The sequence below is a fragment of the Actinoplanes sp. NPDC000266 genome, assembly GCF_042899005.1.
Taxonomy (GTDB): domain Bacteria; phylum Actinomycetota; class Actinomycetes; order Mycobacteriales; family Micromonosporaceae; genus Actinoplanes.
Genome location: NZ_JBIAZI010000002.1, coordinates 509757 through 566871 on the forward strand (window position 1 = coordinate 509757; position 57115 = coordinate 566871).

Consider the following 57115-nt stretch of genomic DNA (forward strand, 5'->3'; position numbering starts at 1 on the left):
CTGGTCGCACATGAAGTCGACCTGGCCGCCCACCAGATCGGTCAGCGCCGGGCCGGTGCCCTGATAGGGAACCTCCTGGAGTTTGACCCCGGCCGCCGACTGGAAGAGCAGGCCGCACAGGTGCGAGGCGGCGCCCCGGCCGGCGTTGGCCAGTGTCACCTTGGAGGCGTTGGCCTTCACGTACGTCACCAGCTCGGCCAGCGTGGCCGGCGGGAAGTCCTTGCGGGCGACCACGGTCATCGGCACCTCGGTGACGAGCCCGACCGTGGCGAAGTCGTCGAGCGGCTTGTAGCCCAGGTTCTTGTAGAGGGCGGGCGCGGTCGACATGCCGATGTGGTGCATGAGAACGGTGTAGCCGTCGGGCTCGGCCCGGGCCACCTGCCCGGCGGCGACCGTGCCGCCGGCGCCCTCGACGTTCTGCACGACGATCTTGCCGCCGAGGGCCGCGGCCATCGGTTCGGCGATCATCCGGGTGACGGTGTCGGTCGGGCCGCCGGCGCTGAACGGCACGACGAAGGTGATGTTCTGGTCGGGATATCCCGAGGCGTCGCCGCCCTCACCGCCGCCGTCGCTGGAGCAGGCGGCGGCCAGAGAAACGGTCACGAGAGCGGCGACGGTCCACGATCGGTTCGGCGTCATGGCGCGATCTCCCATCGGTCGTTGTCGATGACCGTAGGGGCTGGCGCCAAGTGATCACCAGGGTAGCGGTCCGGCTGTCGCCGAACCGCTACCCGATCAACTCAGTTGGTGACGGTGAAGGGCACCTCGACCTTGGCCGACGACTCGGCGCCGGTCAGGGTGATCCCGGTGGCGCCGGGCGTGGCCGCTCCGGGAACGCTGACGGTCTCGCCGGAGACCACACCGTCGGCGTTGGCCTTCAGCGTGGTCGTCGTGAGGCCGTCGCCGAAGGTGCCGGTGACGGTCTCGTTCGGGACGAAGCCCGTGCCGTCGACGGTGATCGCCGTGCCGCGCGGGCCCGACGTGACCGACAGGGACGCCTCCGGGGTCACGGCCGGAGCCGCGGCCTTGGCGGCCGGTGTGACCGTGGTGGCCGTCGCCTTCAAGGAGGACGCCACCGTCACGGTGAAGGAGACGCTCTTGCTCGACAGCGCGTCCCACGCCGTGACGTGCACCGTGTAGGTGCCGGCCTGGGCGTACGTGTGCGCACCGCTGATCGCCCCGGCCGTGACCGTGGCGTCCGAGGGCGCCGTCCCGTCGCCCCACTGGACGCGGGCGTTCGTGCCCGTCGTGGTGCCGAGCTGGGCCGCCAGCGACTGACCGGCGGTGGCCGTCTGGTTCGCCGGGGCCGTCAGCTCGAGCGCCGGCGGCGGCGTGCCGTCGTCGGCCACCGCGAACACGTGGATCCGTCCCGCCGAGCCGGGGTCGCCGGTCTGCGTCGGGAGGGTCACCGAGACGAGGGTCTTGCCCGCCGGGATCTGGTACGGGGCGGTCGCGAACAGGAACGGCTGCGCGTTGTCCCGGCTCGTGCCCAGCAGGCGGTACGCCGACTTGGCCACGACCACATTCCCGTACGACGGAGTGCCGTTGGGGTTGCCCCCGAGGGTCCAGTCACTCATTTGGATCGGAAGGGACGCCGTGGTGCCGTCGGAGAATCGAGCAACACCGGTCGCGCTCTGGTTGCCCTGGGTGCCGGAGCCGATGAACGAGATGCTCTTGGCGTCGGCGGGCAGGTTGAGCGTGATCGTCCTGCCGTTGCCGATGGCGTTGTCGGGCTGCCCGGCCGCCGTCGCCGGCAGCGTGAAGTGCAGTGCCGTCCCGGGCACGGTCACCGGCTTGCCCTTGGTCACGCCGGCCGCCGCGAGAGCCTGGGAGGAGTACGCCCAGTTCTTGGCGTCGCAGTTGGCCGCCCGGACCCCGTCCTCGCCGATGCAGACCGTGTCGAACGCCCGGACCAGACCACCGGCCGGGGCGTACGCCACGTCGACACCGACCGTGGCCGAGCCCTGGCTGACCCCGTCGGTCACCGTGACCGAAGCCTGGTAGTAACCCGGCTCGGCATAGGTGTGCGACCCGCTCACGCTGTAGACGGCCCGCGAGCTCAGTGCCGTCGTGCCGTCGGTGACCGGCGTGCCGTCACCCCAGTCGATCGTCGCCTTGTAGCCGCTCGCCGTGCCGCCCGTGACCGTGGCCAGCGGCACCGACACCGTCGCGCCCGAGGTCGCCGGCACCGTGCTGACGCCGTCCACCGTGACCGCGCCACCGCCGAGCTCGACGTCGCCGCCCGCGAGCAGCTCGACCTCGGCGAGACTCACCTTCTCCGACGACGACTTGCTGACGACCACGCGGAACTGCGAGAAGCTGCCCGGCTTGGCGATCGCGAACGGCCGGGTCTGGTTACGCCACGGGAAGACCTCGCCCTTACGGGAGTCCACAGTGGTCCAGGTGATCCCGTCCTTGGATCCCTGCAGCTTCCAGTCCGTGGGGTCACCGGCCACCGCACCCGAGGTGAGGGTGTAGTAGGTCGGCGTCTGCTTGCCACCCCGGTAGGACCAGGTGACCGTCGGCGTCGCCGAGTCGAACGTCAGCTGCGTGCCCGACGAGTCGTCGAACAGCTGGGCCGCGTTGGTGGTGCCGAGGCCGGGGCCGGTGGTGTCCTGCAACGGCTTCGGCGTCTCGGTGCCCTCGGTCAGCGACGGCGGCGCGTCCTTGGCCGCGGAGCCCCACTTCGACGGGTTCGGGCCCATCGTGAACTCGATCGTGCTGCCCGTCCGGAAGATCGACGAGTCGACGGTGGTCGAGCTGTAGGCCCGGCCGTCCACCTTGAGGCTCTGGACGTACACGTTCTTGACGCTGTTGTTGTTGGCCTTGACCGTGAGGTCGCCGCCCGGCCGGTGCACCGTCATCTGGCTGAACTGCGGCGAGCCGAACGCCCAGCCGGACGAGCCGACCTGCAGCGGGTAGAGGCCCAGCGAGCTCAGGATGTACCACGACGACATCTCGCCGTTGTCCTCGTCGCCCAGGTAGCCCTGCCCGATCTCGCTGCCGACGTAGAGGCGGCGCAGGATCTCGCGGACCAGGGACTGCGTCTTGGCCGGGGCGCCCACGTAGTCGTACATGTAGGGAATGTGGTGTGAGGGCTGGTTGCTCATGCCGAGCTGGCCCATGCGGACCGCGCGCGCCTCGAGCATCTCGTGGATGATGCCGCCGTAGCCGCCCGGGTGGTCGGCCTTCTCCGGCGTGGCGAAGAACTCGTCGAGCTTCTTCTCCAGAGCGTCCCGGCCCCCGTACAGGTTGGCCAGGCCCTGACCGTCCTGCGGGGCGGTGAAGGCGAAGTTCCAGCCGTTGGTCTCGGTGTAGGCGTCACCCCAGTCGAGCGGGTCGCTGTCGTTGAACGTGCCGTTGGCGCTGCGTCCCTGGAAGAACTTCGACTTCGGGTCGAACATGTTGACGTAGTTGCGGGCCCGGTTGAGGAAGTACGCCGACTCCTCGGCCAGCTGCGCCCGTCGCGCCTTCGGGGTGGCCGGGTCACGCGAGAGGTCGTACGCCATGTTGCCGATGCCGTAGTCGTTGATGTAGCCCTCGAGGGCCCAGGACACCGACTCGCCGGTCGTGGTCGGCGTGTAGCCGAGGAACAGCGAGGTCTCGATGCCCTTGCGGCCGACCGCGCTCCGCCCGGAGGCCACGGTCGCGTCCTTCACGGCCGAGTCGTAGGCGGCGAGCGGATCCGGGAGCTTCACATAATTGACGTACGCCTCGGCGAGCGCCACGTTCGCCGACGTGCCGGTCATCAGGTCGGCGTAGCCGGGCGACGACCACCGGGCGACCCAGCCGCCGTCACGGTACTGCTGCACGAAGCCGTCGGCGATCTTCCCGGCGATCTCCGGGTAGAGCAGCGTGTACGCCGGCCACACCGTGCGGTACGTGTCCCAGAACCCGTTGTTGACGTAGATCTGGCCGTCCACGATCTTGGCGCCGGTCGTGGTCGCGGTCGACGTGCCGGTCGCGGCCGACACCGGGCTCGCGTACTGCCAGTGCGGCGCGGTGGCGGTGCCGGTGTTCTCCGACTGCGAGTTCGGGTAGAGGTTCAGCCGGTACAGGTTCGAGTAGAGGCTGACCAGCTGCGTCTCGGTCGCGCCCTTGACCGAGATCCGGTCGAGGCGGTCCTGCCAGGCGGCGGTGGCCGCGGCCTTGATCTGGTCGAAGCTCTTGCCGGTGGCCTCCAGGTCCACGTTCTTGCGGGCCTGGTCGACCGAGAGGAACGACGTCGCGAAGCGCACGGTCACCCGCGAGCCGGCCGCGAGGTCGAACGAGGCGGACGCGGCCGCCGTGCCGATCGGCACACGGTCGAAGGCGCCGCTGACGAACATGCGGGTGCGGCCGGCCGAGAGCCCGCTGCCGTTCTCGACCCAGCCGGTGAAGGTGCCGTCGGCCGCGAAGGTGAAGTTGCCGTTGTGGAACACCAGCGCGCCCGAGGTCTGACCGGCCGGGAAGGTGAAGTCCATGATCGCGGCGTGGTCGGTCGGCGCCATCCGGGCGGTCAGCCCGTTCTGGAGCTTGACGCTGTAGAAGTCGGGCCGGGCGATCTCGTCGTCGTGGCTGAACGGGACGGCCCGCGTGCTCGGCTGCCCGGTCGTGTTGCCACCGGCGAGCACCGGCATGATCGACATCTGGTTGCGGTCGCCCATCCAGGGGCTGGGCTCGTGCGAGATGGCCAGGCCCTGCAACAGCGGGAGGTTGGCCGCGTTGTTGGCGCGCTGGTAGTCGTACTCCCAGGAATTGGAAGTGGCGTTGGTGACCGGCGTCAGGAAGTTGAAGCCGTTCGGCACCGCCGCGATCGGCAGGTTGTTGCCGCGCGAGAACGAGCCGGTGGCGTTGGTGCCGCGGCGCGTGTCGACGTAGTTGGTGAGGGTCGAGCCGTCGATCGCGGCCGGCGTGCCGGTGACGGTGACGTCGTCGATCCAGCCCTGGAACCGGGTCGCGGCGGTGGCGCCGGGGTTGTCGTACGAGAGCAGGATCCGGTCGATCGTCTTGCCGTTGGCGACGGCGCCGATGTCCGACTGCACCGCGTTCCACTCGTCGGTGAACAGCGCCTTGGCCGCGCCCTGCCCGGCCGCGGTCAGCGCGTTGCCGTGCTGGTCGACCGGCGAGCGCTTGCTCAGATAGGTGCCGTCGGTGAAGTGCAGGTCCAGCGCCGCGTAGGTCGACGGGTACTGCAGGTTCTCCCCGGTGAGCTCGGGGAAGATCTTGTAGCTCAGCCGCGACTTGGGCCCGACGGGGATGTTCACGTCGAAGAGCTTGTTGGTGGCGTACGACCGTCCGTCCTCCTGGGCCCCGCCGGCGTACCGCATCGACGCGACACCGGTGAACCCGGCCTTCGGCAGCATGTTGGCGCCCCGGGTCGGCCCGTCGGCGACGACGCTGACCATCGGGGTGGCCGGCGGCAGCACGTTGGAGCCGTCGCTGATGTCCCAGTCGGCCAGCTGCACGATCGAGTCACCGGAGTTCGCGGTGACATTCAGCCGGTAGAAGGCGTACGGCGTGGTGTTGGTGAACGAGTACGTGTTCGTCGCGTAGCGGCCGCCGAAGGTCTGGCCGGTCCGCTTGTCGACGTCGGTCCAGTCCGAGCCGTTGGCCGAGCCCTGCAGGACGAAGTCCTTGGGGTCGCGCCCTGGCGCGTCGCCGCCCGAGGTCAGCGAGTACTTCGCGACGGCGACCGGCGCCGACAGCTGATAGACGACCCAGCCGGTCCGGGCGAAGACCAGCCACTTGGTCGACGAGTCGCCGTCCTTGAGCTTGACCGCGGTCTCGTTCGGCGGGTTCTCGCCGCTGGCGGTCACCGCGGTGACCTGGCCGAGAACGCTGCCGGGGAGCCCGGACCGGATCGAGCCGCTCAGGTTGCCCTGCACGGGCTTCCCGTCCGCGCCGACCTCGGCGGTGCTGGCCGCGGGCTGCTGGTCGCCCGTTTCGAACGAAGAGCCGAAATTGCCGGGCTTGACCGCGGCGTTCGCCGCGGACGGAAGCCCGACCAGTCCTATCGGTAGTAGAAGAGCGCCGGCGACGGCCACCCACCGTCGAGGCAGAACAGACTTCATACGGACTCCACTGTGCACGCAGACAGAATCGAAGATCGTCAGCTTCATCCGCGACTGACAACGTTGTCAAGAAAGGAACTGGAAATCGGCCCGAAATATTGAGCACCCTGACCTCCCCTGCTCGGCGGCTGACCCTTGCCCCTCCCGCCGCAGGGCGCTATGTTAACGGGAAATCACACATCGATGAACGTCGAAGCAAGATCGTGACATGTGGTGGAGCCCTCGCTGGAAAGAGGTAAGCGAATGCAGAATCTCAGCAGAAGACGCGTCCTGACCCTCGGCGCCGCCCTGGGCCTGGCGGGGGCGGCCGCACCGTCCACGGCGTGGGCCTGGTCGTCGGCCGGCTCGATCGCCGCGACCGACACGGTGAGTGACCCCTGGGGCGTTTGGGACGACGCCACCGACCCGCTGGTCGCCTCGCTCTTACGCAACGGGCAGATCCCGGCCGTCAACACCGCCTTCGATTCCTTCATCCGCAACGGCGACCCGATCCCGGCCAGTCTGCCCGCCGACCTGACCACGTGGCTGCAGCAGCACAACACCCTGCCGTCCTGGGCCGACCAGGCCAAACTCAGCCGCGCGGCCCAGTTCAACCAGCGCGCCAGCATGTATCTGTTCCTGCTCTACGGGCTCGGCAGCGGCATCATGAGCACCGTGATCCCGCGGGAGGCGCGCAACGTCTACTGGTCGGAGGGCGGCTCCGACATGAAGGCGCGGGCGGCCAAGACCTTCACCTACGGTTACGACCTGAACGCCGTCGACGCCTTCCAGCCGAGCGGCCACTTCATCACCACGTCGAACAAGACGAGATTGACCCATGCGGCGGTACGGCACCTCTTGCCCCAATCCGCGAAATGGCGGGCGGTCACCGACGACCAGGACTTCATCCCGATCAGCAACGGCGACATCCTGATCACCTTCCACAGCCTGGGCACGTTCGTCCGCGGCAAGATGAAGAGCTGGGGCATCCGGATCTCGGCCGCCGAGGACGCCGCCTTCCTGCACCAGTGGCAGGTGGCGCTGCATCTGCTGGGCGTACGGGACGACTTCATCCCGGCCACATGGGCCGCGGCGGAGCAGCAGTCGGCGTACGCGCTGACCCCGCTCCTGGCCGCCACCCCCGAGGGCATCAACCTGGCCGACATCCTGCTCGGCCTCACCTCACAGGTCGACCTGGGCGTCACCCGGGGCTTCCAGCGCGAGTTCGCCCGCTACCTGCTCAGCGACCGCATCGGCGACTGGCTGCGCCTGCCCCGCGACTACGCCTCGCGCGCGGTGATCGAGGTCGGCTGGCCGGCGTACGTGGCCTTCCGCGAGGGCCTGTCCCCCATCATCCCGAGCGGCTTCTCCATGTTCGACCGGTTCGTCCGCGGCCTGGCCATGCTGTTCCTCAACAACGGCACCTCAGCCACGTACACCCCGATCACCATCCCGACCGGAAACCGGCCCGGCTAAAGGGTCAAAGCCCCGGTGGCGAGAGCGGTGACGGCGTCCCGGTGGCCGGGTGTGTCCTCCCAGCGGAGGGCGCGCCCGGCCTCCACCACCACGCCGAAGCCCGCGTGCACCAGCAGGCGGGCCTGGCGCGCGTCGAGCTCGGGCCGGGCCGCCCGCAACTGCTGTTCCCACACCGCGATGTGCTCGCGCTGGGCCGCGATCAGGGGCCGCCGCAGGTCGTCCGGCAGGCCCCGGATCTCCGCCTCGGCCACGCTGTTGAGCGCGTTGTGCTCGAAGCTGTACGCCACATAGGTCCGCACCAGCGCGACGACGCTCGTGCGCGGGTCGGCCGTGTGGTCGAGGTTCCGGTCGACCGCCTGGCTCAGCAGGCCGGCGGCTTGCAGGCAGGCCGCCACCAGGATGTCGACCTTGCCGGGATAGTGCCGGTAGATCGCCGACGGGGCCAGCCCCACCGCCTGCGCGATCTGCCCGTTCGTGACGTTGGCGAACCCGTCCCGGGCGAACAGCGGAACCGCCGCCACCAGGATCTCCGCCCGCCTCGTCCGCGGAACCGGCGGCGCCGGCAACTCCACTGCTTCCGTGTTCCCCGGCCCGGCCTCCGGATCGGTCGCGGCCACCCGCAGCGCGGCCGCCAGCAGCAGCTCCTCCATGCGGCGCTGCGCGGTCGACGTGTGATGCATGGTGATCGACCCGATCGCCCCGAGCGCCGCCACCGCCCGCAGCCGCGGGTCGGGCAGCGGGAACTCGCGTCCCACGACCTCGGTCATCCGGTCGACCACGTGCCCGAACTTCACCCCGAGCTTCCGCCGGTCCTCCCGCTCCAGATAGCGGGCCTCCCACCGGTACAGCCCACCCGAGCCCCGGTGCGCCACCGTGACCCGGATCAGCGCCGTCAGCACCTCGGTCAGGCTCGCTCCCTCGGGCGCCTCGTCGACGGCCGCGGTCAGCCGGTCGGCCATGACGTCGGCACACTCGGCGAACAAGGCGTACTTGTTGGGAAAATGCCGATATAGCGCCGCGGCACTGATGCCGACTCCCGCCGCGATCTCCTCCATGGACGCCGCGTGGTAGCCCCGCTCGCTGAAGACCTGCCCCGCCGCCTCCACGATGAGCTGCTTGCGGTTACGCGGCCTCGTGGTCACAGCCATGGTGGCTAGTCAATCACAGCGCGGACCTCATCCCCGGCGAAGGGTTTCCGCGCGATCGAGCCGGTTCACAGTGGTGGCATGGATGAGACCTACGCCTACCGTCCGGCCGTGACCGCCGCATCCGGCCGAACCCTGTTCGCCCAGACGATGGGCTACGTCGCCGCCACCACCGCGCTTTTCGCCCTCGGCGCCTACCTGGGACGCAACCTGGCCGGCCTGGGCGCCTTCATCGCGTGGCTGGGCGCGTTCGCCGCCCTGATCGCCATGCAGTTCAGCGTGCGGAGGTCGCGACAGGCCACGGTCGCCCTGCTGGCCGCGTTCGGCCTGCTCATGGGCGTGGCGGTGGCCCCCACGATCGTCTACTACGCGACCACCGACCCCCAGGCCGTCTGGCAGGCCGGAGCGGCCACGGCGTTGTTCGTGGCCGGTTTCGGCGCCGCCGGCTACGCCACCCGCCGCGACCTGAGCGCCCTGGCCCGCATCTGCTTCTGGGCCCTGCTCGCCCTCATCGTCTTCGGCATCGTGCTGATCTTCATCAACATCCCGTACGGCTCGCTGATCTACTCGATCCTCGGCCTGGTCATCTTCGCCGGCTTCATCATGGTCGACTTCCAGCGCCTGCGCCGCTCCTCGGACGTCCAGGCCGCCCCACTGATGGCCGCCGCCATCTTCCTGGACATCCTGAACGTCTTCTTGTTCTTCCTGCGCATCTTCCGCGGCGGCAGCCGCTGACCGGGCCGTAAGGTGCTCCGATGAGAGCAGTCCAGATCGCTCAGCACGCCGACGACCTGCCGCGCGCGACCGCCTTCTACGCCGGCCTGCTCGGCGCGCCGCCCACCGCCACCTTCGACCCGCCCGGGCTGGTCTTCTTCGACCTGGAAGGGCAGCGCCTGCTGCTCGACCGCGGCGCCCCCTCGGCACTGCACTACTTCCTGGTCGACGATGTCGCCGCCACCGTCGAGCGCCTGCGCGCCGCCGGCACCCCGATCGAGACCGAGCCGCACGTCATCTTCACCCACCACGACGACCTGCTCGGACCGGCCGGCACCGAGGAGGTCCACGCCTTCGTCCGTGACACCGAGGGCAACCTCGTCGGCCTCGTCGAGCACCGCCCGATCTAGTCGTCCTCGAACTGTTCCTCGTCGACGAAGCCGGCCATGAACTCGGCGAACGTCTCCGCCACGCGGTGCGGGACGCGGTCCTCGCCGATGTAGGCGACCGCGGGCTCGCCCGGGGTGCTGTAGTCGAGCATGACCGTGTCGGGGCCGGCCGCGGCGGTCACGCCGATCACGACGCCGATGGGCGGGTAGCCCCACTCCTCGATGAGGTATGCCGACTGGGTGTCGGCGCCCTCGGGGTAGCCGATTCCCAGCAGCACGTCCATCTGGAAATGGTCGGCGGCCCAGGACGTACGGAAATCTGTGGGGTAGCAGTTCTTCGCCAGAACGCCGCCGTTGCGCAGGCGCAGCACGTCGACGTAGGCGGACGGCAGGCGACGGCCGAGCGTCTGCTCCGCGCGCCGGACCATGCCGTCGTCGACGGGTGGCCCGGTCCAGTCCGACGGGCCGGGCTCGAACGGGTTCAATGGTGGCTCCGCCGGTGGGCGGCCAGCACGTCGAGGCCGAAGTCGTTCGACGGGTCGCGCCACACGGAGTGGGCGTGGTTGGCGTCGCGCTGCGTGTTGTCCCACTCGATCAGCAGGCGCGGCCCCTGCACACGGTAATAGTGCGGTGCGCCCGGCGCCGTCGAGCCGGCCCAGGCGAAGTGCAATTCTTCGAGGTTGTACGCCGTGGGGACCGGCACACGCTCAAAGTAGGTCCCGACCAGTTTCTCGAGCAGGTCACGCTGCCCCGCCGACAGATCGGCGCCGGCGACGCCTTTGGGCTTCGCCGTGTACTCCAGCGCCTCGTGGTCCCGGTCCCCGTATCCGGCCGCGTCGTCGATGGCGTCGCTGGCCGCCCGCAGCTTCGCCCACTCGGCCGGATCGGCGAAGTCGGAACGCCAGATGCCGGCCAGCGGGATCACCCGGTCACCCTCGGCGATCGTGCTGCGGTTACCGGTCACCAGATCGGAGGGCGCCTTCGGTGACAGCAGGGCACGGTCGCCCAGCGACACCGCGAGTTCCCGGGCGAGGTCTTCGACGCGGCCGAGGGGCCGGTTGACCGCCCCGCCGAGCAGCGGCGACGTCGCCGGGTCGGCGCCCATGAAGCAGGGCGTGGCCGAGACCAGCTCCCCGTCGACGACCAGGTTGTTCAGCGACACGTGGTGCCCGCCGAACCGCCACCCCCAGACCCCCGAACCGGACGGTTCCCCGAAGACCCGCAGGTAGTACAGACCAGGATCCCGGCCGCGCTCACGGTCGAAGCGGGCCGTGAAGCCCTCGGTGTGGTCGAGGACGTTCTCCAGGCCGATGATCGTGGCCACCGTGACGTAGCCGGCCCGGGACAGCCCGGAGGCGACCAGCCGCATCGCCGCCCGCTGCTGGGCCGGACGCTGCTCGTGCAGGGTGAGCCCGCCGTGGTCGGTCGGCGTGTAGAACCAGCGCACCCGCTCCTGCCCGGCCATCGACGCGACCGCGGTCTCCCGCTGCGCGGCGTCGAGCCGGTCCAGCCACGACACCGCCGCCTCGGCCATCGCGGCGGCCACTTCGCGCCGGGAGGATTCAGTCATAGCCTCAATCTAAGACAGCGGGAGGCAACTATGACCACACCGACCGACGACCGTCGCGACCTGCTCACCGTGATCGCCTACATGAGGGCCGCACCGGGCAAGGAGGCCGAGCTCCGGGCCGCCCTCGAGGCCCTCATCGAGCCGACCAGCCAGGAGCCGGGCTACGTCAACTACGACCTTCATCAGAGTACGGAGGATCCGGCGGCCTTCTTCTTCTACGAGAACTGGGAGTCGGCCGGCCACCTCGACGCCCACCTGTCGACGCCCCACCTGGTCCACTTCGCCGAGATCATGGGCGGGCTCCTCGACGAGAACGGCCTGACCATCAATCGCGTGCGCCGGATCGCTTGATCGCCACAGCCCGGGCCTCAGCCGTCATCTCGGCGACCAGGGCGCTCTTGCCTTCGGTGTACGCGTCCCGGTCGTCCGCGAACCGGGCGGCAAGCTCCACTTTGAGTTCCTCATAGCGCCGAGCCACCTCCGGCCCGCTCCGCAGATAGTCCCGAAACGCCAGCACATCCCGAAACCGCTCCGACCCCACCGGCACAAGATGCAGATGATGAGTCCGCCGCCGCGGGTCCGGCTTGCAGAACCAGTGCATGACATCCGTCCGATACGGCGCATACAGATAGTCCAGCCCCGCCACCATCTCGATGCAGCCCCGGCTGGATTCGAGATCCCGCACTCCCACCATGATGTCGATGACGGGTTTGGCCTTCAGCCCCGGAACCGCCGTGCTGCCGACGTGGTGCAACCCTCCCACCACGTGCTCCCCCAGCACTTCGACAAGGGCCGCAACTTCTTTCTCGAACAGCCCCACCCAGGCAGGGTCATAGTCCTCGAGCCGAACCCGCTCATCACCGTCTTTCGCCATGCCCCCACCCTGCCCCACCCCCGCCGGCCCAGCAGTACTCAAAGCCAGCGCCAAGCACGAGGAGCAGTGATGACGAAGCCCACCACCTGGCGTGACGTCAAGGCCAAGGCCCGCGCGATCGACCGCACCTGGGACAGCGACGAGCGGGTGGCCCGCCGGCATCCAGCTCAAGGTGGCCTGACCGCCGAGTCGAAACTCGCGTTGAGGTTCAGGGCCGGCGACGGCAATCACCGCCGCCGGCAACAGGGACGGTGTGATCTCAGAACTGATTCATCTGGTCGAGGACCTTCTCGGCGACGTCGATGATCTCCTCGACCTTCGGTATGTCGCGCTCGACCTCGTCCGAGCGCACGACGGGCACGTCCAAGGACGGATATTCGACCTGGTTGCGGCGGCGGCGGAGACGGTCGAACGGACGGAGCACCGCGCCCAGCGGCGGGTCGAGCTGGGAGGAGACCGCGTCGCGGACCGCTATGTGACCGCCTTTGCTGGTGGCCCGCATGCCCTGGTTCTCCAGGACCGCGGCCAGTGCCTTCCGCGCGGCGTCATACAGAAGTTGGTAGGCGCCGGCCGGGTCGGTCGCCGTGATGGCGGTCGCGGAAGCCAGGTGGCGGCGCGACTGCGTCAGAAGAGCGTCGGCATGATCTCGGCTCGCGGGCACCCGCTCGAGCTCGCCTCGCGCGAGCATACCTTCGATGGCCGGACGGCCCTGGTCCCATCTCACGCCGGCCGCCCTTCCTCGATGAGGGGATAGAGCGGATGGGAGCGCACCGAGGTCAGGAATGGATCGTCGGTCGCCGACTGCCAGTTCGTCGCCGAGACACGATGGACGTTGACCTCACGACCGAGACGGCCCTCGGCGGCCCGGGCCGCGTCGGCGAGGTCGTCGTCGTCGACGTCGCCAACCACGAGCACGTCCACGTCGCGCGGAGGCGGGCCGGGCCGGCCGGCGTGGCGCGCCGCCCACGATCCGTAGATGTAGGCCGCGTCGACGCCGGTGAGCGGTGAGAGCAAGTCGGCCAGCACCGCCACCGGGCCGTAGGTCAACGCGAGCAGCTCGGTCAGTGACCTGGCGAGTAAATTGTCGGTGTCCGCGCGCAGGAGGCGCAGGTTGCCCCTGCGCTCCTGCCGGACGAGGCCGGCTTCGGTGAGGCGGTCGGCCTCCCGGCTGACGGTGGACTGCGACGCTTGCAACCGTTGAGCCAGGTCGGAGACCGAGTAGCTCTCCTCCGGGTGCAGATAGATCCACGCCAGCAGCTCACCGAGCAGCGGCGAGCGGAGCAACGGCAGCAACTGCGATCGCGCTTGCACATCCTGCATAGTAGCTTGCATGATCTGCAAGTTTCCAGCTCAGGACAAGTAAATCAAGCCCACCAATGGGTTACTCGTGCCAGACAGAACGGCTGAAAAGGGTCACCTCGTCGATGGACAGCAGTTGGGTCTCGGCGGCCACGAGGCGGTCTCGCGCGTCCGGCGGCAACGACACGGTTGAGCCGGCGGCCAAAGGCAGGATGTGCAAGGTCAGGGTGGCGCCCGGGTGCCAGCCCAGGTCCTCCAGGTTGGCCAGCCACGCGGAGCCGTCCCAGAAGCGGTCGGTGGCCACCCGGCCGTCCACACGGAGCTGGGCCACGTCGCCCGACCACGCGATGCGCAGGAACCAGTCGGCGCCCGGCGGGATCTCCAGGCGGTACACCGCGGCCAGCTCGTCGAAGATCTCCGCCGCCGGGGCCGACTGGCGGCCGTCGAACTTCTCGTAGGCGACGGGCACGGTGCTGGACGGGGCGCGTACGGCCGAAAGGGTCAAGGAACTTGTGATCGAAGCGCCCCCGGAATGACGCAGCGGGAGGGCGGTGAAGCCGGCGGCGGCCGGGTCGTAGACGCGCACCGAGGGCTGGGCGGCCGTGGTCAGCGCCTCGACCCGGCCGTCGGGGCCCCAGCGGAGCTCGTCGTCCGACAGCAGCAGGCGGTCGCCGTTCACCCACACCGACGCGGCCAGGGCGGCCGGCAGCACGAGCAGGTCGAGGGTGCCCAAGTGGATCGGCGACAGGGACGGTGTCGCCGTGGCGACGACGCCGCCGGCCGAGTACGAGAAGGGCACGCCCGCGGTCTCCTGCAGCACCAGCGTCGGAGTGTCGCCCGGCAGGACGGTCAGGGCCGACGCCGTCGCCCAGTCGAGAGGGCCGTGGCGCAGCGGCCAGCGGGCCAGGGTGCCGGGCGGGATGTCCACCGGGGAGGCCGGCAGCACCAGCGAGTCGACCTGGAACTGGGCGTCGCGGTAGGCCGGCAGCGGGAGGTGCGGCTGGTGCCAGGCCAGGAACAGGAAGCCCGACGTGCCGTCGCTGCGCAGCGCGAAGCGCATCGTCGTCGAGTCCTCGACGCCGGACGGGCGGATCGCGGGCAGGGTGGACGGCATGTCGGCCAGCGACGCGCCGAACGCGGCCAGGAACGCGTGCTGGTGGCGCAGCTCGGCCGACGACGCGGACAGCAGGCCGGCCTCGCCGATCGGGGCGTGGAAGTCGTAGCCGAGCGACGGCATGTCGTTGGGATAGCCGGTCGCGTGTGACTCCTGCGCTCCCGCGAACGGGTTCGTGCCGCCGGCGTACATGTAATAGCCCTGCCAGGCCGAACCGTTGCCGATCTTGCAATGGGCCACGGCCGCGATGTCCAGGGCCGACGGGCGGGGGCGCCGGTGATAGGCCGTGGCCATGCCTCCGCCGAGCTCGCATGTCGCGGGCGGAAACCAGGGCGAGGGTGTACGGGGCCGGGCCGCACCCAGGTCGGGACGGCGCAGGTCGGCGCCGATGCCCGGGTCGTCCCAGACGTGCGAGAAGAAGTAGTGGTCGCGGAACGTCGGGTCCCAGGGCGCGTCCGCGTCCACCCAGAAGCCGTCGCCGTAGCCGCCGTAGAGCGGCAGCACCTCTTCCGCCGGCAGATCGGCGCCACCCCACGCGGTCGCCGTCCAGAGCGGCGCCGACATCCCGGCGTCGCGGGCCAGCTTCTTCAGCGTGACCAGGTGCCCGGGCTGGTCGTAGAGCTCGTTCTCGATCTGGATGCCGAGCAGCTCGGCGGCACCCACCTCGGCGCCGAGCTGAGCGAACCAGTCCCGCACGAGCGCCAGATATGCGGGGTCGTCGGTCCGATGCCGCACCGGCGCCGCCTGCACCCAGTCCGGTAGACCCCCATTGCGGCTCTCCCCGTGTACCCACGGCCCGATCCGCAGCACGACGTCAAGTCCCGCCGCCCGACATTCCGCGACAAATGCCGCGACGTCCAAATTGCCGGAGAACGACGCGGTGCGCGAGGTGGGCGCGTGGTGCAACCAGAAGACGTACGAGGCAACGACCGTGACCCCACCCGCCCGCATCTGCCGCAGCCGTGACGCCCAGCGTGACCGGGGCACCCGGCTGTAGTGCAACTCCCCCGACACCGGGATCACCGGCACGCCGTCCCGCAGCAAGGAGCGGCTGGTCAGCGACACTCCCGGCCGCCGGTCCACCGAGTTGCTCATCCGCGGCCGCCGCAGAGGCGATGACCAGGGCTGGTGTGCGACGAACAGCACGGCGACTCCTCAGTTCTGTAACCGGTCACAGCCGGGTGAGCACGCACGATACCTCGGATTAACGGGATGGAATCAAGCCCTTGACATCCGCGCAACGGAGCAGCACTGTAACCGGTCACAGGGCCAGCGCAGTGATGCGCGTCCCATTCGAGGAGGACCCCCGTGAAGAAGACACACCTGCTCGCCGGGGCATTGGCCGCGGCGCTTCTGATGACCAGCGCGTGCAGTTCCGGCGACGACGAGCCCGCGCAAAAGGACGAGAAGGTCTCGCTCACCTACTGGAGCTGGGCCCCGAACATGGACAAGGTCGTCGAGGGCTGGAACTCGACGCACCCGAACATCCAGGTCACCGTCAACAAGCAGGACGGTGGCGACCCGGCCGTGGCCAAGCTGCTCACCGCCATCAAGGCCGGCAGCGGCGCCCCCGACGTCATGCAGGCCGAATACCAGAAGATCCCCACCCTGGTCTCGGCCGACGCCCTGGCCGACATCTCCAAGGAGGCCGGCGACCTCAAGAGCAAGTTCCCCGAGGGCGCCTGGACCAGCGTCACCCTCGGCTCCGAGGCCCTCTACGGCGTCCCCCAGGACTCCGGCCCGATGATGTTCTATTACCGCGCCGACGTCTTCGACAAGCTGAAGATCAAAACCCCCACGACCTGGGAGGAGTACGCCGCCGCGGCGCGCACGATCCACAAGGCGAACGGCAAGCAGTTCCTCGGCACGTTCTCCTCGAACGACCCGGGCTGGTTCGCCGGCCTCTCCCAGCAGGCCGGGGCCAGCTGGTGGGGCGTGAACGGCGACTCCTGGAGCGTGGCCATCAACGACGCCACCACGACGAAGGTCGCGAACTACTGGGGTGGCCTCGTGCAGGAGGGCGTCATCGACAACAAGCCGATGTACACGCCCGAGTGGAACGCCGCCCTCAACGACGGCAGCCAGGTCGGCTGGCTGTCCGCGGTCTGGGGCCCGGGCGTGCTCGAAGGCAACGCCGCCTCGACCAAGGGCAAGTGGAAGGTCGCCCAGCTCCCGCAGTGGGACCCGGCCTCGCCCGCCACCGGCAACTGGGGCGGCTCGGCCACCAGCGTCACCTCCCAGAGCAAGCACAAGGCCCAGGCGGCCGAATTCGTCAAGTGGCTCAACAGCGACCCGGCCGCGATCAAGCTGCTGGCCGGCACGGCCAACGTCTACCCGGCCAGCGTCGACTCGAGCGCCGCGCTGACCGAGCCGCCGGCGTTCTTCAGCAACCAGCCCGACTTCTACGCGGTGGCGGCCGAAGCCAGCAAGATCACCAAGCCGTTCACGTACGGGCCGAACGTCAACGTCGCCTACTCGTCCTACAACGACGCGTTCGGCAAGGCGGCCGAGTCCAAGAAGGCCGCCGGGTTCGCCGGCGCGCTGACCACGATGCAGCAGGCCACCGTGGACGACCTCAAGAACACCGGTTTCAAGGTCGCCGGTCAGTGAGACGCCGGGGCTCCCCGGGGCCCCGGCTTGTCCAAGGAGTGGCAATGAACCGCAAATCTGGCGCGCCTTATCTCTTCCTCACCCCCGCGTTGGTCCTCTTCGGCCTCTTCCTCGCGGCGCCGATCCTGTACGCGGGCTATCTGAGCCTCCGCCGTGTCAAGGTGAGCGGTCTCGGCCTGGGCGCCGGCTCGCGCACCGAGATCTGGGCCGGTCTGGAGAACTACACGCGTTCCCTGACCGACCCGGAGTTCCTGCCGAGCGTGCTGCGCGTGGGGGCGTACGGCCTGATCGTCGTTCCCTGCATGCTCGGCCTGGCCCTGGTCATGGCGCTGCTGCTCGACGCCGGCCGGACGCGCGTGGGCACCTTCGCCCGGACGGCGATCTTCCTGCCGTACGCGGTTCCGGCCGTCATCGCCTCGCTGCTGTGGGGCTTCCTCTACCTGCCGCGGGTGAGCCCGATCGTCGACGTGCTCGACAAGGTCGGCATCACCGCGCCCGACGCGCTGAGCTCCTCGTGGGTGCTGTACTCGGTGGCCAACATCGCGATCTGGGGCGGCACCGGCTTCAACATGATCGTGCTCTACACCGCGCTGCGCTCCATCCCGACCGAGCTGTTCGAGGCGGCCCGCATCGACGGGGCCAGCGACATCGCGATCGCCCTGCGCATCAAGATCCCGATCATCGGGCCGTCGCTGGTGATGACCACGCTGTTCTCGCTCATCGCCACGTTGCAGGTCTTCGCCGAGCCGATGACGCTGCGCCCGCTGAGCAACACCATCTCGACCACCTGGACCCCGCTGATGAAGGTCTACCGGGACGCCTTCGTGCGCAACGACATCTACGCCGCGGCGGCCACCTCGGTGATCATCGCGCTCGCCACGTTCGTGATCTCCTACGGCTTTCTCAAGCTCGTCGGCTCGCGCGCCTTCAGTCAGGAGAGCTGACCATGGCTGTCACCACCGTCCCCGTGGCCCCCGTCAAGACCGAGGCCGGCGCCGCGCCCCGGGTGCAGCGCAATCGCCGTACGAGCCCGACCGCCACCATCCTGCTGCTGCTCGGCGCGGCGTACTGCCTGATGCCGGTCCTTTGGGTCCTGGTCGCCTCGACCAAGAGCGCGAGCGAGCTGTTCAACACGTTCACGTTCATGCCGAGCACCCACCTGTTCGACAACATCGAGTTCCTCAGCAGCTACCGCGACGGCCTCTACTGGCGCTGGATGGCCAACTCGGCGCTGTTCGCCGGCGTCGGCGCGGCCGCCTCCACGCTGGTCTCGGCGATGGCCGGCTTCGCCCTGGCCAAGTACGACTTCCGCGGCAAGGCGCTCGTCTTCAACCTGGTCCTGGCCGGGGTGCTGGTGCCGGCGGTCATCCTGGCCGTACCGCAATACCTGCTGCTGGCCAAGGTCGGCATGACGAACACCTACTGGTCCGTGCTCCTGCCCAGCATGATTTCCCCGTACGGCATCTATCTGTGCCGGATCTTCGCCGCCGCCACCGTGCCCGACGAAGTCCTCGAAGCCGCCCGGATGGACGGCGCCGGCGACTGGCGGTCCTTCGTCCGGGTGGTGCTGCCGATGATGCGGGCCGGGCTGGTGACCGTCTTCCTCTTCCAGTTCGTGGCCATCTGGAACAACTACATGCTGCCCTTCATCATGCTCGGCGACGACAAGCTCTTCCCGGTCACCGTGGGCCTGAGCGGCCTGCTCAACCAGGGTGCGACCCAGCCCGCCATGTACACGTCGGTGGTCACCGGCGCGCTGCTGTCGGTGGTGCCGCTCGTGGCGCTCTTCCTGGGCCTTCAACGCTACTGGCGCGTCGACCTCGGCGCGGGCGCGGTCAAGGCGTAGCTATGATCCCCAACGTGCCGACCCGCAAACGGCCCACCATTCGCGACGTCGCTCGCGAGGCCGGGGTCTCCTACGCCACCGTCTCCCGCGTGCTCAACGGCCGCGACTGGGTCAGCCCCGACGCGGCCCAGGCGGTGCGCGACGCGATCGCCCGCACCGGATATACGGCCAACCCGCACGCCCGCTCGCTGGCCACCGGCAAATCGGGCTCGATCGCCTTCCTGCTCACCGAGCCGCAGCACCTGCTCTTCGACGACCCGAATTTCTCGGTGCTGCTGCGCGGGGTCGCCCAGGCGCTGTCCGACCGCGAGCTCACCCTGATCCTCATGATCGCCTCGACCCCGGAGGAACGCGCCCGCACGATCGCCTATCTGTCCGGCGGCCACGTCGACGGCGTCCTGCTGGTCTCCCCGCACTCGGGCGATCCGCTGCTGAGCCAGCTGGTCCGGGCCGAGGTGCCGATCGTGGCCTGCGGCCGGGTCCTCGGCTACGAACAGGTGATCAGCTCGGTGATGGCCGACGACCGCAACGGCGGCCGCTCCGCGGTCGAGCACCTGATCGCGGCCGGCCGCACCCGCATCGCCACGATCACCGGCCCGCAGGACACGGCCGGCGGCGTCGACCGCCTCCAGGGCTATCACGACGCCCTGATCAGCCACGGCGTGACGATCGAGCCGGCACGCATCGCCCACGGCGACTGGAGCCGCGAGAGCGGCGCCGCCGCCATGCGCCAACTGCTGTCACTGGCCCCGGACCTGGACGCCGTCTTCGCCGCCTCCGACGCCATGGCCGACGGCGCCCTGCGCGTCCTGCGCGAGGCCGGCCGCGACGTCCCCGGCGACGTCCGCGTGGTCGGCTTCGACGACTCGGGCCTGGCCGCCACCACCGAGCCCCCGCTCACCACGGTCCGCCACCCCTTGGACCGCGTGGCCGACGAAATGGTCCGACTGCTCACCGACGTCATCGCCGGCCGCACTCCCCTGTCCATCACCGTGCCGACCACCCTGGTCATCCGCGCCTCATCACCCGCCTGACCACCCTGGTCATCCGCGCCTCATCACCCGCCTGACCACCCTGGTCATCCGCGCCTCATCACCGGCCTTCCACCGCCGACGGCCAGCCTGACCACAGCCGGCCAGCCTGACCACAGCCGGCGGCCAGCCTGGCAATCGCCCCGACGGCCAGCCTGACGCTCGCCTCGGCGCCGCCCCCTTCGCCCGCCCGACTTTTCTGACTTTTCCAGTTATTTCGGCTCCACCGGGCGCTCCCCCGCCCACCGCTCCACGGCACCGATCCGGCGTCCCTTCCAGGGCGCCGGCCCGTCCCCCTTCGTCGTGAAGGAGCGATAGATGAAACCGTCCCCGCGCGCTGTGGTGATCGCCGCCGTCCTGGCGATCATCGCAACGCTCACCCCCGCACCGGCCCAGGCCGCCAACACCCTCACCATGCTGGGCGCCGATGTGTCGTCGCTGCAGCGCACGCTCGACCTCGGCGGCAAGTACTACAACTCGGCCGGCGCCGCCGCCGATCCGTACGACATCCTGAAGTCGGCCGGCGCCAACTACGCCCGCCTGCGCATCTGGAACAACCCGGCCAGCGGCTACAACAACAAGGCCAAGGTCCTCCAGCAGGCCAAGTCGATCAAGGCCAAGGGCCTCAAGCTGCTGATCGACTTCCACTATTCGGACACCTGGGCCGACCCCGGCAAGCAATATCCGCCGGCGGCGTGGGCCTCGCACAGCCTCACCCAGCTCCAGTCCGACGTCTACAACTACACGTACGACGTCTGCACCGCCCTCAAGGCGCAGGGCACCACCCCGGACAGCGTCCAGGTCGGCAACGAGATCAACGTCGGCATGCTGTGGCCACGCGGCCAGGTGGTCTCCAACAACTTCGCGCCGCTGGCCTCATTGCTCAAGCAGGGCTACAACGCGGTGAAGGCCTGCAACAGCGCCACCCAGGTCTGGATCCACACGGCCGACGCCGACAGCATGGCCAACGCCCGCTGGTTCTACGACGGCATCAAAGCTCAGGGCGTCACCTGGGACGTCACCGCGCTGTCGTATTACTGCATGTGGCACGGCACCCTGGCCAACCTCTACAACGTCATCACCGACGTCCGCACCCGTTACGGCAAGCCGGTCGTGATCGCCGAGACGGCCTACCAGTTCACCACCGCCGACGCCGACAGCGAGAAGAACTCGATCCCGGGCACGGTGCTCTGTGACAACATCCCGGCGTCGTGGGCCGGGCAGGCGCAGCAGTTCACCTGGGTGCAGAACACGGCCCGGAACGCGGGCGCCGTGGGCGTCTTCTATTGGGAGCCGACCTGGTACGCCATCAAGGGCAACGGATGGGACCCCGCCAACATCAACGGTACCGGAGACGGGTGGGACAACATGGCCATTTTCGACTGGAGCGGCCGGGTTAATCCCTCGCTGCGCTGGGCAAGCTGATGATCAGTGCCCGGCGCGCAGTTTGCGCCGGGCGCTCCACAGTGTCGGTTCTCACGGCATACTGAGCCTGTTCAGGGTGCTCTACTAGACGAGTCACCGAGCACCGAGGGAGTGTCAATGCAGCGGCATCGGGTGGCAGTGATCGGCGCCGGCTTCGGGGGTCTTTTCGCGATCAAGGCGCTGCGCAATGCCAACGTCGACATCACGCTCATCAACGGCACCGCGTACCACTTGTTCCAGCCTTTGCTCTACCAAGTGGCCACCGGCGTCCTGTCCGAGGGAGAGATCGCACCGCCGATCCGCGAGGTTCTGCGGGGCCAGGACAACGTCGACGTGAAGCTCGGCTGGGCCGAGAGCGTCGACACCGAAAACAAGGTCATCTCCGTGGCCGGCCCCGGCATCGACTACACGGTCGAGTACGACTCGTTGATCGTCGCCGCCGGCGCCTCGCAGTCGTACTTCGGAAATGATCATTTCTCGGACAACGCGCCGGGCATGAAGAGCATCGACGACGCGCTCGAGCTGCGTGCCAAGATCTTCGGCGCCTTCGAGATCGCCGATCTCCAGACCGACGACGAGGCCAAGGAGCGCTGGCTGACCTTCGTGGTCGTCGGCGCCGGCCCGACCGGTGTCGAGATGGCCGGTCAGATCGCCGAGCTGGCCCACCGCAACCTGCCGGGGCAGTACAAGCACATCGACCCGCGCCGGGCCCGGATCATCCTGATCGACGCGGTGGGCGCGGTGCTGAACACGTTCGGCGACCACCTGTCGACGCGGGCCCTGGCCCAGCTGCACAAGATGGGCGTCGAGGTCGAGCTGAACACCAAGGTGGTCAACGTCGACCGCACCGGCATCGAGGTCGAGTCGGAGCGCGGTCACCAGCGCATCCCGTCGATGACGAAGGTGTGGGCGGCCGGTGTGTCCGCTCCCCCGCTGGCCCGCAAGATCGCGGCGTCCACGGGGGCCGAGGTCGACCGGGCCGGGCGCATCATGGTCAACCCCGATCTGACGGTCCCGGGTCACCCGGAGATCTTCGTGCTGGGCGACATGATGAACCTGAACGACCCGTCGACCGGGCGCCCGCTGCCCGGTGTCGCCCAGGTCGCCATCCAGGGCGGCAAGTACGCCGGTCAGACCATCAAGGGCCGGCTGCGGCGCAAGCCCCCGGGCGAGCCGTTCAAATACTTCGACAAGGGCAGCATGGCGACGATCTCGCGGTTCTCCGCGGTCGCCAGCATCGGCAGCAAGATCCGCCTGTCGGGCTTCCTGGCCTGGGTGATGTGGCTCGTCGTGCACGTGTTCTACCTGGTCGGTTTCAAGAACAGGTTCACCACGGTGGTGCACTGGGCGGTCAGCTTCCTGGGCCGCGGCCGGTCCGAGCGGGTGGCCACCGAGCAGCAGGCCTTCGCGAGAAAGGCCATGCACGAGTACGGCAACCCGTTCGAACGGGCCCGCCTGGCCGAGGAGCCGCCCGTCGATGAGGTGTCGACGACGCAGGTGGAACCGGAAAAGGTCACGGCCAAGCGATAGTCACGAGGGGAAGACGGTCGCCCAGACCATCTTCCCCTCCGCTGTCGGCAGGGCTCCCCACGCCGCCGAGGCCGCCTGGACGGTCCGCAGCCCCTGGCCGCGGGCGTTCCACAGGTCGCCCGGCGGCTCTTTCGGTATCGGGAGCAGGGTGGGCAGGCGCGGGTCGCGGTCGTTGACGACCAGGTGCACACCTTCGTCGCGGCGCAGGACGACGACCACGATCGGCGTGCGGGCGTGTTCGACCGCGTTGCCGGCGAGCTCGCTCATCACGAGCCGGGCCGGATAGAGCACGCCGGGCGGCAGGTGCCAGGCCGCGCAGGCCTCGGTGACCAGGTTCCGGGCCAGGGCCGGGGTGTCCGGATCGGGCGGCAGGGCCAGGCGCCGCTGGTCGGTGTGCGGGCGGGCGGCGGTCACGGCGGCGCGGGCCCGGCCCTGGTCGGCGTAGGTGGGCAGGTAGTACGCGGCGCCGAGTCGTTCCAGGCGGTCGGCGAGCACGCCGGTGGGCGGCGCGCAGGCCACCACGTGCACGGGCGGGTCCATGGCGTCGGCCACCCGGCGGGCCGTGATCCAGGTGAGGGCGCTGGCCGCGTGCGGGTCGTCGAGATCGCAGAGGTCGATGATCACCGCGCCGGGGTGCCCGCCCAGTGATCTCTTGAGGGCCAGGAACGCGTCCCGGCTCAGCGACCGGCCCCACGATCCCCGCACGGTCACGGTGGTGACAACGTTGTCGACGTCCGCCGTGACCGCTACTCGGCCTTCTCGGACCGGGCGGCGGGCGAACGGGTGGCGTCTAAGCATGACCGCCTGCACCGAGCGGCAGTTCGCGGAACGTGACGACGGCCTCGCAGGCGAGGGCCAGAAGGGCATGCTGAGGTCGGCTCTGCATGACCGGCCAACGACGCGTGTACATGAACGGGCACGCCTACCCGGCGAAGAGATCACCATGCGCGAATACCGGCTATTCACTCGTTAGTGGTACGTCCTCGTCGGAGTGAACCGGCGGCAGCAGTTCGCCGGAAATCGTCCGGTATGGCGTGGGCGCCGCCAGCTGTTCGACGCCGACCGGGTCGGCCAGGGCCCGTTCGATGGCCAGCCGCAACCGCTCCTTCTCGGCCTCGGGATCCTGATACCAGGCCACCGACCAGACGCGGTGCACGTGCCAGCCGAGCTCGCGCAGCTCCTCGTCGCGCAGGCGGTCGCGCTCGCGGGCCGACGGGACCCGGGCGTACTCGGGGCCGTCGAACTCGATGCCGAGCGCGAAGACGTCCTTCTCCTCGCCCGGATGCAGCACGGCCAGGGGGATCCAGTGACCGGCGGCGCCGACCTGACGGCGTACCCGATGACCCCACTCGACCAGCGCGGCCGACACCGTGTCCTCGAACGGCGACGCGCCCTCGCGATCGGAGATGTCGCGCCCGAGCGTGGCGGCGGACCTCTCGGCGTACTCCAAATAGGCCTTGAGATGACGCACGCTCTCGTTGCCCATGTCCGGCACGTCGCCCGAGCGGATCGAGGAGACGACCTCGATGCGGCGTGAGGCGCGGGTGATGGCCACGTTGAGGCGGCGCCAGCCCATCGGGCGGTTGAGCGCGCCGAAGTTCGTGCTGATCTTGTCGTTCTCGTCGTAGCCGTAGCCGACGGACAGGATGATCACGTCGCGGACGTCGCCCTGCACCGCTTCCAGGCTCTTCACGAAGAAGCCGGTGAGCCGGTCGTCGTCGGTGAAGAAGTGCTCCAGGTCGGGTCGTTCGGCCACCGCCCGGCGCACGGCGTCGTCGATCGCGTCGGCCTGCGCCACCGACAGCGTCACCACGCCGCAGGTCTGGCCGGGACGGGTCGTGTAGTGGTGCAGCACCCGCTCGGCCACCGCGTCCGCCTCGATCGGGTTGTCCGAGGTGGTCTGCCGCCGGTAGACGCCGTCCACCAGGTACATCTCGACGCCGTGGTCCGGCTCCTGCGGATAGGCCCGGGTCAGGCTGACCAGCCGGCCGTGATAGTAGGCGAGGTCGGCGAAGGCGAACAGCGCCTCGTGGCTGCTGCGGTGGTGCCACGTCAGGTGCAGCACCGGGAAGGTGTCGCGGGCCAGCTCGAGGATGGACGGGAAGTCGTCGACGTCGTCCTCGACCCGGTCGTAGTACGAGGTGGGCGGCAGTTGCTGGTGATCGCCGGAGACCACCAGCGCGTCGCCGCGGTAGATGCAGTTGATGGCGTCGGCCGTGGTCACCTGCGACGCCTCGTCGAGGATGACCATGTCGAACTCCATCTCGGGCGGCAGATAGCGGCTGACCGCGAGCGGCGACATGAGCAGGCAGGGCTTGAGCGCCTGCACCGAGTGGCGGGCCTGGGCCAGCAGCTCCTGCACGGCCAGGTGGCCGCTCTGCTTGTTGCCCTCGCGCCGCAGGATGCCGGGCTCGCCGGTGGCCGACGACGACGGGCGGCGGGCCTCCACGGCGTAGACGATGTCGGCCAGCGCGGCCGCGGTCAGCTCGTTGTCGAGCAGCCGGAACACCTCGACGATGTGCGCGCGCTCCTCGGCCGACGACGGGTGCAGCCCGGGGTCGTCCCGGATCACGGCGTCGGCCCAACCCCGCAACAGAGCTCTTTCCAGTACGGGCCACACGTGCTCGACCGAGATGTCCTCGCCGGCGCAGTACGCGAGGGCGCCCTCCAGCCCGTGCTCGACCAGCACGCTCCGCGCGTCCTCGTGGCGGAACCACTCGTGCTGCCCCTCGGTGTCGTGCAGCAGCTCGACCAGCAGGTCACGCGCGTTGTCGTAGTCGCCCAGCCGCTCGACCAGCTCGCCGTGCCGGGCCGGGCCGAACGCGTCGAGCACCTGGCCGCGGGCCGACTCCCAGCCGGCCACCGCGGCCGGCAGGCCCTCGGTCGGGTGGGCCTCCATCAGGGAGTGGGCCTGAGCGGGGCTGAGCGGGGCGTCCTCGCCGGTGAGCACGCGCCGGGCGTGCGCGGTCCACGCGACGATCTCGTTCATCACCTCGTCGTCGGTCTTGGTGCCGCGGTAGACCGAGCCCAGCACGGCCGCGTGGGCGGCGGCGTCGGCCCAGATCGCCGTCTCGGCGTCGGTGGCCTTCTGCCGCTGGGCGGCGATCTCACGGGCCTCGGTCAGGGTGAGGTCGCGGCCGGTGGGCACGCTGTAGGCGCGGATCATCTCGGCCGCCGCGTGCAGCGGGGCGATGTGCGCGCGCAGCCAGGTGACGGCGTCGGCGATCGGCCCCTCCCCCAGCTCGGGGCGGGGCGCGCGGGCGGGTGCGGCGCGCAGGGTCGTACGGAATCGGGTGAACTCGTCCCTGGCCTCGCCGACGATGCGCAGCAGGGCGCTGTTCGGGCGGGGCGCGCAGACGTGCACGGTCACCGCGGGCAGCGCGTCGGCCGGCACCTCACGGATGACCTCGTCCGCGTTGTGCAGGGCGTGCTGGATGGCCGCGAAGTCGGTGTCGCGGCCGTTCCAGTGCCGTCCCAGGATCTCGGCGTGCTCGGCCTCGACGTCGGCCAGCTCGGCCAGGGCCTGCTTCCAGGCGGCGGCGTCCTCGACGTTGGCGATCGCCTCGGCCGGCTTGACCTCGGGCCGGGCCGCCTCGACGGCGGCGTCCTTGGCCCGGCGATAGGGCCGCAGCAGCTTGCGCGGGCCGCGGTGCCGGGTGAGCCGGTCGGCGATCTCGGTGACCGGCTCGTTGAGCACCTCCTCACTGAAGTGCAGCCGGGCCTGGGCCTCGGTCTCGGCGACCGCCTCGACGGCCAGCCGCAGAGCCCGGACGGCGGCGTGCGCCTTGGCCATGCCGCCGGGCTCGAACCAGGCCGCCTCCGGCTTGTGCTCCCGGCCGATCAGGTCGGCGATGGTGATGACGCGGGCCGAGTCGGGGAAGGTGACCACGTTGGGCAGGCCGAGCCGGGCGGTGACCCGGTCCATGCTCTCGTGCCGGCCCTCCAGGCGGTCGGCCTCCTCGGCGAACTTGTTGGCCAGGTGGTCGGCCTGGGCGGCGTTGAGCGGGCCCAGGTCGACGGCCTCGGGCACCAGCTCGGAGAGGTCCGGCACGCCGGTCAGCTCCTCGGCCGACGGCAGCTCGGCCCACGGGATGCCGCCGTAGCGCAGCGCGGCCAGGTGGTGGGTGAGGTCGGTGGCCGCCTTCTGCACCGGGGCCAGGCTCTCGATGGTGAGCCATTCCTCCTCGACCTTGGGCGGCCGCTTGGCGGCGTGCCCGGCGAGGGCGGCGAGCTTGGCCGCGCCGGCCGGCTCGTGCAGGTCGAACGCGTCGGCCAGGGTGGAGTTGGCGATGACCGCCTCGGCCAGCTTGGTCAGCGAGGTGAGGGCCTGGCGCAGCCGCCCGTCGAGCGGCTCGCGGTCGATGGCCTCGCGCCACAGGTAGCTCTCGCTGCTCACCCGCCCGAGCCGGGCCACGGCGTCGCGGATGCGGTAGAGCGACTCGGCGGTCAGGTCCTGCGGGTTGATGGTGGCGACCGGCGCGGCCGGCGCGCCGAGCAACCGCGTGCAGACGCCCAGCACGTCGAACAGGCTCCGGCCGAGCGGCTGACGAACGCGGTTCAAGGCTTCGGCGTACGCGCTGAGGCGCTCCCGCCGCTCCCGGACCGCCCGCCGGTCTATCGGGTCCATGGTCGCCAGCGCCGGCGGATCGGTCTCCAGCGAGGCGGCCAGGGCGGTGGCCACCTCACGCCGGCCGACCAGGTTGCTGTGCAGGGCGAGCAGATAGTTGCCGAGCCCGGCGCCGGTGAGGCGGCGCTGCACGGTGTCGAGCGCGGCCGCCTTCTCGGAGACGACGAGAACGCGCTTGCCGGCGTGCAGCAGCCCGCCGACGATGTTGGCGATGGTCTGCGACTTGCCGGTGCCGGGCGGCCCGTCGAGCACGAAGCTGCGCCCGGCCAGGGCGGCGGCGACGGCCACCCGCTGGGAGGCGTCGGCGTCGAGCAGCAGCGGCGTGTCCTCGGGCGGCGCGACCTGATCGATCTTCTCCGGCGCGATCGGCTCGAAGGCGAACGCCCGGTCGGCGTCATGGGTGGCGAGGGCCCGCACGACGGGGTGCTCGACGATGTGCGGCTCGTTCTCGTAGAGGTCGTAGTACATCGCCTCGCGGTGCACGCTGAGACAAGCCAGCACCACGGTCTCGTCGGCGTACCACCCACGCCGCTCACCGATGGCCACGTCGACCTTGGCCCAGAGCACGGTCACATCGAGCTCGGCCAGCGAATTGATCTCGGGGATCTCGATGTCGAGGTCGGCCATCCGGATCACGAGGGCCGGATTGACGATCGGATCCTCGGGCCGGGCGACCAGCTTGGGCCCGGTGGGGTCGATCTCGACCGGGATCAAGAGAATGGGGCTTTCGTACGGCGACCCGTCGTCGTCCGACCAGTGCATCATGCCGACGCCGAGGTAGAGCGGTGACACGCCACGGTCCTGAAGTTCGGCCCGGGAACGCCGGTAGAACCGGTGCAGAAGAGCGCCGAGCACCTCGTCGGGCAGATCGGTGCGCAGAACATGCGCCGACCCGTCGTTCTCGAAGGCGTAGCCGCCGCCCTCCTGGAGAACTTTGACGATCGCCTTGGGCGAGGGCCCACTGATCTCGACGGAGGCCGAAGCGATCCGGGCGAAGTTGAGAAGCGGGTTGGCGCCGGTCAGGTCGACCAGCCCTTCGCGCCAGGTCTCCAGCGCGCCGCGGACCTCGGCACCGGGTAACCCGCTCGCTTCAACTTCAGACTCCGGCCACATGCCCTCAATTCCAGCAACCGAACGGCTGTCACGCTGGTCATTTGGCCGCTTACTTCCGGATATTTACGATATCGCCCTCATCCGGCCCTCGCCTTAGACCGCCGATCTCGGCCCGCGCGCCTCGGATCCGCCGATCTTCAGCCTGAGCCTTCGACCCGCCGATCGCCGGCCCCCGAGCATGCGGCGTCGTCTGCCTCGCCTCACGACCCCGAACGGCGCCCGCCGGGTGGGCGGGCGCCGGGTCGGTGTCAGGACGGGGTGAGGGCCTGCTCCTCGTCTCGCTTCGTGGGGGTTTCCCGTTCCAAGGCGGCGCCCTCCACGTCGACCACCGGGAGCCAGCCCAGCCAGCGCGGCAGCCACCACGCCGAGCGGCCCAGCAAGGCGATGGCGGCCGGTACCAGGATCATGCGGACCACGATGGCGTCGAACAGGATGCCTATGGCCAGGGCGAACGCGATCGGCTTGATCGTGTCGTTGCCCTCGGGGACGAAGCCGGCGAAGACCGAGAACATGATTGTCGCCGCTGCCACCACCACGGGGGCCGCCTGCTTGAAACCTGTCACCACCGCGTCGCGGGGGGAGGCGCCGTGTGCGTGGGCCTCGTGCATTCGTGACACCAGGAAGACCTGGTAGTCCATGGCCAGGCCGAACAGGATGCCCACGATGATGATCGGGGCCAGGCTCAGCAGCGGGCCGGTGGTCTGGGCGTTCACCAGGCCGGACAGCCAGCCCCACTGGAAGACCGCGACCGTCGCGCCCAGCGCCGAGCCGATGGTCAGCAGGAAGCCCAGGACGCCTACGACCGGGACCAGCAGTGAGCGGAAGACCAGCACCAGCAGGATGAAGGCCAGGCCCACGACCAGGATCAGGTAGCGCGGCAGGGCCTCGTCGAGCTTTTGCGACACGTCGATGCTGACCGCTGTCGTGCCGGTGACGTAGACCTTGGCGTCGGGGCCGTCGGCCACGTCGTCGCGGATGGCGTGGACCAGGTCGATCGTGGCCGTGTCCTCCGGGCCCGAGGCCGGGATGATGGTGATCAGGGCCGCGTTGCCGGCCTGGTTGGGCTGGGGCGGGGCCACCACCGCGACGCCGGGGAGCGATTGCACCTTCTGCTGGACCGTGGCGGCGTACGACGAAGAACCCTGACCGTCGACCAGGACCAGCAGCGGGCCGGCGAAGCCGGCGCCGAAACGCTCGGCGATGATGGCGTCGGCCTTGGCCGCGCTGCTGCCGTCGGGTGACTTCTGGATGAGCGTGGTGCGCAGCGAGAAGAACGGGATCGAGACGACCGCCAGCGCCGCCACCGCCAGCACCAGGCTGATCACCCGCTTGCCGGTGACCAGGGCGGCCCAGCCGCGGAAGAAGCCGCGGTCGCGCACCGGCGCCGCGGCCGGGTTGGAGCGGGCCTTCTTCGGCAGCGCCCGCATGCCGAGGGCGCCCAGGATCGCCGGGAGCAGGGTGATCGCGACGAGCACGGCGACCACGATGGTGGCCGCGGCGGCCAGGCCCATCTCGGTGAGGAACGGGATGCCGGCGACCGACAGGCCGGCCAGCGCGATCACCACGGTCAGGCCGGCCGTGACCACCGCCGATCCGGCCGTGCCGACCGCCAGCGCCGCCGCCTCGGCCGGTGGCAGGCCGCGCCTGAGCTCCTGCCGATGCCGGGTGACGATGAACAGGGCGTAGTCGATGCCGACGGCCAGGCCCAGCATGATGGCGAGGATCGGGGTGGTCGACTGCAGGTCGACGAAACCGGTCAGGGTGGTGATGCCGAGCGCGCCGATGGCCACGCCGACCAGCGCGGTCAGCAGGTTCATACCGGCGAGGACCAGGGAGCCGTACGTCACCGCGAGCACCACCAGCGCGACCACGACACCGAGGATCTCGCCCGTGCCGCCGATGTCGGCCCCGGACTCCTGCGTGGCGTCGCCGCGCGCCTCGACGGCCAGGCCGCCCGCGCGGGCCTCGTCGACCACCGCGGTCAGCGCCTCACGCTCCTCGGGGGTGATCTCCGAGTTCTGCACGCCGTAGCTCACGGTGCTGTACGCCGTGCTCTGGTCGCGCGAGACGGTCGGCGACTTCGGGTCGAGCGGGTTGCTGGCCGCGAGCACGCCCGGCAGCTTGCCCAGCTTCTCGACCGTGGCCGCGACCTTGGCCGCGTTGGCCTGGTCGGTGATCTTGCCGCCGCCGGGGGCCTCGAACACCACCTGGGCCGACGCGCCGGCCGAGGCGGCGCCGAACCGCTCGCGGAGCAGCTTGAGCGCGACCGTCGACTCCTGGCCGGGGATCTCGAACGTGTTCACGGTCTTGCCGGACAGTGTCGCCGCGCCCACGCCGAGGGCGATCAGCGCCGCCAGCCAGACGACCATGACTATGGCCTTGTGTCGTACCGAGCCCAGTCCCAGGCGATGCAGCAACGTTGCCATTAGCGATTCCTTACTTGTGGCCGAGCGCGTCGTAGCTGACGGCGATCAGGTCGTCGAGGGTGACGACCAGGGGCTTGTCACGCATGGTGATGCCGAGCAGGACGAGCGCGCCGAGGGCGCCCACGACGCGGATGGCGCGGGCGTTGTCGCACTCGGGCTCGAGGGCGAAGGCGGCGAAGATGCCGTGCCCGAGCTCGTGCAGGGCCAGGCCGAGATCGGACTCGGGGTCGCTCTGCAGGCCGGAGAGCAGCAGGGCCACCGTCCCGGGGAAGTCCATGGCCAGCTGGGCGATCTCGGCGAGCACCGCGCGGTCGCGGGCCGGGCCGGGCGGCAGGCCCTCGACCTGCTCGGCGATCTCCCGGACCGCGCTCAGTGCCTTGTCGACGACGGCCTGCTGCAGCGACTCCTTGGTCGGATATCGGTGGAGCAGGCCGGTCTTGGAATAGCCCACCGCGTCGGCGATGCGCTGCACGGAGGTCTCCTTGAAGCCGTGCCGCGCGAAGAGGCTGGCGGCGGCTTCGAGGATCTCGTCGTCGATCTGCTGCTTGGTGGGCCGCGGCATGCGGACCAGAGTAGTCGGCTCTGGACCATCTTGGTCCGTAACCGACCGTGGCGGTCCTCACATGCCAAAAGCCGGCCGTGGGGTTTGTTCCCCACGGCCGGCCGTTGAATCTCGTTCTAGCGGGTGGCTTGCCTGATCCAGGAGGCGATGTTGTCGGTCCGGGCCGCGGTCTCGACGCCGGTGTGCGGGCAGGACGGCCCCGTGCTCACCACGGCCACCAGCTCGCCGCGCTTGGTGAAGAACGGCGCGCCGGAGTCGTACGGGCATGGTGTCGTGTCCGGCGCCGGGGCGTACCCCCGAAGACCCGTCACGTTGGCACTCAGCTCGGCCACCTCGAGCAGGCCGGTCTGAAGCCGGGTCACCGGGGCCGGGTTGACGCTGGTGGTGGAGCCGTAGCCGGTGAGGCGGACGATCGTCCCGATCTCCGGGGCGGCGCGGCCGATCTTGATGGGGCGGATGTCGCGCACCGGCGTCGCCAGCTTGGCGACCGCGACGTCCGCGGTCGGCGACTGGCGGACCGCGACGATCTCGATCTCGTGACCGCGTGTGGTGTCGGTCAGATCGGTGCGGCCCACCGTGGCGGTGGTCAGGTCGGCGACCGGGCGTTCCACGCGGACGCCGGCGGCGTCCCGGAAGCAGTGCCCCGCGGTGATCACCCAGCGCGACGAGATCAGGGCGCCCGAGCAGGCGCTGTTCCGCTTGCCGCCGTCGGCCGTGGGAATGCCGGTCATGGTCAGTTTGACGGAGAAGGCGTACTTGCCGATGGGTACGGGTTCGCCGTTCGCGACCGCGTTCGCGGGCCCCGTGACGCCGAACAGCACGCCGCCGATCGTCGCCGCGGCGACGAGCATCGACCTTATTCGCTGTCTCATGTGGACGACGCTAATACAGCCGCGCCTCAGGGGCATTCCGGGGAAAGCCCTGAGACTTTTCCGGCCGACACGCCCGATTAGGCCGCTTTGGAGAGCCGTTCCTGCTGCTTATCCGACAGATGTCCACCACGGAGTCCTCGGGGGACGACGGGGGTTCGGCCCGGATGTTCCCAGCTGGATGGCTGCCTAATTTCAGGTGCGACACAGAAAACTTTCTGGGGGGCTCTCGAATGAGTAAGCGGCCGGTAACAGTACGCGTGGCGCGGTGGAGCGCCGAGCATCCTTGGCGCGCCATCGCGCTGTGGGTGGCGTTCGTCGCGGTGTGCTTCATGGCCGGGAACATGGCCGGGGCCAAGGAGGCGACCGCCGAGGACAGTGCCATCGGCGAGGCCGGCCAGGCCTACGTGATGATCGACAAGGGCGGGTTCGACTCGGCGCCGGCCGAGGACAACGTGCTCATCACGGCCAGGTCCGGCGCGCTGGACAAGGCGGCCGGCGATCGCGCGGCCGCCGACGCGGCGGCCGCCCTGCGCAACGCGACCGGCGTGTCCGCGGTGGGCGAGCCGATCCCCTCCCATGACGGCACGGCGCTGCTCGTGCCGATCACCATGAGCGGCGACCCCGACACCGCCTCCGACCGGGTCGGCCCGCTGCACGACGCGATCGCCACCGTGCAGCAGAAGCATCCCGAGCTGCGCGTGGAACCGGTCGGCGGGCCGACCATCGGCAAGGCGCTCGACGACACCCTCGGCAAGGACTTCCAGCGGGCCGAGATCCTCAGCCTGCCGGTCACCCTGGCCATCCTCATCCTGGTCTTCGGCGCGCTGATCGCGGCCGGCGTGCCCGTGCTGCTCGCCCTCATGTCGGTCGCGGCCGCGATGGGCCTGTCCACGCTGGCCTCGCACCTGATCCCGTCGACCGACACCACCAACAGCGTCATCCTGCTGATCGGCATGGCCGTCGGCGTCGACTACTCACTGTTCTACGTCCGGCGCGAACGCGAGGAACGGGCCAAGGGCCGCGGCCACGTCGACGCGGTCGAGGTCGCCGCCGAGACCTCCGGGCACGCCGTGGTCGTCTCCGGCACCGCCGTCATCATCGCCATGGCCGGCCTGTTCCTGGCCCAGGACGCCGTGTTCTCGTCGCTCGCCGTCGGCTCCATCCTGGTCGTGGCGGTCGCGGTCATCGGCTCGCTCACCGTCCTGCCGGCTCTGCTGGCCAAGCTGGGCCGCTGGGTCGACCGCCCCCGCGTGCCGCTGCTGTGGCGCCTCAGCGCCCGCTCGGCCTCGTCGTCCGGCAGCCGCGTCTGGAGCCGCATCCTGCACCCGGCGCTGCGCTGGCCGGCGGCCACGCTCCTGGTCAGCGTCCTGGCCCTGCTCGCCCTGGCCGCGCCCGCGCTGGGTATGAAGCTCAAGTTCCCCGGCACCGAGGACCTTCCGCGGACAACCCCGGCGATGCAGGCGTACGACCGGCTGACCGCGGCCTATCCGAGCAACGGCACCGCACACGACGTCGTCGTCGAGGCCCCCGCGTCGTCGGCCGCCGACGTCAAGGCGGCGCTGACCAAGCTCGCGCAGAGCACGCAGGGCGATTCCCTGTTCGCTCCGCTGGAGGAGACCGGCCCGGACATCAAGGTGTCGGCCGACAAGACGATCGCGGTCCTCGACGTGGCGACGCCGTACGCCTCCCGCAGTGACGAGGCGGCCGACTCGCTGCACAAGCTGCGGGACACGCTGGTGCCGGCCGCCCTGGACGGCATCCCCGGCGCGAAGTACGCGGTGGGCGGCGGCGTGGCCGAGAGCGAGGACTACGCGGCCCACGTCTGGCGGACACTGCCGCTGGTGGCCGGCTTCGTCCTCGTGTTGACGTTCCTGGTGATGGCGTGGACGTTCCGGTCGGTGGTCGTCGCGCTCACCTCGATCGCCTTGAACCTGTTGTCGGCCGGTGCGGCGTACGGCCTGCTGGTCCTGGTCTTCCAAGGCAGTTGGGCCGAAGGCCCGCTCGGTTTCGAGTCGATGGGCGCCATCGTCACGTGGCTGCCGCTGTTCCTGTTCGTGGTCCTGTTCGGGCTGTCGATGGACTATCACGTCTTCGTGGTGAGCCGCATCCGCGAGGCGGTGCAGCGCGGCGTGCCGACCCGCGAGGCGGTGGCCGAGGGCATCACCGGCTCGGCCGGCACGGTCAGCAGCGCGGCCCTGGTCATGGTGGCGGTCTTCTCCATCTTCGCCACGCTGAGCACCATCGACATGAAGCAGCTGGGCATCGGCCTGGCCGCCGCGATCCTGCTGGACGCGACGATCATCCGTGCCGTGGTCCTGCCGTCGCTCATGACGCTGCTGGGCGACAAGAACTGGTGGGCGCCGCGCTTCATGCGCCCCCGGGGCCGGCACGCGGCCCCGGTCTCCCCCGCCGCTCCCACCCCGGAGCTGGTCGGCCGCCACTGATCCCGTCGGCCGTCCAGAAGCCCCCGGCAATCCCGCCGGGGGCTTCCCTCTTTCCTATGCGGGAGACTGCCAGCTCGCCGGGAGGTGGCCGATGCGGACGCGCTGGGGGTGGTCGCCGACCGGGACCGAGGCGACCCGGCGGCCGGTGGCGAAGCTGATGGCGCTCACCCGGTCGGCGCCGGACTCGGAGATGACGCAGTCCTTGCCGTCGCCGCTGACCGTGGCCCAATAAGGCTTGGACGCCTCGACCAGCGGGCCCTCGGTCAAGGAGGCCCGGTCGACGACGGTGGCGTAGTCGTCCATCGTGCCGGCGACGCAGAGCTTGGCGCCGTCCGGGCTGATCGACAGGCCGTGGTGGCGGGAGTCGTTGACCCAGGTGGTGCGGTCGGTGCTGGTGGCCGGGTTCAGCGGCAGCGGCTTGATCCGGGTGATCCGGTCGGCGGCCACGTCGTACTCGATGAGGCCGGCGAAGAACGAGACCTGGAAGTACAGCTTCGACTCGTCCGGGGTGAACACCGCGGGGCGCACGGCGTCGGAAAGGTCGCGCCGCCCGAACGCGTCGAGCCTCTGGCGCATGTCGATCGTCCGTACGACCTGGAAGGTCCTGGTGTCGGCGATCGTGAGGTGGCGGTCGCCCTTGGTGAAATCGAGCCAGGGGTCGTCGAGCGCGGTGTTGACCTCGCCGATCGAGGAGTTCCAGAGATATCGGCCGTCGCCGGTGTAGATGTTCTCGTGCGGCTTGTCGCCGGCGGTGAACGAGCCGAGCTGGCGCCCGGTGACGATGTCGAGCACGTGCACGGTGTTGGACGTGGAGGCCGAGACGGCCACCGAACGGCCGTCGGGCGAGACGGCCATGTGGTCGCTGCGGAAGCCGGAGACCGGGAAGCGCCACTTCAGCACGCCGGTGGCCAGATCGATCGAGACCACGTCGGCGAAGCTGGGCCGCGAGGCGACCAGGGCGGAGCCGTCGGGCGTGGTGTACATGTCGTCGACCAGTTGGTCGTGCCCCTCGCCCGGACCGGACCGGATGCCGAGGAAGAAGGCCAGGCGGACCGGGTTGAGGGCGATCTCGGTGAGGCGCTGGTTCCGGTCCGGCACGACATTCAGGCGCCCGATCTTCGCGTAGTCGCCGCTCGACCGGATGACGTCGACCGTGCCCTCCCAGTTGTTGCCGACGAACATGACCTCCCGCAGCTCGTCCTGTTTCGCCAGTGGCGTCAACGTCAGCAGGGCAGCCGTGGCCGCCCCGACCATTCGACCGGCAAACATGCCATCCTCCCGGGGGTTACCTTGCGGTAACGACATCGAAACAAGAGAATCTCTCGCATCGATAGAGGCCGGCGGCCAAGCCCGGGCCGCCGCGTTGTGACCCATCCACAACGCCCAGGGAGGCGCCTGATGCTGACCGAGCTGGTCCGGGGCCTCGCCGACGACCAGGCGCTGGTGGACGAGGTCCTCCGGGCGGCCGGCGGCCCCACCGCGGCCACCCCCTCCCAGGTCGCCACGTTGCTGGCCGCCGGCTGCGACGCGTTTCTTCGAGCCCCGGACGCGCCGTCGCATTCCTCCTCGTCGGTCGACGCGGCGTTCGGGTTCGAGGTCGACTTCAGCGCGGCCTGCCGGTTCGGGGCCGAGCTGGCCGCGCGGGGAGTTCCGGTCGCCGGGCTCATCGCCGGGGTGCACGCCGGGCGCAGCCGCCTCCTCGAGATCGCCGTCGACCGGGGGCGCGCGGCCGGCATCGCGGACGAGGCGCTGCTGCGCGGGCTGCTCAAGCTGGAGACGTACGGCCGGGCGCTCGAACGCCACGTCATCGAGGGCCACCGGTCGGCCGCGAGCGGGCTCGACCGCGACGACCGCGCCGGCCGGATCCGGGTGCTGCGCCGCATCCTGCTGGCCGACACGTCGGTCGAGGACGACCCGGCCCGGTTCGGACTGCGCGCGGACGGCCGCTACCACTGCGTGGTCTCGGACGTGACCGACCCGTCCCGGGTCCGCGCCCTGGAGGAGGCGGTCGCCCACTGCGGCGGCGTCCTGGCCCCGGTGGACGGCCGCATCGCCGGCCTGACACCCCGGCTGCCCACGGGCCGCACGGCCGGCCCGCCCATCCTGATCGTCGCCACCCCGGCGCTGTCGCTCGCCCACGCCCCGGCCGCCCACCGCCTCTGCCTCACCGCCCTGCGCGCCTCCTCCCCCGAGGCGGGAATCCGCTGGGTGACCGACCTCGCCGCGGAGACCGCGCTGGCTTCTCAACCCCTTCTGGGTTCCCTCCTGGCGGCGGAGCTGCTGGCCGCCCTGGACCCGGCCGACGAGTTCCACCGCCGGCTCGCCACCACCGCGCTGGCCTACCTCGACCACGGCCACCGGCTGGATCTGACGGCGTCCATGCTGCACCTGCACCCGAACACGGTCCGTTACCGGCTCCACCGCCTGACCGATCTCACCGGTTTCGCCGAGTCGCCGTCGCTCTCCGGCACGGTTCGGTGGTGGTGGGCCCTGCGATCCTGGTGCCGCCGTCCGTCCAGTTTGGACGAGCGATAGCATCCCGCGCGTGGACGAGACGCTGAACAAGCCGGGCCGCGCGCCGACGGCGGCCGAAGAGGACCGGTTCTGGGCTCTGATCGAGTCCGCCTGGCAGAGCCTCGGCCCCGAGCCGGCCGAGCTGCGCCGGGCGCTGGTCACCCGCGATCCCGGCGACGAGGATTTCGAGGTGTACGCCCTCGACGGCTGGCTGGCCTCGTTCCTGAGCACCCTGACCGAGCTGTCGGCCGAGTTGTCCAGCGCCGACCTGGCCGACCTCGACCGCGTCCTGGAACGCAAGCTCCACGACATCGACCGCGCCGACATCCACGAGGTCACCGACGGCTCGGACGACGGTTTCCTGTACGCCCGCGGCTACATTGTGGCCCTGGGCCGCGACTTCTACGAGGCCGTCCAGCGCGATCCGGCCGTGGCCGTGCTCGACGCCGACTGCGAAGAGATGTGCTACTTCTTCACCGACCTCCACCAGACCCGCTTCGGCGCCGCCCTCGAGACCGGCTCCGTCATCTCCCGCGAAACCGGCGGCAACCTGGCCGGCTGGACCCCGTGACGCCCCTTTCCCGTCACCCGGACGGCGGAATCAGCCCGTCCACGATCCCCCGCAACGGCCCGGCCAGCTGATCAGCCGACGCGCCGGCCAGCGGTTCCACTCCCACCGCCGACCGCAGGACAGCGACACCGACCCCGAGCGCGACCAACAGCTCCGCCCGCAACAACGCGTCCGTAGCCACACCATCCACAGCGCCACCATCCACCACCGCCTCGTCCACAAGCGCGCGGCCTTCGGGCCCGTTCCCCCGAGGCCGGCCGCCGGACGAGACGCTTAGAGCATCGAGAAGCCGTACGGCCGCATCTCGCAAAGCCTCGCGGCGCAGAGCGCTCACCCCTTCATCGCCGGAGGCGCGCAGCAGCATCAGGACCGGATGTTCGCCGAACTCGGGCCAGGCGTCGGCGGCCAGCTGCCGGCTGAAGGCGGCAGCGAACGCCTCCCGGCCGGGCGGCAGATCGGCGAGAAAGCGCGGCTGCGCGCTGAGGGCCGCTTTGAAGAGACCTTCCTTCGACCCGAAGTACCGCTTGATCAGCGCCAGATTGACGCCGACGTCGGCCGCCACGTCGCGCAGGGTCGTGCTCTCGTAGCCGACCCGGGCGAACCGGGCCCGGCCCGCTTCCAGCAGAGCCTGCCGGGTGGCCGAGGCATCACGCCGGCGCGGGGGTGAGGGAGACATCCCCGTCATCTACGTGACCGTCGGCTTCCGGGCGGGCGGTCCCGAGATCAGCCCGCGCAACCGGATGTTCGGCCGTCTCGCCGGTTCGCCGTACGCCGGTGGGCCGAACCCGATCCACCCCGACGTCGCGCCGGAGGACGGCGACATCGTGGTCACCAAGCGCCGCGTCAGCGCCTTCGCCGGCAGCGACCTCGACCTCGTCCTGCGCGCCCAGGGCATCGGCCACCTCGTGCTGACCGGCATCGCCACCAGCGGCGTCGTGCTGTCCACGCTGCGCGAGGCGGCCGACCGCGACTTCGAGCTCACCGTGCTGGCCGACGCCTGCCTCGACAACGACGCCGAGGTCCACCGGGTGCTCGTGGAGAAGGTCTTCCCGGCGCAGGCCGCCGTCACCACGGTGGATGACTGGCGGCCCGGCGCCGTTCCCGCTACGGCGTGACCACCCGGCCGCCCAGGGTCACCACCAGTTTGCCGTCGGAGGCGTAGGACCAGCCCAGCGCGCCCGACAGCGTGCCGCACCGGGAGCCGTTGGTGCCGCTCCAGAACTGGTTGGAGCTGTCGCTGTTCCCGACGATCTTGTCGTTGGAGCCGCTGCCGGAACGGCACGAGGTGTTCGTACGGAAAATCGATGTCCCGCCGTCGAACGAGAAATTCCGTTCCGTGTTGTCGATGCTGATGTTGTTGGAGATCGTCATGGTGCCGAGGTTCCGGTTGTACGTGAAGCCGTGCTTGCCGTTGCGATAGGCGATGTTGCGCCGGATCGTGTGGTTGACGCCGATGTCCTCGCCGCCCAGCTTGTAGCCGTTACGGTCGCCGGCGCCGGCCTGGCTGCCGTCGGTGAGCGTCCCATTGGCGTACGACAATGAATCCTCGATCGTCACCGCCCCGATCGGCCCGGTGTCCGTCTTGGTGTAGAGGTCCCAGCCGTCGTCGATGTTGTTGTGCGACACCGCGTACCGGAAGACGTTCCCGCCACCGACCGTCAGCTTGGCCGCGAAACCGTCCGCGTCCTCACCGTCGGAGTCGGCGTTGTCGTGCGATTCCGCGCTGAGCACGAGATTGTTGGCCGGCCACTGCGAGTTCGGCGTGTCCGACGCGATGCGCGAGATCTGCAGACCACTGTCCCGGTTGAATCGCGTGATCGTACGCTCGAAGATGTTGTTGCTGCCGCCGACGAAAATGCCGTTGTCGCCGGCTCGCTCGACCACGATTCCGCGCACATGCCAGTAATTGCCGTTGACCGCGAGCCCACGATTGGCCGGGTCTTCCGCCTGCGCGGCGAAATTCAGGACCGGAACTTCTCCGGGGTACGCCGTGAGGAGTTTCCGCGCCGATGACGTTCCGTTGTTCCCGGGCGCGATCGTCACCGTCTGCGAGAACGCGTAGGTACCGCCTCGCACGTAGATCGTCCCGCCGGCCGCGATCCGCGTGATCGCGCTGGCCAGTGTCGTCGGCGCGTCCTGCGTGCCCGCCGCCGACGCGCTGCCGTTCGGCGCGACATAGAGCGCGCCGCTCGTGGGTGGCGGCGTCGTCGGCGGCGGAGTCGTGGGTGGTGGCGTTGTTGCCGGCGGCGTGGTGGGAGGCGTCGTTCCGCCTGATGAGTCCACGACCACATCGTCGAAGCGCCCGGCCGCCGCCTCGGTCAGCAGCCCGATCCGCCCGGCCGCGATCGACGTGTCGGTGGCCGAACCGACGCTCGCGCCGTTCACGGTCCCGCTGATCGTGCTGCCGTCGACGGTGAGCCGCAGCGTGTACCAGGTGCTCGTCGAGGTCGTCTGACTGACGCCGCCCAGCACCTTGACGGTGCTGCCGTTCATGGCCTCGAGCTGCACCCGGCTGGTGGTGAGCGACAGCCGGTACATCTTCGTGGCCCCCGCCGCCCGCGCGGTCAGAGCCACCACACCGGTGCTCGACCCGAACGAGGTCGCCTTCACCCGCGCCTGCACCGAATAGTTCGCCCACGCCGTGTCACCGGCGAACTCGCGGGCCCGTTCACTTCCGGCGTCGGACTGCTGCAAAACCTGCGACCCGTCGGCGACGACCGTCCAGGTGCCGCCCGATTTCGACCAGCCGCCGGCCCCGGACTCGAAGTCGGCCGAGAAGACCGTGGCCGCTTGAGCGTCGGCCACGGTGAGCGCGATTCCCGCCGACACCAGCGCGGCGGTCATTCCGGCGCCGGCGGCCCAGCGCACACGAGGGGAGGTTGACATGAGCTTTTCTCCTTGGAGCGATAGACGACTCCGCGATAGCCCAGGCGCGGAAATTACAGCCGATCTCTGCAACATCTGCCCGCGTATTTGCAGCCTCCCACAACCGCAACACAGCCCGAATATGCCACTCAGCATCCATCAGGGTCAATGAATAGCATTTGCAGGTTTGTTGCATCGAAAAGAAGCGCGGCGCATCGCACGTTCCTCGGTCGGCCAGCCGGCGTCGCCGTTTACCCCCACCCCGGCCGGCGCCACCTCGCGATCGATCAGGCCTCACCGGACGGCGGCCCATTGGATGTCGACCGGCGTGAGCGCCTCCCCCACGCCCGAGGGCGCCGGCAGGTGCCGGTCCGCCGAGGGTTCTTGCGTCGCCGGAAGGACGAAAGACCTAAGCCGACGAGACGAGCGGTTCAGCCGCAAAGCGCGCACCCGAATGAACGAAACTGCCGCAACGCGCGCAATCGGACTAGCCGGCGACCAGCACAAGGGCGAGCGGCACGCGGGCGGTCGGCATGCTCGACGCGCTTTGCCGTGCGCGGGCCGGCTGTGATTGAGTTGCGGACCTTCGTGGGGAGAACTGTCAGTAGCGTTCGCGCTGGACCACGTGAGCGTCGATCAGGTCCAGGAACGCCTTTGTCGCCCTGGTCGGGGCCATGGAGACTGCCGTGGCCACGGCCAGCGTCCACGGCTCGGCCGGTGGGTCCAACGGGATCGGGACGACCGTTGTGGTGGTCTCGGTTACCAATGGTGGGACCAGGGCTATGCCGATGCCCGACTCGACGAAGCTGGGGACCGTGCTCAGGTCGCTGACCTCCACCGCTATCTGGCGGGTGATGCCGGCGCCCCGGAAATCCAGGTCGGTGCGGGAGCGGTTGCAGAAACCCGTCGGCAGGTCGATGAACGGCTCCGTCGCCACCTCCGAGCGGGTCACGCTGTCCCGGGCGGCCAGGCGGTGGTGGGCCGGGACGAGCAGGCGCGGATGGAATGTCGTGATCGGGTCGACGCGTACGCCGGGAACCGGGTTTTGAACTCCCACGAAAGCGACGTCCAGCGTTCCCGCGCGCAGACCTTCGAGGAGGCCGTCCGTGCCGGCCGCGTCGACGCTCAGGCTCAGTTGGACCTGGGGGTAACGCTCGCGGAAGTCGCGGACGAGCGAGCGCAGGTCGACCACCGTCAGGCCGCTGAGCGTGCCCACCCGCAGGCTGCCCGTGACGCCGCCGAGGACGCCGTTCACCGCCTCGCGGGCCTGGTCGAGTGAGTCCAGCGCGCGGCGGGCCTCGGGCAGCAGCGCCTTGCCGGCCTCGGTGAGCGTGACCTTGCTCGTGCTGCGCTCGAACAGCGGAGCGCCGAGGTCGCGCTCCAGCGCGCGGATGCTGGCCGAGACCGTCGACTGGACCGCGTGGGTGCGGCGGGCGGCGCGGGTGAAGCTGAGCTCCTCCGCGACGGCGACGAAGAACTGGAGCTGGCGCTGTTCCACCCGGTCAGCTTATCGCCCACCACGATGAGTGGGATCACAACTATTCGTTGGTGGCGGTCAGTCCGCGCGGGTACTTCTTTACCCATGAAGATTCTTCTGGCCGGCGCGACCGGCTACATCGGGTCGGCCCTGCTTCCGGCGCTGGTCACGGCGGGTCATTCGGTCACCGCGCTGGTGCGCGACGAGACAAAGGCCTTGGCTGTACGGGGTAAGGGTGCGGCCACGGTCGTCGGTGACATCACCGATCGCGCGCTGGTCACCCAGCTCGCCTCGGCGGCCGACGCGGTGGTCACGGTGGCGTCGCCGGGCGGGGCGAGCAGCAAGGACGACGAGACCGCCTTCGCCGAGGCGGTGCTCGAAGGGCTGGGTTCGGGCAAGACCTTCGTCCGTACGGGCGGAATCTGGGTCCATGGCCCGGGCGTCATCGACGAGGACACACCGCGGGACGCTCCGGCCCTGACCGCATGGCGGGAGGCGGTCGACACGCGGGTGCTCCGGGCGCCGGGCATCCGGTCGATCCTGATCGAGCCGGGCATCGTCTACGGCCACGGCGGTGGCATCCCCACCGTGGCGGTGGCCGCGGCGCGGGCCGGCACCTTCGTCGGGCCGGGCACCCAGCACTGGACCACCGTGCACGTGGACGACCTGGCCGAGCTCTACGTGGCGGCGCTGGAGCGGGCCGAGCCGGGTTCGGCCTTCTTCGGTGTGGGCGGCGACAACCCGACGACGCGGGAGATCGGCGAGGCGGTGGCGCGCCGGCTCGGCCTGCAAGGTGTCGGGCCCGAGACGGCGGAGTCGCTGGTGCGGCGTCTCGGCCTGTTCGGTGAGGCTCTGCTGCTCGACCAGCAGGCGACCGGCGAGAAGGCGCGCACGGTGTTGTCGTGGAAGCCGTCGCGGCCGTCGCTGCTGGAGGACATCGCTGACGGGTCGTACGACGCCTGAACCACCCACATGGCCGGAAGCTGAGTGCGGCCTCGAGCCGCACTCAGCCGTTGCCGAGAGGCCGGAGCTGGGATTTTGCGGTTGGGTGGCACGCCGCCGCGTACAAATCCCAAAAATCTTTTCCGGGGTTTGATCCGCTCGTGGGAGCGCTCCCGTAAGGACGGGTGAAGCACGTTGGTTCTCCCATGGCGGAAGGCGCAGTCCCAATGTACAGATCCCGGTTCAACAAGTCTCGTGCGAACGCGCGCCGCTGGCAGATCGGCGCGGGAGTGGCGGGAGTCGCGGTGATTCTCACGGGCGTGGGGCTCGGAGTGGCATCGGCGGCGGAGACCGTGCCGACGGTGAACTGTCCACAGGTGAACAATCTTCCGGCCGTTCCGGCGCAGGCCCAGGCCGAAGTGAAGCAGAACCTGGAACTGCTGAACACGCAGATCCAGGAGGCGAACAACCGTATCGCCTCGACCGTCGGGCAGGGCGGGCCGAACTTCATCCAGAACGCGATTCTGGGTCCCCTGAAGGACAAGCGTTTCGCGACCATCAACCGCATCGAGACGGCGATCGGGCGCAACGCGGCGAAGCCGAACCTGAACGCCGAAGGGCTTTCCGGGTGCTCGCTGAACCAGAACGGCGGATCGTCGGCGCAGCAGCCGGTCGAGGTGCCGGCCGCTAATTCCGGAAACGCGGGGGGCGGCAACAACGCGGCCCTCCCGACCGTCAACTGCCCGCAGCTGAACAACCTGCCGGCCGTTCCGGCGCAGGCCCAGGCCGAGGTGCAGCGCAACCTGGAACTGCTGAACACGCAGATCCAGGAAGCGAACAACCGGATCGCCTCGACCGTTGGACAGGGTGGCGCGAACTTCATCCAGAACGCCATTCTCGGGCCGCTGGAGGACAAGCGTTTCGCCACCATCAACCGCATCGAGACCGCTATCGGGCGTAACGCGGCCAAGCCGAACCTGAACGCGGAGGGCATCGCGCCCTGCACACTCAACGAGAACGGTGGGGCCTCGACCGAACAGCCGACCGAGGTGCCGAACGCCGGTGGTGACGCCGGTGGTGACGCCGGAAATGGTGGAAACGGCGGCAATGTGGCGGTCGCGACGGTGAACTGCCCGGCTCTGAACAACTTGCCGGCGATTCCCGCGCAGGCCCAGGCCGAGGTGCAGCGCAACCTGGAACTGCTGAACACGCAGATCCAGGAGGCCAACAACCGCATCGCCTCGACCGTCGGACAGGGTGGCCCGAACTTCATCCAGAACGCCATTCTCGGCCCGCTGGAGGACAAGCGTTTCGCCACCATCAACCGCATCGAGACCGCTATCGGGCGTAACGCCGCCAAGCCGAACCTGAACGCCGAGGGCCTCGCGCCCTGCTCCCTGAACAGCTGAACGATCTTCCCGGCCGGCTTCCCCGCCGGCCGGGAAGTCACGCTCATCACGTGAACGCATTCCCGTCATTCGGCGGGGGTAGCTTCGCGAACATGCCCGCCGACACGCCGCAGCAGAACCAGCCGCACCGCCCCCACCCCTGGAAGGTGGAGGGCGCGCCGCCCGCGCCCCCGCCCGGCCCGCAGAAGCCCCAGCGGTCGTCGTGGGTCCGGTTCGGCGTCACGCTGGTCATCCTGCTGGCGCTCAACTGGATCATCTCGTCGGTGCTGCTGGCGCCGCCGGAGCGCACCGCGGTGTCGTACACCTACTTCCTGACCCAGGTCCAGGGCGACAACGTCTCCGAGATCACCTCGACCGGGGAGACCATCGAGGGCCAGTTCAAGAAGGAAGTGGCCTACACGCCGAGCGGCGAGACGAAGTCGGAGCAGGTCGAGCGGTTCAGCACCGAGCGGCCGTCGTTCGCCGACGACAACCTCTTCGCCCAGCTCCAGGCCAAGAACGTCCCGGTCAACGCGAATCCGCCGGACGCGCCGGCCCCGCTGTGGCAGCAACTGCTCGTCGGCTTCGGGCCCACGCTGCTGCTGGTCGGCATCTTCGTCTGGATCGCGCGCCGGTCGGCGGGCGCGCTCTCCGGCGGCGGGCTCGGCGGATTCGGCAAGTCCAAGGCCAAGTTGTACGAGCCTGAGGGCGGCCCCCGGACGACCTTCGCCGACGTGGCCGGCATCGAATCGGTCGAGCAGGAGGTCACCGAGATCGTCGACTTCCTGCGCGAACCCGGCAAGTACCGCAAGCTCGGCGCGCAGATCCCGCACGGCGTGCTGCTCTCCGGCCCGCCCGGCACCGGCAAGACGCTGCTGGCCCGCGCGGTGGCCGGCGAGGCCAAGGTGCCGTTCTTCTCGATCTCGGCCTCGGAGTTCATCGAGGCGATCGTCGGCATCGGCGCCAGCCGCGTCCGCGACCTGTTCGACCAGGCCAAGAAGGTCGCCCCGTCGATCATCTTCATCGACGAGCTGGACGCGATCGGACGGGCCCGCGGCGGGTCGGCGTCGCTCGGCGGCAACGACGAGCGCGAGCAGACCCTCAACCAGATCCTGACGGAGATGGACGGCTTCACCGGCAGCGAGGGCGTGGTGGTGCTGGCCGCGACGAACCGCACCGAGATCCTCGACCCGGCGCTGCTGCGCCCCGGCCGCTTCGACCGCCGCGTCACGGTGAGCCCGCCCGACCTGGCCGGCCGCCGCCAGATCCTCGAGGTGCACACCCGGGGCGTGCCGCTGGCCCCCGGCGTCGACCTGCAGGGCATCGCGTCGTCCACCCCGGGCTTCGTCGGCGCCGACCTGAAGAACCTGGTCAACGAGGCGGCCCTGCTGGCGGCCCGGCGCAAGCACGACAAGGTGGCGAACAACGACTTCACCGACGCCCTCGAGAAGATCACGCTGGGCACGGTCCGCGGCCTGATGCTGACCCCGGAGGAGAAGACGAGGACGGCCTACCACGAGTCGGGCCACGCCCTGCTCGGCATGCTGACCCCCGGCGCCGACCCGGTCCGCAAGATCTCGATCATCCCGCGCGGCCAGGCCCTGGGCGTCACGTTCCAGAGCCCGAACACGGACCGCTACGGCTACTCGGCCGAATATCTGCGCGGCCGCATCATCGGCGCCCTGGGCGGCCGGGCGGCCGAGGAGGTCGTCTTCGGCGACATGACAACGGGCGCCGAGAGCGACCTCGACCAGGTCAGCAACATCGCCCGCCAGATGGTCGGCCGCTGGGGCATGTCCGACGCGATCGGCCCGGTGACGGTCCTGCCCCCACCCGGCCAGGAGTCCCCGTTCGGCCTCGACGGCATAGCTCCGGCCACCCGAGAGCTGATCGACGCCGAGGTCCGCAAGATCGTCGAGGAATGCCACGCCGAGGCCCTCTCAGTCCTGCGAGCCCACCGAGACCAACTGGACCGCCTGGCCCACCGCCTCCTGGACACGGAGACCTTGGACGAGGCCGACGCCTACGCCGCCGCCGGCGTGGACCGCGACACAGCTCCGGGCGCCGTGGCCCGGGGCGAGGCCCCCGGCACATCACCCGCCCCCGGCCTCCCGATCTCGATCTCCCCCGACGCGGCAGCGGTCTCGGCCAATTCCTCGGCCTCCTCCGACTGACCGTCAAGCACAAATCAAGCGGCCGGCGCCCCTGGGCGTCGGCCGCTTTCGTCGCTGGATCATCTCGGGCGCCGCTACCGGTCGGCCAAGACCAGCAGCAGGGCGACGAGGGTCGAGCCGGCCACGATGTGCTGCTTGTCGATCAAGCCGCGGATGTCGTCGAGGGGTATCCACTCGATGCGATCGCTCTCGAAGGCATCCTCGGGAGCGCCGATGTGTTCAGCACTGTCCGCACGGAAGATGTGGTGTTGCGACGTCATGATGCCGGGTGAGGGCTGGGTGTAGACCAAAGGCCGGATCGGACCAATGGCACGCCAACCGGTCTCCTCCTCAGTCTCGCGAACGGCGGCCGCGGCGGGCGTTTCGCCGGGATGGATGCTGCCTTGAGGAATCTCCCAGGCGTGGGTGCCGGTGATGAAGCGGTGCCGCCAGATCAGCAGAACACGTTGCTGGTCGTCGACGACGACCAGGCCGGCCCCCGGCGCCGCTGTACGAATGATGCGATGGTCGAGGTGACGACCGTCGGGTAGGAGAACGTCGGCACTGGTGAGGTGAACCCACTGGTCGCGGTAGAGGTCACGTTCGGACTCAATCTTCCAGGTCATCGCAATCCTCTGACACGGTGGTGGCCATCGGCGCGTTCGAGAACGGCGGCGATGCCGGGCTGGGCGCTGTAGGGGCGCAGCGCGGTGATGACGGTATTGACGCGGTCGCGGATACGTCCAGACTCCATGCCGATCGCATGGTCCAGCATTTGCTCCGCCACGTGGGCGCCGCGGTCGAGTTCGCCGCGAGCGGTCAGCACCAGGGCGAGACCAGCGTAGCGATGGACCTGGCCGCGCAGGTGGGTGTCGGGTGCGGTCCGTACGGCTTCGGCAGCGTAGCTTTCGGCGGCACTCAGGTCACCGAGCCGACGGAGCGCCTCGGCGGCTTGAATCTCCACGAGCCCTGGTTGTATGTAGGACGCTTCCACCGGGCCGCCTTGGCCGGCGATGATCCGGCCCGCATAGAGCTCGCAATGACGAAGGCCTTCGTGGCAGCCGATGGTGTCACCCATGCGGGCGTACGCCTTGCTCATCAGCGCGTACAGATCGGTCTTCAATTCGGGTGCAACGCGGCAAGTCCTCCAGCGGCACGGTAGATGCGTCGGCCGAGTGCGTTGTCGTAGGTCGCTCGGAGAAGCGGCGCGGCATGCTTGTTGAGCGTGGCCAGCAGCAAAGGCCGCACTGGGCCGCCGCCGACACGCCGGTACATCTCCTGGTAGTGGGTGCGGGCCTGTTGCAGATGTACGACGTCAGCAGGGTCAGCGGGGCGATGACCTTCATGCTTCACGTCCCGGTCGTGCGGCGGGTTCTCCCATTCCCAGACAGGGGTCGCGGCCTCGGCTCCGGCGAGCACAGTGCCGGGACGGCGCCCTCCCGCGTCGCCGTGCCACATCGCGATCGCCCGGTCGATCGCTTGATCGAGCGATAACGCTCGTTCGCCGGCGTTCCGGCGCTGCATGCCGATGTCCGCCGGCGTCACAGTACGTCGCAGGCGTCGGCTGAGGATCTCGCAGATCAGCCGAGGTGCGGGGTCGCGTGGCAGGGCGTGGTCGCGGATCCAGCGGGCGACAGATGCGTGGTCGTATCGCAAACCGTGCGTCTGGCCTACGAGGTTGATCGTCTTGGCGAGCCAGGCGCGGGACATGCCGGCTTGGTCGATCAGGGCGGCGAGGAGCAGGTTCGACTCGGCCACACCTCCACCTTAGAACCGACGCCGGTCGAATCGAGGAGTGCACGGAGTTCACACCCTGTGTGATTACGCCGCCAAGACCTTCGGTCAGCACACTCTGCCAATATCTCCATCACTCAACGTGCAATGGATTTGGTCGACGCGACGAATCCGGAACAGGGTTCATGCCAGTCGCGGACACCAAGGGGCCAAACGCCCGGCCCGCCCGTCCACGATTGGAGCACGCCATGACCGTCACGCTTGTCACCGATGGCCTCGCCGAAGGCCGCACCCTGATCGATCCGGAACTGTTCGACCGGCTGGCACGCCGGATCAAGGCCGAGCATCCCGATCTCGACGACGGCATGCCACAGCGAATCCTCGACCAAGCCCTTGCGTTCCTCGGGACCAGCGCCACCGCGACAAGACCGCTCGGGCCGTCGGAGTCGGTCGACATCGGCTGGCACACCTTCATCCTCTACACAGTCGACTACGCCGCGTTCTGCGAGCGGGTGGCCGGTCGATTCATCCACCACGTCCCCGACGACCAAGGCGGCACCCCGCCGACCATCCCCACGACCCTGACGGACACTATGACCGCGATCCGTACGGCCGGATTCGCGCTCGACGCCGCCCTCTGGCCCGGAACGGCCGACTGCAGCACCAAGTGCTCCCAATGCCACGCCGGTTGCACCGACAGCCCCACTGGCTGATCCGCACACGTCAGTGCCGGGAACCGTACGCTGGTCCCGGCACTGACGTGTGGACGGAGAGCACCATGGCCCGGCATCGATGGGAGCAACTGCCCGCGACAGTACGCGATGAGATCGCCGCGAAGGCGGGGCCCGTGGAGCACGTCGAGGACGCGGCCGCAGGCTCCGTGGGTGACTTCGCCGCGGCCCTTGACACCGGTACCGCCGGGCGGGTCTTCGGTAAAGGGGCTCGGCTCGACACCGAGCGGGTGGGCTTCCTGCGCAACGAGATCCGCCTCAACCGGCACCTTCCCGGTGATCTGGTTCCGCGGCTGCGGTGGCATGTCGAAACGGCCGGGTGGCTGGTCGCTGTCTTCGATCACGCGCCCGGTGACTGCGCGGACCTGCGGCCCGGCTCGCCGCACCTGCCCGTCATCGCTGGCGCTCTGACCCGCATGGCCGAGGCGCTCACCCCTTGCCCACCGGTCAACGTCCAGCCGGCGACCGCTCGATGGGGGTCCCTGGTCGATCCCGCCCTGGTCGACGGCGACACCCTGCTGCACACCGACATGACCCACAACAACTTCCTGGTCGCGGGTGGGCGAGTGCAAGTGGTCGACTGGTCGGTGCCGTGCCGGGGCGCGATCTGGCTCGACACGGCCCGCATGCTGGTCCGGCTCATCCGTGCCGGGCACACCCCGGCCAAGGCCGAGTCCTGGGCCGCCGAGCTACCGATGTGGGCCGGCGCCACCCCCGACACCGTCGACGCGTTTGCTGCCGGGCTCGCCAAGCTGTCGCGCCGGCTCCGGGACAACAGCGCCGGCGCGCCTCACCTGGCCGAGATGGCCGAAGCCAGCGACTCCTGGCTTCGGCACCGTGCTTCGCTCAGCCCAGGAGGGCGTCCACCCATGGGTTGCGGAACGTGCCGTTCGGGTCGAGGCGCTGGGCCAGGGCCTGGAAGTCGGCGAAGTGCGGGTACTGGGCGCGGATCACCTGCGGGTCCGTCGTGAAGACCTTGCCCCAGTGGGTGCGGGGGTCCAAGGGGGCCAGGGCGGCCTCCAGCGCCTCCACCACCGGCAGGACCGCGTCGGTGTCGGCGATCCAGGTGAAGTGCAGGGCCACGCTGTCGCGCTCGTAGTTGGGGCTCAGCCACAGGGTGTCGGCGGCGATCGTGCGGACCTCGCAGACCTGGAGGACCGGGGCCACCTGGTCGCGGATGGCGGCCACCGCGTCCAGCGCGGCCAGGCCGTCGGCCCGGGCCACGTGATATTCCGACTGCAGCTCGGAGCCGTTGCTCGGGGTGAACTCGGGCTTGAAGTGCGGGAGGCGGGTGTACCAGGGGCCGGCCACGCCGGCCTGCTCGGTGCTGTTCGTCGCGGGCATGCCGGGCACCGGGTGGCGCTTCTCGGGGGCCGGGGTGGCGCCGAACCACGGGCCCTCCATGGCCTCGGCCCGCTTGAGCCAGACGTGGTTGATGTCGGCGCTGGTCCAGTCGGTGAACAGGCTGACGCTGTAGCCGTTGCCCACGATCTCGTCGAAGTGGGCGCCCAGCTCGGCCCGGGTCAGGCCGTCGTAGACGTACTGCCGCAGCTCGAAGGAGGGCACCACGTCGAGGGTGAGCGCGGTGACGACGCCGAGGGCGCCCAGGCCGACCACCACGCCCTCGAAGTCGGCGTCGCCGCGGCGGAAGACCGCCGGCTTGCCGGTGCCGTCGATCAGCTCGACCACGGAGATGGCGGCGGCCAGGTTCTTGTTGCGCTCGCCCGAGCCGTGGGTGGCCGTCATGATGGCGCCGGCCACCGAGATGTGCGGCAGCGAGGCCATGTTGCCCAGGGCCAGGCCGTTGTCGTACAGGAAGGCGGCCAGTTCGCCGTAGCGGACGCCACCGTCGACGCGTACGGACCGGCGGTCGGCGCTGATCTCGAGGACGCGGGGCAGGCCGGCGAGCGAGACGAGGGTGCCGTCGGTGTCGGCCATCCGGTTGAAGGAGTGGCCGCTGCCGAGGACGCGGATCGGGCCGCCGGCCGCGACGATCTCGGCCACCTCGTCGACGGACGTGGGACGCAGGACCCGCCGCGCGCCGAAGACGATGTTGCCGGCCCAGTTCGTAACTCGCTCGCTCATCAGCCCAGCGTAGGAGGAACCGCGCCGAACATAAAGATCAACTTTTTACCCGTACGACATGACGATGAGTTTCAGGCGCATAACCGGTCGTACTGTTTATGACGACCTTCGCCCTGCCCGCGAGGCTCACCCGAACCGACATTTCGCTCTTATGCCGAAAAATCGGGTTTGCGCCGGGTGAGGTCGTCGTCGACGTCAGCACCGTCGCCGAGCCTTCCGTGATCACCGTGGAGGCTCTCGCCCGGCTCAAGCTCGCCGCCCGGAGGCACGGCCGACGGCTGCGGGTCCACGGCGCCAGCTCCCGGCTGAGGGAGCTCATGTCGCTGCTCGGACTGGAGGGCGTGCTGATGGAGGAGGCGGCTCGGAAAGGTCAGACGGGCCAGGAGGGCGAAGGAGGCCGGGGAGGCGAAGAAGGCCGGCAAGGCGAGGAGGGCTAGGAAGCAAGGAGGGCCGGGAAGGCAACGGAGCGCACTAATCGAGGTGGGCCGGGAGGTCGAAGAACGGGAACAAGCGCGGCGTGTCCAGGAAGTTGGTGACCCGGGCGATCCGGCCGTCTGAGATCTCCAGGACTATCAGCGCCCACGGGTCGTGCCCCTCCCCCGACGCGGCCACCCTGTACTGGCCGAAGGCCGGCAACCCGTTCGCCACCACCGGTACGAGGCGTGAACCCCGGCAGCCGGAGCCCGTCCCGCTCATCCAGGCCGTGATGTCGTCCGGGCCCTGCAACCAGAGCGGCAGCGGCGGCATGTTCAGCGTCGCATCCTCGTGCAGGAGCGAGGTCAAAGCCTTGAGGTCGTACGCCTCGAAGGCGCTCACGTAACGCGACAACAGCGATTTCTGGTCCTCGTCCAACGGCTTGTAGACGTCGAACGACTCCTGCGCCGCCAGTGTCGCCCGGGCCCTCTGCAACGCGCTGTTCACGCCGGCCACCGAAGTGTCGAGCAGGTCGGCCACCTCCTGAGCCGACCACGCCAGCACCTCGCGCAGGATCAGCACCGCCCGCTGCTTGGCCGGCAGGTGTTGCAGGGCCGCCACGAACGCCAAGCGGATCGACTCGCGCTCGGCGATCACGTTGGCCGGGTCGACCACCTTGTCGTCGGGGACCGGGCCGACCCAGATCTGGTCGGGGCGCGGCTCGCCCGGGTCGGTCGCGAGGCCCGAACCGGCCGGGCCCAGGTCCATCGGGCGGACCCGGCGCTGGGCGCTGCCGAGCATGGTCAGGCAGACGTTCGTGGCGATGCGGTAGAGCCACGACCGCAGCGCCGCCCGCCCCTCGAAGCTGTCGTAGCTCTTCCAGGCGCGCACCATCGTGTCCTGCACCGCGTCCTCGGCCTCGAAACCGGAGCCGAGCATGCGGTAGCAATATCCGGTCAGCTCGGGCCGGAAGGCCTCCAGCTGCGTCTCGATCGGGGCAGCGACGTCGCTCACCCCGACGAATCTATCGGAAAAACTTGTGTACGCCGCGATGAGTTTCCCCGGGTGGGCGAGTCTGACCCGGCAAAGACCCACCGAATGAGGAGACACCATGTACGCCGAGGTCAACGGACTCAACCTCTACTACGAGACCCACGGCGAGGGCACCCCGCTGATCCTGCTCCACGGTGGCCTCGGCTCGGGCGAGATGTTCGCGGCCACCCTGCCCGCCTTCGCCGAGCACCACCGGGTGATCCTGCCCGACCTTCAGGGCCACGGCCGCACGGCCGACATCGACCGGCCCCTGTCGATCCCGGACATGGCCGACGACATCGCCGCCCTCATCGACCACCTGGGACTGGAGAAGCCGGATGTCGTCGGCTTCTCGCTCGGCGGCGGCGTCGCCCTGCTGCTGGCGATCCGTCACCCGGACAAGGTCGGCCGCGTCGTCTCCGGTTCGGCCGGCATCCGGCGCAGCGCCACCTACTCCGAGATCCTCGACCAGCAGGGTCAGGTCGGCGCGGCCGCCGCCGAGTTCATGAAAGAGACCCCGATGTACGAGCTCTACCAGCGCGTGGCGCCCCGGCCCGAGGACTTCCCGCGCCTGCTCGACAAAATCGGGCAGGCGATGGCGCAGGACTTCGACTACACCGAGGACGTCAAGAAGATCAGCGTGCCGACGCAGATCGTCGCGGCTGACGCCGACATGTGCCCGCCGAGCCACTTCGTCGAGGTGTTCGGGCTGCTCGACGGCGGTCACCGGGACGGCGGCTGGATGGGTGAGGGCCGGCCGAAGGGCGGGCACGCGCTCGCCATCCTGCCGGGCCTGACCCACTACAACGTCGTCGACTCCCCCCTGTTCGCGGCGACCGCGCTGGACTTCGTCGACAAGAAGGCCTGAACCGCGAACAGAGCAAACCCCACAAGGACCGGCACGAGTACGGGGTGAACGAGCATCCCGAGCACGGCCACGAGCACCACGATCCCCCCGAGTGGGGCGAGCACCGCCGGCCGGGCCGCGACCGCGGCCCGTGCCAGGCGGTACGACCCGAGCGACGCCACCAACGCCGCGAATCCGACGAATCCGGCGGCGATCAGCAGCACCACGGCGATCGCGAAGCGGCCGCCCGGTACGGCGCCCCGCGAGAGCGCCGCCACGTCGATCGCGATCAGCCATCCCGCCGCGAGCAGGACCGGCCCGGCGAACAGGCCACTGACGAAACGGGCACGAAAGAGCGCCCACGACTCGGCCAGGTTCAGCCAACGGCCGTACACAATGTGGTGTCGAATTGTGGCCCCTCCGACGAGAAACGCCGCGCCCAGGGTGAAAACCGGCAGCGAGGCCAGCGTCACCAGGATGCCGAGCAGGGCCAGATCGGAGGCGACCCGCCACGAATGATGCTTCATCCCTTGAGTCCGCTCGTGTTGATGCCCTCGACCAGCAGGCGCTGGAAGGCCACGAAGAACAGGAAGACCGGCACCAGCGACAGCAGCGACATCGCGAACATCGGCCCCACCGAGCTTTCACTCGTCGAGTCGATGAACAGCGTCAGCGCGACCGGCGCTGTGTAGTCCTTGAGCTCGGACAGATAGACCAGTTGCCGGAAGAAGTCGTTCCAGGTCCAGATGAACGAGAAGATCGCCGTCGTGACCAGCGCCGGGCGCGAGAGCGGCAGAATCACATGACGGAAGATCGAGTACGGGGACGCGCCGTCGATCACCGCGGCCTCGTCCAGCTCCCGCGGGATGCCCCGCATGAACTGCACCATCAGGAAGACGAAGAACGCCTCGGTGGCCAGGAAATGCGGGACCAGCAGGGGCAGGTACGGCCAGTCGCCGCCGACCCAGCCCAGGGTCCGGAACAGGATGTACTGCGGAATGATCAGCACGTGCCCGGGCAGGAGCAGCGTGCCGATCATGATGGCGAACCAGAAGCCGCGCATCCGGAACTTCAGGCGGCCGAACGCGTACGCGGCCAGCAGGCAGCTCAGCGTGTTGCCGACGACCGTCAGCCCGGCCACCATGGCGCTGTTGAGGAAGAACCGGCCGAAGGCCTCGTCGAACTTGTTCCAGCCCTCGCTGAAGTTCGACGGCGTGAACTCCCTCGGGATCAGGCCGATGTTGTTGACGATCTCCTCGGGCGACTTGAACGAGGTGCCGACCATCCACACGAGCGGATAGAGCACGATCGCCACGATCACGATCAGGGCGGTCAGGCGCACGTAGGGGCGAGTCATCACCGCTCCTCGCTGTCGGAGTAGTGGACCCAGAACTTGCCGGTGTTGAACAGCAGCACGGTGATCAGGCCGACCACGAGCAGGAAGACCCAGGCCATGGCCGAGGCGTAGCCCATGTTCAGCTCGACGAAGCCCTTGTTGTACAGGTGCAGGGTGTACATCAGCGTCGAGTCGACCGGGCCTCCGGTGCCGCCGCTGAGCACGAACGCCGACGTGAAGCCCTGGAAGCCGTGGATCGTCTCGAGCACCAGGTTGAAGAAGATGACCGGCGACAGCATCGGCAGCGTGATGTGCGTGAACTGCCGCCACGCGCCGGCCCCGTCGACCGACGCCGCCTCGTACAGCTCGGTCGGCACCTGCTTGAGGCCGGCCAGGAAGATCACCATCGGGGCGCCGAACTGCCAGATGGCCAGCAGCATCAGCGTCTCGAGCGCCCACTGCGGATCGTTCACCCAGGGCGCGCCCTCGATCCCGAACAGCGCCAGGAACGAGTTGAAGGCGCCCTCGCGGTTGAACATGCTGCGCCAGACGATCGCCACGGCCACGCTGCCACCGAGCAGCGAGGGCAGGTAGAACAGGCCGCGGAAGAACGCGATGCCCTTGAACGCCTTGTTGAGCAGCAGCGCCACACCGAGCGCGGCGGCCAGCTTGAGCGGCACCGCCACCAGCGCGAAGGTGACGGTGACCCGCACCGCGTGCCAGTACGACGGGTCGGCCGTGAACATCTCGCGGTAGTTGTCGAACCCGACCCACTGCGCCTCACCGACGTCGATGAGCGGGCTGTAGTCGGTGAAGCTGAGGTAGAGCGAGAGCAGCATCGGGATCGCGGTGATGCCCAGGAGCCCGAGCAGCCACGGTGAGAGGAAGACGTATCCGGCCAGGTCCTCGCGGCGCCGGCGCGCCCGGCCGCCCCGCCGCGTGGCGGCGGGGGGCGGGGGCACCGGCTCGGTCGGACGGACCGGCATCTGAGCGGTGGTCACAGTGAAAATCAGCCCTGTCTCTTATCAACCTTGGCCGATGGCCGCCTTGGCGGCGGTGACGAAGGCCGCGGCGCCCTGCTCGGGCGTCTGACGGCCGTACTGGACCTCCTCGGCGATGCGGACCAGCTCGGTCTTGACCTTGCTGTGGCCGGCCGGGGGCACGCTGGGCGAGGTCGGGCCGAACTTCTGGCTCAGCTCGTCCTGCACGGCGATGGTCTGCTTCATGGCCGGGTCGGTGGCGGTCTCGGCCACCGTCTTGCGCACGTCGAGGTTGGGCGGCAGGCCACGGTCGGTGCCGAGGATCTTGCCGGCCTCGGGGTCGTTGGCCATGAAGTTCAGCACGTCGACCACGGCGTCCTTGTGCTTGGTGCCGCGGAAGGCCGAGAAGTACATCGAGGCGCGGGCCCACTGCGCGCTCGGGTCACCCGGGTACGCGATGACGCCCAGCTCGCTCTCGGTGTTCTTCTTCAGCTCGGGCATCTGGTTGACCCAGACCCACGACGTGCCGGCCTTGCCGGTGACCACCAGCTGCTTGCTGATGTCGGTGGCGTTGCCCTCGTGGATCACGTCCGGGGTCGGCGTCGCGCCGGTGTCGCGGGCGCCCTTCCACAGCTGGAACCACTTGGTGATGTCGGCCTCGTCGAACGCGAGCGTCTTGTCCTTGTAGAGGTCCTTGCCGTTCTGCCGCAGGTAGACCCAGAGGGCCTGGTAGACCGCGCTCGGGTCCTGGGTGCCGGGCACCTTGGCCGTCTTGGAGACGGTCGCCGCCCAGGAGATGAAGTCCTCCCAGCTCATGCCGGTCTTCGGCTCGGGCAGCTTGTTCTTGGTGAGCAGCGTCTTGTCGTACACCAGACCCTGGGTGTTCTCGCCCATGGAAAGACCGGCGAGCTTGCCGTCGACCGTTCCGTAGTCGATCAGGCCCTTGG

Annotated in this window: 47 protein-coding genes (2 of these 47 only partly in view); 20 read left to right on the forward strand and 27 right to left on the reverse strand. The window is 69.7% G+C overall.

Annotated features, from left to right (window positions below; genetic code table 11):
• Both ACFY36_RS08715 and ACFY36_RS08720 read right to left on the reverse strand, forming a co-directional pair.
• Window positions 1-639 carry the 5' portion of a tripartite tricarboxylate transporter substrate-binding protein gene (locus ACFY36_RS08715; protein ID WP_499745309.1) on the reverse strand. 366 nt of this gene lie to the left of the window's left edge, so the window shows 639 of its 1005 coding nt (coding positions 1-639); its start codon is at window positions 637-639; the stop codon falls past the left edge of the window.
• A gap of 101 nt (window positions 640-740) precedes the next feature.
• Window positions 741-6053: a GH92 family glycosyl hydrolase gene (locus ACFY36_RS08720; protein WP_499745310.1), complete on the reverse strand. Its 5313-nt coding sequence runs from the start codon at window positions 6051-6053 to the stop codon at window positions 741-743.
• A 243-nt stretch (window positions 6054-6296) separates the two neighbouring features.
• Here ACFY36_RS08720 and ACFY36_RS08725 point away from each other — a divergent pair, with 243 nt between their 5' ends.
• Entirely contained in the window at window positions 6297-7508 is a 1212-nt protein-coding gene (locus ACFY36_RS08725; RefSeq protein ID WP_499745311.1) for an oxygenase MpaB family protein, read from the forward strand.
• On the opposite strand, the gene ACFY36_RS08730 is transcribed toward ACFY36_RS08725, so the two are convergent.
• Window positions 7505-8656, reverse strand: a complete 1152-nt coding sequence (locus ACFY36_RS08730) for a TetR/AcrR family transcriptional regulator (protein ID WP_499745312.1) — start codon at window positions 8654-8656, stop codon at window positions 7505-7507. The two genes, ACFY36_RS08725 and ACFY36_RS08730, sit on opposite strands and share 4 nt — an antisense overlap.
• Window positions 8657-8734: 78 nt before the next feature.
• Between ACFY36_RS08730 and ACFY36_RS08735 the strand changes: the two genes are divergently transcribed.
• Window positions 8735-9388, forward strand: a complete 654-nt coding sequence (locus ACFY36_RS08735; RefSeq protein WP_499745313.1) for a Bax inhibitor-1/YccA family protein — start codon at window positions 8735-8737, stop codon at window positions 9386-9388.
• Window positions 9389-9408: 20 nt separating this feature from the next.
• On the forward strand, window positions 9409-9777 hold the full coding sequence (locus tag ACFY36_RS08740; protein ID WP_499745314.1) for a VOC family protein: 369 nt from the start codon (window positions 9409-9411) through the stop codon (window positions 9775-9777).
• Here ACFY36_RS08740 and ACFY36_RS08745 read toward each other — a convergent pair.
• Both ACFY36_RS08745 and ACFY36_RS08750 read right to left on the reverse strand, forming a co-directional pair.
• Window positions 9774-10241, reverse strand: a complete 468-nt coding sequence (locus ACFY36_RS08745) for an SMI1/KNR4 family protein (protein ID WP_499745315.1) — start codon at window positions 10239-10241, stop codon at window positions 9774-9776. The two genes, ACFY36_RS08740 and ACFY36_RS08745, sit on opposite strands and share 4 nt — an antisense overlap.
• A complete protein-coding gene (locus ACFY36_RS08750) occupies window positions 10238-11326 on the reverse strand; it encodes a DUF3500 domain-containing protein (RefSeq protein WP_499745316.1) in 1089 nt (362 codons plus the stop codon). The genes ACFY36_RS08745 and ACFY36_RS08750 overlap by 4 nt, the downstream gene beginning before the upstream one ends.
• A 30-nt stretch (window positions 11327-11356) precedes the next feature.
• Here ACFY36_RS08750 and ACFY36_RS08755 point away from each other — a divergent pair, with 30 nt between their 5' ends.
• Complete coding sequence (locus ACFY36_RS08755) at window positions 11357-11677, forward strand: putative quinol monooxygenase (protein WP_499745317.1); 321 nt, start codon at window positions 11357-11359, stop codon at window positions 11675-11677.
• On the opposite strand, the gene ACFY36_RS08760 is transcribed toward ACFY36_RS08755, so the two are convergent.
• The 4 genes from ACFY36_RS08760 to ACFY36_RS08775 form a co-directional block, all read right to left on the reverse strand.
• Window positions 11652-12200 (reverse strand): GrpB family protein, encoded by a 549-nt coding sequence (locus ACFY36_RS08760; RefSeq protein WP_499745318.1) that lies wholly within the window; start codon window positions 12198-12200, stop codon window positions 11652-11654. The genes ACFY36_RS08755 and ACFY36_RS08760 overlap by 26 nt on opposite strands.
• 259 nt (window positions 12201-12459) lie before the next feature.
• Window positions 12460-12888: a hypothetical protein gene (locus tag ACFY36_RS08765; protein ID WP_499745319.1), complete on the reverse strand. Its 429-nt coding sequence runs from the start codon at window positions 12886-12888 to the stop codon at window positions 12460-12462.
• 32 nt (window positions 12889-12920) lie between these two features.
• On the reverse strand, window positions 12921-13511 hold the full coding sequence (locus ACFY36_RS08770) for a winged helix-turn-helix domain-containing protein (RefSeq protein ID WP_499745320.1): 591 nt from the start codon (window positions 13509-13511) through the stop codon (window positions 12921-12923).
• A 70-nt stretch (window positions 13512-13581) separates the two neighbouring features.
• Complete coding sequence (locus ACFY36_RS08775) at window positions 13582-15759, reverse strand: beta-galactosidase (protein WP_499745321.1); 2178 nt, start codon at window positions 15757-15759, stop codon at window positions 13582-13584.
• Between the two features lie 162 nt (window positions 15760-15921).
• Here ACFY36_RS08775 and ACFY36_RS08780 point away from each other — a divergent pair, with 162 nt between their 5' ends.
• From ACFY36_RS08780 to ACFY36_RS08805, 6 genes are all read left to right on the forward strand, one after another.
• Window positions 15922-17223 (forward strand): ABC transporter substrate-binding protein, encoded by a 1302-nt coding sequence (locus tag ACFY36_RS08780; RefSeq protein ID WP_499745322.1) that lies wholly within the window; start codon window positions 15922-15924, stop codon window positions 17221-17223.
• A gap of 44 nt (window positions 17224-17267) precedes the next feature.
• Complete coding sequence (locus ACFY36_RS08785; protein WP_499745323.1) at window positions 17268-18167, forward strand: carbohydrate ABC transporter permease; 900 nt, start codon at window positions 17268-17270, stop codon at window positions 18165-18167.
• 2 nt (window positions 18168-18169) lie between these two features.
• The gene (locus ACFY36_RS08790) at window positions 18170-19069 is read left to right on the forward strand and encodes a carbohydrate ABC transporter permease (protein WP_499745324.1); all 900 of its coding nucleotides are present in this window, start codon (window positions 18170-18172) and stop codon (window positions 19067-19069) included.
• 14 nt (window positions 19070-19083) lie between these two features.
• Complete coding sequence (locus tag ACFY36_RS08795; RefSeq protein WP_499745325.1) at window positions 19084-20103, forward strand: LacI family DNA-binding transcriptional regulator; 1020 nt, start codon at window positions 19084-19086, stop codon at window positions 20101-20103.
• A gap of 315 nt (window positions 20104-20418) precedes the next feature.
• A complete protein-coding gene (locus tag ACFY36_RS08800; protein WP_499745326.1) occupies window positions 20419-21525 on the forward strand; it encodes a glycoside hydrolase family 53 protein in 1107 nt (368 codons plus the stop codon).
• A 117-nt stretch (window positions 21526-21642) separates the two neighbouring features.
• Window positions 21643-23055 carry an NAD(P)/FAD-dependent oxidoreductase gene (locus tag ACFY36_RS08805; RefSeq protein WP_499745327.1) on the forward strand — a complete coding sequence of 471 codons (1413 nt, stop codon included), beginning with the start codon at window positions 21643-21645 and terminating at the stop codon, window positions 23053-23055.
• Here the strand turns inward: ACFY36_RS08805 and ACFY36_RS08810 are convergent, their stop codons facing one another.
• The 5 genes from ACFY36_RS08810 to ACFY36_RS08830 all read right to left on the reverse strand — a co-directional run bounded on the left by ACFY36_RS08810 (window position 23056) and on the right by ACFY36_RS08830 (window position 32655).
• Entirely contained in the window at window positions 23056-23853 is a 798-nt protein-coding gene (locus ACFY36_RS08810; protein WP_499745328.1) for an ATP-binding protein, read from the reverse strand.
• A 160-nt stretch (window positions 23854-24013) separates the two neighbouring features.
• Window positions 24014-28795: a PDDEXK-like endonuclease domain-containing protein gene (locus ACFY36_RS08815; protein ID WP_499745329.1), complete on the reverse strand. Its 4782-nt coding sequence runs from the start codon at window positions 28793-28795 to the stop codon at window positions 24014-24016.
• Window positions 28796-29043: 248 nt separating this feature from the next.
• The gene (locus tag ACFY36_RS08820) at window positions 29044-31221 is read right to left on the reverse strand and encodes an MMPL family transporter (protein WP_499745330.1); all 2178 of its coding nucleotides are present in this window, start codon (window positions 31219-31221) and stop codon (window positions 29044-29046) included.
• A gap of 10 nt (window positions 31222-31231) precedes the next feature.
• A complete protein-coding gene (locus ACFY36_RS08825) occupies window positions 31232-31783 on the reverse strand; it encodes a TetR/AcrR family transcriptional regulator (RefSeq protein ID WP_499745331.1) in 552 nt (183 codons plus the stop codon).
• A 116-nt stretch (window positions 31784-31899) separates the two neighbouring features.
• Window positions 31900-32655 carry a S1 family peptidase gene (locus ACFY36_RS08830; RefSeq protein ID WP_499745332.1) on the reverse strand — a complete coding sequence of 252 codons (756 nt, stop codon included), beginning with the start codon at window positions 32653-32655 and terminating at the stop codon, window positions 31900-31902.
• 257 nt (window positions 32656-32912) lie between these two features.
• Between ACFY36_RS08830 and ACFY36_RS08835 the strand changes: the two genes are divergently transcribed.
• Window positions 32913-35099 (forward strand): MMPL family transporter, encoded by a 2187-nt coding sequence (locus ACFY36_RS08835; RefSeq protein ID WP_499745333.1) that lies wholly within the window; start codon window positions 32913-32915, stop codon window positions 35097-35099.
• A 54-nt stretch (window positions 35100-35153) separates the two neighbouring features.
• Here ACFY36_RS08835 and ACFY36_RS08840 read toward each other — a convergent pair whose 3' ends face one another.
• Window positions 35154-36368 carry a YncE family protein gene (locus ACFY36_RS08840; protein WP_499745334.1) on the reverse strand — a complete coding sequence of 405 codons (1215 nt, stop codon included), beginning with the start codon at window positions 36366-36368 and terminating at the stop codon, window positions 35154-35156.
• A gap of 129 nt (window positions 36369-36497) precedes the next feature.
• Between ACFY36_RS08840 and ACFY36_RS08845 the strand changes: the two genes are divergently transcribed.
• Together ACFY36_RS08845 and ACFY36_RS08850 are read left to right on the forward strand one after the other, a co-directional pair.
• The gene (locus tag ACFY36_RS08845) at window positions 36498-37634 is read left to right on the forward strand and encodes a helix-turn-helix domain-containing protein (RefSeq protein ID WP_499745335.1); all 1137 of its coding nucleotides are present in this window, start codon (window positions 36498-36500) and stop codon (window positions 37632-37634) included.
• A 10-nt stretch (window positions 37635-37644) separates the two neighbouring features.
• Entirely contained in the window at window positions 37645-38184 is a 540-nt protein-coding gene (locus ACFY36_RS08850) for a DUF4240 domain-containing protein (RefSeq protein WP_499745336.1), read from the forward strand.
• 13 nt (window positions 38185-38197) lie between these two features.
• On the opposite strand, the gene ACFY36_RS08855 is transcribed toward ACFY36_RS08850, so the two are convergent.
• Window positions 38198-38869, reverse strand: coding sequence for a TetR/AcrR family transcriptional regulator (locus tag ACFY36_RS08855; protein ID WP_499745337.1), 672 nt, complete (start codon window positions 38867-38869; stop codon window positions 38198-38200).
• Between ACFY36_RS08855 and ACFY36_RS08860 the strand changes: the two genes are divergently transcribed.
• Window positions 38820-39299 carry a cysteine hydrolase family protein gene (locus ACFY36_RS08860; RefSeq protein ID WP_499745338.1) on the forward strand — a complete coding sequence of 160 codons (480 nt, stop codon included), beginning with the start codon at window positions 38820-38822 and terminating at the stop codon, window positions 39297-39299. The two genes, ACFY36_RS08855 and ACFY36_RS08860, sit on opposite strands and share 50 nt — an antisense overlap.
• On the opposite strand, the gene ACFY36_RS08865 is transcribed toward ACFY36_RS08860, so the two are convergent.
• Together ACFY36_RS08865 and ACFY36_RS08870 are read right to left on the reverse strand one after the other, a co-directional pair.
• Window positions 39289-41070 carry a right-handed parallel beta-helix repeat-containing protein gene (locus ACFY36_RS08865; RefSeq protein ID WP_499745339.1) on the reverse strand — a complete coding sequence of 594 codons (1782 nt, stop codon included), beginning with the start codon at window positions 41068-41070 and terminating at the stop codon, window positions 39289-39291. The two genes, ACFY36_RS08860 and ACFY36_RS08865, sit on opposite strands and share 11 nt — an antisense overlap.
• Before the next feature lie 580 nt (window positions 41071-41650).
• Entirely contained in the window at window positions 41651-42547 is an 897-nt protein-coding gene (locus tag ACFY36_RS08870) for a LysR family transcriptional regulator (protein WP_499745340.1), read from the reverse strand.
• Window positions 42548-42631: 84 nt separating this feature from the next.
• Here ACFY36_RS08870 and ACFY36_RS08875 point away from each other — a divergent pair, with 84 nt between their 5' ends.
• The 3 genes from ACFY36_RS08875 to ftsH all read left to right on the forward strand — a co-directional run bounded on the left by ACFY36_RS08875 (window position 42632) and on the right by ftsH (window position 47030).
• A complete protein-coding gene (locus tag ACFY36_RS08875; RefSeq protein WP_499745341.1) occupies window positions 42632-43489 on the forward strand; it encodes an NAD-dependent epimerase/dehydratase family protein in 858 nt (285 codons plus the stop codon).
• 185 nt (window positions 43490-43674) lie between these two features.
• Window positions 43675-44877, forward strand: a complete 1203-nt coding sequence (locus ACFY36_RS08880; protein ID WP_499745342.1) for a hypothetical protein — start codon at window positions 43675-43677, stop codon at window positions 44875-44877.
• A 92-nt stretch (window positions 44878-44969) separates the two neighbouring features.
• Window positions 44970-47030: an ATP-dependent zinc metalloprotease FtsH gene (gene ftsH, locus ACFY36_RS08885; protein ID WP_499745343.1), complete on the forward strand. Its 2061-nt coding sequence runs from the start codon at window positions 44970-44972 to the stop codon at window positions 47028-47030.
• A 74-nt stretch (window positions 47031-47104) separates the two neighbouring features.
• On the opposite strand, the gene ACFY36_RS08890 is transcribed toward ftsH, so the two are convergent.
• The 3 genes from ACFY36_RS08890 to ACFY36_RS08900 are packed head-to-tail and all read right to left on the reverse strand — an operon-like array spanning window position 47105 to window position 48767.
• On the reverse strand, window positions 47105-47635 hold the full coding sequence (locus ACFY36_RS08890; protein WP_499745344.1) for an NUDIX hydrolase: 531 nt from the start codon (window positions 47633-47635) through the stop codon (window positions 47105-47107).
• Window positions 47632-48132 (reverse strand): NsdA family TPR-like regulatory protein, encoded by a 501-nt coding sequence (locus ACFY36_RS08895; RefSeq protein WP_499745345.1) that lies wholly within the window; start codon window positions 48130-48132, stop codon window positions 47632-47634. The genes ACFY36_RS08890 and ACFY36_RS08895 overlap by 4 nt, the downstream gene beginning before the upstream one ends.
• Window positions 48129-48767, reverse strand: coding sequence for an NsdA family TPR-like regulatory protein (locus ACFY36_RS08900; protein WP_499745346.1), 639 nt, complete (start codon window positions 48765-48767; stop codon window positions 48129-48131). The genes ACFY36_RS08895 and ACFY36_RS08900 overlap by 4 nt, the downstream gene beginning before the upstream one ends.
• Before the next feature lie 224 nt (window positions 48768-48991).
• Here ACFY36_RS08900 and ACFY36_RS08905 point away from each other — a divergent pair, with 224 nt between their 5' ends.
• Window positions 48992-49456 (forward strand): glycine-rich domain-containing protein, encoded by a 465-nt coding sequence (locus ACFY36_RS08905; protein WP_499745347.1) that lies wholly within the window; start codon window positions 48992-48994, stop codon window positions 49454-49456.
• Between the two features lie 864 nt (window positions 49457-50320).
• On the opposite strand, the gene ACFY36_RS08910 is transcribed toward ACFY36_RS08905, so the two are convergent.
• A complete protein-coding gene (locus ACFY36_RS08910) occupies window positions 50321-51559 on the reverse strand; it encodes an FAD-binding protein (RefSeq protein ID WP_499745348.1) in 1239 nt (412 codons plus the stop codon).
• Window positions 51560-51657: 98 nt separating this feature from the next.
• On the opposite strand from ACFY36_RS08910, the gene ACFY36_RS08915 reads away from it, so the two are divergent.
• Window positions 51658-51996 carry an STAS domain-containing protein gene (locus ACFY36_RS08915; protein ID WP_499745349.1) on the forward strand — a complete coding sequence of 113 codons (339 nt, stop codon included), beginning with the start codon at window positions 51658-51660 and terminating at the stop codon, window positions 51994-51996.
• Window positions 51997-52030: 34 nt separating this feature from the next.
• Here ACFY36_RS08915 and ACFY36_RS08920 read toward each other — a convergent pair whose 3' ends face one another.
• Window positions 52031-52987, reverse strand: a complete 957-nt coding sequence (locus ACFY36_RS08920) for a sigma-70 family RNA polymerase sigma factor (protein ID WP_499745350.1) — start codon at window positions 52985-52987, stop codon at window positions 52031-52033.
• A 97-nt stretch (window positions 52988-53084) separates the two neighbouring features.
• Here ACFY36_RS08920 and ACFY36_RS08925 point away from each other — a divergent pair, with 97 nt between their 5' ends.
• Window positions 53085-53873, forward strand: a complete 789-nt coding sequence (locus ACFY36_RS08925; RefSeq protein ID WP_499745351.1) for an alpha/beta fold hydrolase — start codon at window positions 53085-53087, stop codon at window positions 53871-53873.
• On the opposite strand, the gene ACFY36_RS08930 is transcribed toward ACFY36_RS08925, so the two are convergent.
• The 4 genes in view from ACFY36_RS08930 to ACFY36_RS08945 are tightly spaced (at most 39 nt apart) and all read right to left on the reverse strand, a layout consistent with a single transcriptional unit that may run on beyond the window.
• Entirely contained in the window at window positions 53807-54379 is a 573-nt protein-coding gene (locus ACFY36_RS08930; protein WP_499745352.1) for a hypothetical protein, read from the reverse strand. The genes ACFY36_RS08925 and ACFY36_RS08930 overlap by 67 nt on opposite strands.
• Window positions 54376-55209, reverse strand: coding sequence for a carbohydrate ABC transporter permease (locus tag ACFY36_RS08935; RefSeq protein ID WP_499745353.1), 834 nt, complete (start codon window positions 55207-55209; stop codon window positions 54376-54378). The genes ACFY36_RS08930 and ACFY36_RS08935 overlap by 4 nt, the downstream gene beginning before the upstream one ends.
• A complete protein-coding gene (locus ACFY36_RS08940) occupies window positions 55209-56174 on the reverse strand; it encodes a carbohydrate ABC transporter permease (RefSeq protein WP_499745842.1) in 966 nt (321 codons plus the stop codon). Before ACFY36_RS08940 ends, ACFY36_RS08935 begins: the two co-directional genes overlap by 1 nt.
• 39 nt (window positions 56175-56213) lie before the next feature.
• Window positions 56214-57115, reverse strand: partial view of an ABC transporter substrate-binding protein gene (locus ACFY36_RS08945; RefSeq protein WP_499745354.1) — the 3' portion only. The gene runs 421 nt beyond the window's last position; only the last 902 of its 1323 coding nucleotides appear in the window; the start codon falls outside the window, past its right edge — the gene reads right to left on this strand; it ends in the stop codon at window positions 56214-56216.

Excerpts from the sequence above, each read along its gene's own strand:
- ACFY36_RS08925 (WP_499745351.1), top strand. The coding sequence starts at position 53,085 with ATGTACGCCGAGGTCAACGGACTCAACCTCTACTACGAGACCCACGGC.
- ACFY36_RS08905 (WP_499745347.1), top strand. The coding sequence starts at position 48,992 with ATGACCGTCACGCTTGTCACCGATGGCCTCGCCGAAGGCCGCACCCTG.
- ACFY36_RS08735 (WP_499745313.1), top strand. The coding sequence starts at position 8,735 with ATGGATGAGACCTACGCCTACCGTCCGGCCGTGACCGCCGCATCCGGC.
- ACFY36_RS08810 (WP_499745328.1), bottom strand. The coding sequence starts at position 23,853 with ATGCTTAGACGCCACCCGTTCGCCCGCCGCCCGGTCCGAGAAGGCCGA.
- ACFY36_RS08935 (WP_499745353.1), bottom strand. The coding sequence starts at position 55,209 with ATGACTCGCCCCTACGTGCGCCTGACCGCCCTGATCGTGATCGTGGCG.
- ACFY36_RS08820 (WP_499745330.1), bottom strand. The coding sequence starts at position 31,221 with ATGGCAACGTTGCTGCATCGCCTGGGACTGGGCTCGGTACGACACAAG.
- ACFY36_RS08910 (WP_499745348.1), bottom strand. The coding sequence starts at position 51,559 with ATGAGCGAGCGAGTTACGAACTGGGCCGGCAACATCGTCTTCGGCGCG.
- ACFY36_RS08805 (WP_499745327.1), top strand. The coding sequence starts at position 21,643 with ATGCAGCGGCATCGGGTGGCAGTGATCGGCGCCGGCTTCGGGGGTCTT.
- ACFY36_RS08915 (WP_499745349.1), top strand. The coding sequence starts at position 51,658 with ATGACGACCTTCGCCCTGCCCGCGAGGCTCACCCGAACCGACATTTCG.
- ACFY36_RS08875 (WP_499745341.1), top strand. The coding sequence starts at position 42,632 with ATGAAGATTCTTCTGGCCGGCGCGACCGGCTACATCGGGTCGGCCCTG.
- ACFY36_RS08890 (WP_499745344.1), bottom strand. The coding sequence starts at position 47,635 with ATGACCTGGAAGATTGAGTCCGAACGTGACCTCTACCGCGACCAGTGG.
- ACFY36_RS08840 (WP_499745334.1), bottom strand. The coding sequence starts at position 36,368 with ATGTTTGCCGGTCGAATGGTCGGGGCGGCCACGGCTGCCCTGCTGACG.
- ACFY36_RS08830 (WP_499745332.1), bottom strand. The coding sequence starts at position 32,655 with ATGAGACAGCGAATAAGGTCGATGCTCGTCGCCGCGGCGACGATCGGC.
- ACFY36_RS08800 (WP_499745326.1), top strand. The coding sequence starts at position 20,419 with ATGAAACCGTCCCCGCGCGCTGTGGTGATCGCCGCCGTCCTGGCGATC.
- ACFY36_RS08755 (WP_499745317.1), top strand. The coding sequence starts at position 11,357 with ATGACCACACCGACCGACGACCGTCGCGACCTGCTCACCGTGATCGCC.
- ACFY36_RS08725 (WP_499745311.1), top strand. The coding sequence starts at position 6,297 with ATGCAGAATCTCAGCAGAAGACGCGTCCTGACCCTCGGCGCCGCCCTG.
- ACFY36_RS08760 (WP_499745318.1), bottom strand. The coding sequence starts at position 12,200 with ATGGCGAAAGACGGTGATGAGCGGGTTCGGCTCGAGGACTATGACCCT.
- ACFY36_RS08940 (WP_499745842.1), bottom strand. The coding sequence starts at position 56,174 with ATGCCGGTCCGTCCGACCGAGCCGGTGCCCCCGCCCCCCGCCGCCACG.
- ACFY36_RS08720 (WP_499745310.1), bottom strand. The coding sequence starts at position 6,053 with ATGAAGTCTGTTCTGCCTCGACGGTGGGTGGCCGTCGCCGGCGCTCTT.
- ACFY36_RS08790 (WP_499745324.1), top strand. The coding sequence starts at position 18,170 with ATGGCTGTCACCACCGTCCCCGTGGCCCCCGTCAAGACCGAGGCCGGC.
- ACFY36_RS08785 (WP_499745323.1), top strand. The coding sequence starts at position 17,268 with ATGAACCGCAAATCTGGCGCGCCTTATCTCTTCCTCACCCCCGCGTTG.
- ftsH (WP_499745343.1), top strand. The coding sequence starts at position 44,970 with ATGCCCGCCGACACGCCGCAGCAGAACCAGCCGCACCGCCCCCACCCC.
- ACFY36_RS08730 (WP_499745312.1), bottom strand. The coding sequence starts at position 8,656 with ATGGCTGTGACCACGAGGCCGCGTAACCGCAAGCAGCTCATCGTGGAG.
- ACFY36_RS08815 (WP_499745329.1), bottom strand. The coding sequence starts at position 28,795 with ATGTGGCCGGAGTCTGAAGTTGAAGCGAGCGGGTTACCCGGTGCCGAG.
- ACFY36_RS08750 (WP_499745316.1), bottom strand. The coding sequence starts at position 11,326 with ATGACTGAATCCTCCCGGCGCGAAGTGGCCGCCGCGATGGCCGAGGCG.
- ACFY36_RS08880 (WP_499745342.1), top strand. The coding sequence starts at position 43,675 with ATGGCGGAAGGCGCAGTCCCAATGTACAGATCCCGGTTCAACAAGTCT.
- ACFY36_RS08865 (WP_499745339.1), bottom strand. The coding sequence starts at position 41,070 with ATGTCAACCTCCCCTCGTGTGCGCTGGGCCGCCGGCGCCGGAATGACC.
- ACFY36_RS08765 (WP_499745319.1), bottom strand. The coding sequence starts at position 12,888 with ATGCTCGCGCGAGGCGAGCTCGAGCGGGTGCCCGCGAGCCGAGATCAT.
- ACFY36_RS08845 (WP_499745335.1), top strand. The coding sequence starts at position 36,498 with ATGCTGACCGAGCTGGTCCGGGGCCTCGCCGACGACCAGGCGCTGGTG.
- ACFY36_RS08855 (WP_499745337.1), bottom strand. The coding sequence starts at position 38,869 with ATGACGGGGATGTCTCCCTCACCCCCGCGCCGGCGTGATGCCTCGGCC.
- ACFY36_RS08740 (WP_499745314.1), top strand. The coding sequence starts at position 9,409 with ATGAGAGCAGTCCAGATCGCTCAGCACGCCGACGACCTGCCGCGCGCG.
- ACFY36_RS08825 (WP_499745331.1), bottom strand. The coding sequence starts at position 31,783 with ATGCCGCGGCCCACCAAGCAGCAGATCGACGACGAGATCCTCGAAGCC.
- ACFY36_RS08930 (WP_499745352.1), bottom strand. The coding sequence starts at position 54,379 with ATGAAGCATCATTCGTGGCGGGTCGCCTCCGATCTGGCCCTGCTCGGC.